Raw genomic sequence first — 57,671 nt, 5'->3', positions numbered from 1 at the left:
TTGTGTTTCCTCAAATGTTTTTAAAGCGGTTAGAACCATCCAATAGAATGGTAAGAATACGAATGCTGCAGCAATTCCGATTAAGGAATATAACAATACTGTTTTAGCAGCAATACCAATAGTTTGGGTACGGATTTTCTTACGTAATCTGATTTCTTCTTCAGTAGCTTCGCCTTCATGGTCTGGGCTATTTTTTCTGTTTTTGAAGTTTTGGAATTTTACTTTAAACCAACGACCCATATTTTTAATGGCTTCTAAATAACTGTGCCCTGTCGCAAACTTTAAGATGTTATGTGTGTTATAAAATCTAATGATTGCACTGACTGGGTTTAGTAATAATAATGAAATAATCCCTTTTACAAAGGTATTTCCCGCAAACCAAGGATCCATTTCGTACTCAACTTTATTGAAGTGAGTCTTAGAATCGATGAATAATAGTGGTGTTGCGATCATTGCGAATATCGCTAATATACTTAGTTGTAGACCATTGAATACAAAGTTAATGTCTACGATCTCTTCTTTTGTAGGTACCGGAATGTCGATGAATGCTTTAACGAATAATACGAGGTAGATAATTACTGCAATCGCATCAGCCGCTAATACAAATATATCAGTCAACTTCCATCTATTTAAATATTTCTTTTCCATAATAGCCCCCATTAATAGTGCACTCTCTTCTTACTTACTTGCATTTGGACTAATGTGAATAATAAGATGATGCCAAATAATACTACAGAGGATGCAGCAGCTAATGATAAGTTACCAGGTGCTCTGTTGTTCAAGTAGTCATAAATGTACATTACGATGGTCTTCATGTTATAAGTTGCACCACGAATTTCACCGTATTCGTTGGTTAACGTAATTACGGATGAATAAACCTTAAGTGCACCAATGATTGATGTAACCATAATGTAGAAAATCATAGGTGAGATTAGAGGGACTGTAATCTTTCTAAATACTTTGGATTTTGGCGTTGCATCGATATCTGCCGCTTGATAGTATTGTTTATCAATACCTTGAATTGCGGATAAGAATACCATGATTTTAAACGCTAATGAATCCCAAACTGAGTAAATAACCATAACACCCATAACTGCCCAATAGTTGGCATTTGTGGATAGCCAGTTTACTTTATCAATACCAATCCAACCTAACATAGTGTTAATTAAACCGAAGTTTTCATTAAACATAAACTTAAATACTAAGGCAATCGCGATTGTATTTGTTACATATGGTAAGAAGAAAATGGTTTGGAAGAATCCTTTAAGTCCTTTAATTGAATTTAGTCCTGCTGCGATCAATAGTGCAATCACGATTGAAATTGGAACTGAGATAAATGCCATTAATAATGTATTAATTAAAGCACTTGAGAATGTTCCAGCAGAAGGTCTAATAAACCCTCTTTGGCTAATAACTTTGATGAAGTTTCCAAAGATTGTATAACCTTGGATAGATCCATCAGCTTCAGTATAGCCAACAAATATTAATAATCTAAGTGTGTTGATGATAGGCCAGAATGTGAACACCGCTAATAGAATTAATGCTGGAGCTAAGTATAGCATCGCTTTTGTAAAACGTTCTGTAGCTACTTTTCTATCGCCTTTTCTATTGATTGTGCGGTTATCATCTGGTAAATACTTGATAACATTTTTGATGATGGTAATTTCTTCAAGCACTTTTGCATCTTTAGTTGCTTTATAAGATACTGATAATGCTTTTTTCTTTTCAACAAGATCTTTTCTAATTTCTGCAATGTCTAAGTCAAGTTGAATATCGATGTCCTTACCATCAAGATTTAAGTATTTTAGAACATAATCTAGTTTTGCACGATTACGTTCGATTCGTTTCTCTTCTTGTGTAACGATCGACCAAAATTTTCTAAATGAGCCCGAAATAGATCTTTTTACAGTTAAGTATACGTTTCTAATGGACCAATTAAGCTTTGAAAAGAATGATTTAATGTTACGAGTAATCTTCTTAAACATCATTAAACCCTTACCTTTCTTTTTTGGAGTCTAGTACAACTTTACCTGTTTCAATGTCAAATAATAAAATCTTTTCGTCTTTAATTGATAATTTAATGTCTTTGATGTTTTCAACTGTTTCTGAGTCTACTAACGCTCTTACTTGTTGTTCACCTAAGTTAAAACGGATGATGGTATCTCTACCAATGATTTCAACGTCTGTAACGTCTACTTTTGATCCAGCTTCAGATACTTTGAAGTTTTCTGGTCTCATACCAACATCATATAAACCATCTTTAGCTTTCTTGTTAGCAAAGAACTTGCCACCAAAGTAAAGTTTGTTGTCTTTGATTTCGCCTCTTGTAACGTTAATTGCTGGGCTACCTAAGAATTTAGCAACAAATAGGTTTACTGGGTTGTAATACACTTGTTGTGGTTCATCTTTTTGTTGAACCACACCTTTTTCCATTACGACGATTTCATCAGAAATACTCATAGCTTCTTCTTGGTCATGGGTAACGAAAATAGTTGTAATACCTGTTTCTCTTTGAATACGTTTGATTTCTTCACGAGTTTGAAGACGTAACCTTGCATCTAGGTTTGATAGTGGTTCATCAAGTAGAAGCACTCGTGGTTTTTTAACAAGTGCACGCGCAATCGCAACACGTTGTTGTTGTCCACCTGATAATTCTGCTGGTTTTTTGTCTAGTTGATCTTCAATACCAACTAACTTAGCCATTTCAGTTACTCTCGCAACTGCTTCCTCATAATCAACCTTTAGGTTTTCTAATGGGAACATGATGTTTTGTCTAACTGTCATGTGTGGATATAAAGCGTAGTTTTGGAATACTAATCCAATTCCTCTTTTATCCGCAGTTAGTTTGGTAACATCTTCTGTTCCAAATAGAATTCTTCCTGAGGTAGGTTTATGAAGGCCGGCAATCATAAAAAGCGTCGTTGTTTTACCGCAACCAGAAGGTCCTAGTAACCCAACTAACTTCCCAGAAGGAATGACAATATTTAAATTATCTACCGCTCTGGTTTCTTGCTTGTTCTTCGCGACAAATACTTTTGTCAATCTGTTCAATACAATTTCCATAATCTATACTCCTTGTGTTTTACACTATATTTTTATAAAAATAAAAGCACTTATGGTATTAGCCTAAAGTACTGTCTTTATCAATGGAAAAAAATTTCTTGTTATCGTAAGGTTTTTAGCTGTTTTTGTTATGATATTTTGATCTAACATCTATCCTTCACCTCATCACATGTATTATATAATAATAATACAAATATTTCAATTCATTCAAAAAAACATTGCAAGCAATTTACTTATTTTTTACTCAGTTAGAATCGTAAGCGCTTTCTAGCGTGACTATATTTTATTACAATATGTAACCGTTGTCAACAATAATATTCTACCAGTAGTCAAATAACGATTATAAAGGCACTTTTTTATAAAAAGCGCCCTCTTATATAGAATATATACCATTCTTAGTAATAGTTTACCAATTGAGTAGGATTGTTTCTGAGTTTTGTATAAAAGACTACGGCTAATACTAGTGCTAATATGGCAGTGGAAGTGTTTGAAATAAACATGGTGTATCCAATTGCAATGTAGTTCAGTTTAGTGAAACTCATAAACGCCCATAATACTGGGATTCTAAATATAAACAATCTCGCCATATTTACTCCCATCGCAACCTTTGTATGTCTAAATCCATAGAACATCGATAGGGTAATTGATATGACCGCAGAACTAAGTTTTGAGAATACTTCAAAGTTAAATAGTGCAATCGCCATGGTTTTAAACTCATTTGTTGAGTTCTTATTAACAATTAGTGGTAGAATTGCATCCTTAAATATAAATGCGTAAACAACTGTGATTATGCCAACTAAGACACCAATGGTTAATGCGATAGGATAAACCTTTTTCGCTCTTTCGACTTTGCCGGCTCCCATGTTTTGAGAGATCACGGTTGGTACTGCTTCTTCAACTACTAGTGCGAGTGTTGCACCACCACCACCAATCTTTTGGGCGATTGAGAATGCGGATACCGCCATTGTTCCATAGGCTGCAATCATGGCGTTCATGATTACTCTGCCTGTAGAGAATATAAATTTACCAAGAAAAATAGGAAGGGATAGTTTTAATATGGGTAAAACATACTCTTTCTTTAATCTTAATCCCTGTAAATTTATTCTAAAGGCGTTATTCTTATTAAACAGAATTAGAAATGCAAATAGAGTAAGGAATCCTTGAGCAATCATCGTTGCCACGGATATCCACACAATACCAAGTTCAAATACATATACGAATATGACAGATAAAAACAACTTAATCGTCATGATGACAATATTCAGCTTTAGTATTTTTTTCGTGTTTGCCTTAGCTTTTTCCAATCCGATAAATACGCTATTTATTGTGATAAAACCAGTGGTAAATATTTGGACAATGAAATACCCTAATCCCGTATCAATAACGTCTTTAGGGGTGCCTAATAGCCTTAGAAATGGCTCTGCAAAGGGTACAAGTAACAGAATAATCGCAAAACTTACATAGACGGCCAAAAAGAATACCGATGAGGCATTTTTTTTCGCCTCATCGATACGATTAGCACCAATATGTCTTGCTACAATCACGGCACCACCTGAAGCAATCCCTGCCCCAAATGCTGTGATCATGTTTTGAATTTCTGTAAAAATAGCCACGCTCGCAATTTCGGTATTTCCGATATGTGCAACCAGCATCATATCTATAAATCCATATAGATGGTTAAACAAACTATATATTGCGAGTGGGTATGTAATATACAAAATAACCTTTAATAGATTACCTTCAATGATATATTGTCTTAAATTTAATTCTTTCGAGCCTTTTGCCTGCACAACAATGCCTCTATTCTAGAATTCTGCGTGTTTAGGGGTTCTTGGGAATGGAATAACGTCTCTAATATTTTCCACACCTGATAGGTACATTAATAAACGTTCAAAGCCCATGCCATAGCCGCTATGTACACAGCCGCCGTATCTTCTTAAGTCTAGGTACCATTCTAAATCTTCTTTTGGTACACCCATTTCATCCATACGTTTAATTAGCATATCTAAACGTTCTTCTCTTTGAGATCCACCAATTAACTCACCACTACCAGGAACTAATAAGTCTACAGCCGCAACCGTTTCGTTATCATCATTTAAACGCATATAGAATGCTTTAATGTCTTTTGGCCAGTTTGTGACAAACACTGGGGATTTAAAGTGAACTTCAGTTAAGTATTTTTCATGTTCTGTTGCTAAGTCTTGTCCAAACTCAGGTTTGTTTTCAAACTTAACTTTAGAGTCTTTTAAGATTTGAATAGCGTCTTTGTGTGTAACACGGTTAAACTTAGAAGCTACTAATGATTCAAGTTTTGATCTCAATCCTTTTTCTACGAATTGATCAAAGAAATCAATTTCTTCTGGCATTTGTTTTAAAACATCTGTGACGATGTATTTAACCATATCTTCAGCCATTTGCATGTTGCCTTCTAAATCAGTAAATGCCATTTCTGGTTCAATCATCCAGAATTCAGAGGCATGTTTTTGTGTATTTGAGTTTTCAGCTCTAAATGTAGGGCCAAATGTATAAACGTTTCTAAAGGCTAAGGCGTAAGCTTCAGCTTCTAATTGTCCAGTCACTGTTAAGTTGGTCTTTTTCGCAAAGAAGTCTTTCTTATAATCGATGTTGCCTTCTTCGTCTCTAGGTGGATTATCCAGTGGAAGTGTTGTTACTGTAAACATTTCACCAGCACCTTCACCATCATTGCCAGTAATTAATGGGGCATGAAAATAGATAAATCCTTTTTCTTGGAAGAATTTATGGATTGAGAATGCAGCAACGCTTCTTAGTCTAAATACTGCGTTAAATAAGTTGGTTCTAGGTCTTAAATGCGCTACTTCTCTTAAAAACTCTCTTGAGTGTCTTTTTGGTTGGATTGGATAGTTTTCCAAAGAATCCCCTAATAGAGTAACTTTGGTTGCTTTAATCTCATAAGGTTGTTTCATTTCTGGTGTTAAAACAAGGGTCCCTAGAATCTCAACACTGCTTCCTACTCTAAACTTTTGAACATCAGAGAAGTTTTCTAGTGATTCTTCATAAACCACTTGAAGGTTTTGAAGCGTCGTACCATCATTAATATTTAAAAATCCAAACTCTTTTTGGGCTCTATTCGTTCTAATCCAGCCACTGATGGCCACTGTTTGGCCGGCTAGTAAATCTTTTTTTAAATCCATTTCTTTTACTGTGTTCATTTCTCTAGTCTCTTTTCTAATAATTCTTGATATATTCCTTTAAGTTTTTCTCCAATGATCTTTAAATCTTTTTGAGAAACACTTTCGTAAGCATTTTTAGTCATTTCGCTCATATCATTATTTAAAATATGCTCGATTAATGCTTTAAACTCTTGATTGTTATTGCCTTTTAAGACTTCTTTATTATGAGTGAAGTCATCGTAAACACCAATGTTGCGAACAATAATTGGTAAGTTAGATGCCATCGCCTCCAAGACAACAATGCCTTCTGTTTCCTCATAACTTGGGAACAACAACGCATCTGCGCTCGTAAACGCGCCTTTTATAATATCTCCCGCGATATAACCTGGCATGATCACATTATCTGGTTTTTTCTCGATTGCTTGTTTGATGGTTTTAGTTTGCATCGCTTTTGAAAGGGTTCCAAACCAAATAAAAGTTACATTTGGCATCATTCTTGCAATCTCTATGAAGTCATGCAATCCTTTACGCTCAAATAATAACCCTACCCCTATCACAGCTTTATCCGTACTAGCTAGATTAAAGTGATTTCTGAATTGGGCTTCTTTTGATTCATCTTTCTTATATTCATCCAAATCTATACCATTGCTCAATACTTTGATCGGACAAGTAATGTATCCGTATTTCAGAAGTAAGGATTTGGAGTAATTGGATGGCGTAATAATCAAATCCGCATTCGAATACATATTCTTTAGCTTTTGATAGAACCACCCTTTAATGTATTTAGAAAAATTAAATGAATTTAGAAAATCTTCTTTAGTTGAATGTGCATGAACAACGACAGGTATATCTTTACGTTTCGCATGTTTCAAGAAACTATAAGACTCGGCAAAAACAGTATTAAAATGAACCAAGTCAAACTTCTCTGTTCGATCGGTTGTTACCGTAACACCATTCATTTCTAAAGCTTTAAATTGTTGACGAAATGCTCTTCCGATTCCACTCACTTTGAGCATCTTTTGCATTTCTTTAAATAATAGAACTTTCATGTATTCACATCCTAAACTTAATTATATCAAACCGATATCAAAAAAACGAGTGCAACTCGACATAATTCGCATGAATTCACCCTGATTTTCATCATTCAGTTAGAGAAAACGCCCTTACTAAATTAAAACTCAGTAAGGGCGTTCTTTATTCTAGTATAAATGGTTCATTAATGGTGTCAAATTCGGAAGTTTCATTCTTTTCAATTACCTCAACACTATTAATGGCCTTAAATCTTTTAGATATCTTCTCAGAAGTGACTTTAACATCTTCTGCTTGATTATTCACTGTCTTAATATTCTTTAGAAGTTTATCCCATCGCTCTTGATAACGTTCGAACTCGATTGATAACTTAGATAACTCTTGTTGAATGAGCTTTGAGAACTCAGAGCGTTTCAAATCCTTTAATATGACTTGAACAATTGTCAATGTAGACATTAATGTTGTAGGCGATGACAACCAAACACGTTTTGATTGAGCGTATAAAATCAATTCTTCATGTCTACTATTAATCTCTGCGAATATCGCTTCTGCAGGAATAAACATGATGGCTTGATCTGTGGTCTGATCGGTAATAATGTATTTGGATGAGATCATATCAATATGTTTCCTAATATCCTGTTTAAACGTCTTAGTTGCGGTTAATCGCGCTTCATCAGAGAGGGTATTGTCCATCATTTTCTTATAGTTTTCAAGCGGAAACTTTGAATCTATACAAATGTCTCCAAGAGGTTCAGGGGCGTGTAGTAAAAAATCCACTATTGTCCCATTTGATAATGTCTTTTGAGTTTCATAGACTAAATCATTTTTATCTCCGAAGATAGCGGAAAACAACTGTTTCAGTTGAATTTCTCCAAACGTTCCCCTTGTTTTCTTATCAGACAATATCTCATTCAAACTAACTACATCAGTTGAAAGCTTCTCTATTTGTTTTTGAGCTTCGTCAATTCTTACCAAGCGTTCAATGACTTTATTGAACGTCTGATTAGCTTGATCAAACCCGCTTCCTAGTTTTTCTTCTACTTTGGCATTGATTTTATCCATTTGAGTGGATAGATTCTCCATCATCTTAGTTGTAAACAAGGACATATCTTCACTTATCTTCTTGTTGTTTTCATAAACGACATTGGATAAATGTTCTTTTAAATCGCCATTTTTCTCAGTTAACGTCACAAGTGTATCGCTGTTTTGTTTAATGAGCATTTCTATTTGTTTTTCAAGAATCATTCCGTGATTGTGAGTTTTTGGATGCGTCACCAAATAGATCAAGACGACAACTCCAATAACTAACAGTGTTACAACCCCAATTAGAATCCATAAAAGAAGTGTTGTCATATCTATTTAATAAAGTTAAACGTTAAGACTGGTTTGTATATGATGCCTTTGGTTGCTTCATTAGCGCCTTTGATGGCCACATAAAACCAGTAAACCAATAACATCAATCCTAAAACCGATGCCCCAATCAAAGTGAACACACCTAAAATAGGGATGATTCCGGAAATACCTGCAGAAATACCTAGCAATATAGCTAGTACAAAGATAGTGATATTCACATTACTGATAATTGTAAACCCGTCAGTAAGATAATTGATCTTCTCAGTATTCTTGAAATAACTTCTCATAAGAATCGTAATGATCAACCCAGGTATATTTAATATCAGTGGTAATAACCATCCAATTAATAAGACTAAATTATATTCCATTCCCCAAATCTTTTGATTGTTCATAATATCCTCCTAACCAATATAATAAACATACTTAATATTATTCTTCGTAGTTACAAAGTAACTAATATATGTACTTTTTGATAAAACTAAATCATTAACAGTGACCGCTATTCCATCTCTGTTAAATTTATACTTTTGATCGCTCTCATCCGTTCTTAACGACTCATAAGCACGAGATACCAAATCTGTACAATAATACCTGTTTTTAGTATTCAACACAAACCAGAAATTGTACTGAGCTTCTTTTTCTTCTAAATCTCTTAGATAATCTAATGCCCCAACTATGTCATCATTGGTTGCGCCTTTAACTCGTAACCCAATCCATTCGTTACGATAGTAAGTACCGTATGCCACATAAGAAGGGTCTGTTTCAGAAACAGAACGATAATCATTATCTAACCAATAATTATATATACCACCAACGACATGGGTATTTCTTCCACCATTAATCATTACATCAAGTAGCCTTTCATCATCATCAGGTATGCCCACTGTCTCGAATATCTTATTGTTCTCATCTAACATGGCAGCATGCCCTCCGAAGAAAAACGATACAAACTGATGAATACCTGCATAACCAACGAGTGGAGATTGCTGGGTGACAAATATATCTCCTGAAGAACCTGGACGACTGAGATCACCTAAAAAGAAAGGGTCTCTAACTATCTCATGTGGATAATATGTTTCACGTGAAACCTTGAAATATTTTACGGTGTCAGTGCTAATAGATTCTTGAAATACTCCTTTCTTTTTGAAAGCCTCAATTTCTCTATTAATAGCTATATGTTCACCCATGGTTTGCCCCGTAAGAAACACAAAGAATCCAATAATTAAATATAAAACTAGTTTCATTATTCGCTTCATGGCTATATTATAGCATACTATATTATCCAACAGGAAACGATAAAAAAAATAAGGCAGTTGGCCCTATTTATTTCTTGGTTTGATGATAATTTTTCTGTTTTCGCCTTCGCCCTCAGACTCAGTATAAACGTCTCTCCACTCTGCTAATTTAGTGTGGATGATACGGCGTTCATATGAATTCATCGGATCTAAAACGGCTTGTACTTTAGAGAATGCAACATCTTTTGCTACTTTAGTTGCTAAGATCTCTAGTTGCTTTTTACGGTTTTGCTTATATTGACCAATGTCTAATGATACCAACATCTTTTCGTCTGTAAAGTTATGTAAGAAGGTCTTTAACAAGGTTTGAATGGCTTCAAGTGTTCTGCCATCTTTACCGATTAAAAGTGCATTTTCTTTACTTTGGATTTGATAATAGATTTCTAATCCTTCATTAAGGCTTCTGAATTCCATTTTAACATCAATATCCAATGATTGGAAAATAGCTTCTAAGTACTTCTTACCTTCTAAAGCTAAATTGAATTCTAGAACCGCTTCATACGTTTGTGAAGCTCCTAATCCAAGAATACCTTTCTTCTCTTTAATCAAGTTTAGCTTGATGTATTTTAGAGGCATTTTTAGTAATTCAACAGCTTTAAGTTCTGCATCTTTAAGTGTTTTAGCTTCGATATCTACTTTTTTGATCATATTAGCCCACCAAATCCTTATTCTTCATTTTTTCATACTTAACTTCGTTTAACTTACGGTTAATTAAATTTTGAATAATTGAATAGATGTTCCCTACAACCCAGTAAAGCGCTAAAGAGTTACGTTGTAGTGATAGTGAGAACATCATGAAGATCATAAAGTATTGCATATACTTCATCATCTTTTGAGTTTGTTCAGCTTGACTTGCCTGTGGATTGTGTGATGCAGTATTCTTAGCGTAACTTGGTTTTTTAGTTGCTAAATGGTTTAAATACCACATAGTAACTGCAACGATAATTGCCAATATCCATCCGCCAAGGTCGCCTTTTTGTCCGAAGATTGCGCTCATGTTCCCGGCTACGTCTAGACGCATACCAAGGAATTTAATATTTGAGACGTTCTCTGCATAAGTTCCGCCACCAAGGTAAATTCTTTGAACTACTTGATACATTGCTAAGAACAATGGCATTTGTAGGAATGGCATCAAACAGCCCATAAAGTTAATACCGTACTTCTTGTAAATCCCCATCATCTCCATTTGCATTTTTTGTTGAGATTCTGGATCTTTACGTGTTGCATACTTAGCTTGAATGCGTTGCATTTCTGGTTGAGCTACAGCCATTTTAATGGATAAGTCATTACTCTTAGCATAAATTGGCCACGCGATGGTACGTACGATGATAGTAGAAAAAATGATCCCCATTGCGAAACTGTTGTTAAATAGTTTTCCAAAGAAAGCCATTAACCACGCAATTGGAGTAACTAGTATCCATTCGAACCAATTTCCCTCACCGGCGACAATTGGTTTTGTGGTATCTCCGCTACAACCTGAAAGAAAAACTAATATGCCTGCTAATACAAAAAGCATTAATACTTTCTTATGATTTTTCATTCGATTGCTCCGTTTTCTTAAATTTTGATAACTGCTTTAAGATGTTTGCTTCAATTTCAGCGAATGAAAGTCCGCTAGCATCTTTCTTAACTACAATTACGAAATCAAAAGAAGGTATGTCTTTTGAATGATTATTTATAATCATTCGCAATTGTCGTTTGATTTTATTCCTTTCGACCGCCCCACCATACTTTTTACCTATTGAGATTGCGAATCGGAAGTGTTCGTTTTGACTATGGGCTGTGTATATCACAAACCTCCTGTCTCCACTGCTTTTTTTATTTTGTATAATCGCATCGATTTCGCTATTTTTCTTGATTCGATATACCTTTTTCATTTCTTTGTTATTATCTTAAAAAAGAAAAGGACTACCAAAAAAATATTTCCATATTTTAATCGAGTAGTCCAGGTTTTTTTAAAATAATGAGATTAAACTGTTAATTGTGCGCGTCCTTTAGATCTACGACGGCTAAGAACGGTTCTACCACCAGCTGTAGCCATACGAGCTCTGAAGCCATGGGTTTTGATACGTTTAAGTTTACTTGGTTGATATGTTCTCTTCATAAATAAACCACCTTTCTTACGAAACCATGCGTAGTTAATTATATAAATAACAATTCGAAATGTCAACTCAAATCGATAACTATTTTTTAGCCTGACCAGAGAAGTATGAGAAAACGGACTTACACACATCAAATTGTGGAAAACTTCCCCACATAAAAACCTAATTGTGGATATCTTTGAAAATGAATGAAAACTGATAACAAAGCCATGAAGTCTTATTATTTTTCCCACAATGGTATGTGGACAAGTGGTATTCCTAAAAAGTTTCCCACAATTTTGGTGGATAACATTTTGCCCTATCTATTTTTAGATATGTTAATATGAATGTACATGAAGTTTGGAGTGAAAATATGAAAGAATTTGATGCGTTGTGGCAAGGCATTTTAGATAGCCTTAGATCATCTTATTCCGATGAAATATACGAGGATCTATTTGAGCCTCTTTCATCCGTGAAAAAGGTATCTGGTGGGTACATATATATTATAGCCCCATCCACGTTCGTTAAAGAGCGTATTAACAGGCTCTATTTAACAAGAATTAATACACTCGCAGAAGAGATGTATAAGAAAGAACTTGTAAGGTTTAAATTTGTGGTAGCACAAGATTTAGCAGGGGAAGAAGCCCTTGTTGGTCCAGAGAAGAATCTAGATAAAAAGTACCGTACAGGCAATTTAATTGCAACCCTTAACTTCGACAACTTTGTCGTAGGTAAATCTAACCGTTTTGCCTTTCAAATGGCGCTAAAAGTTGCAGATCAACCTGGTAGTGTCGCTAACCCATTTTATATATTTGGCGATGTTGGACTAGGAAAAACTCACCTGATGCAAGCGATTGGTAACTACATTTTAGATAACGATATTAATCAAAAAATTATCTATGTAAAAGCTTCTGATTTTATTGAAGAATTTGCAGATCAAATCAAGAAGGATCAAATGGATACTTTTAATGAGAAGTATCGCGAATTAGATTGTTTATTAATTGATGATATTCAAATGTTATCAGGAGCTCCAAAAACCCAAATGGAGTTCTTTCGACTATTTGACTTATTAACTCAGCAAAATAAACAAATTGTTGTAACATCTGATAAGCCAGCATCTGAACTTAAAAATATTATGAGCCGTTTAAGTTCAAGATTTGAACAAGGTTTAATGGTGGATATTGGTATCCCTGATTTGGAACATAGAGTAGAAATTCTTCGTAAAAAACTCTCTACAGAAGCACCAGATGTCATGGATATTTCTTCTCAAGTCTTAGAGTTTATTGCGAGTTATTTCTCGACAAACGTACGTGAGCTCGAGGGTGCTTTAAAGCGCGTATTATTTTATTGTGTAACAAATAACATCGAAATTACAGTAGATACAGCTGCAGAAGCATTAGATACTTTAATCAAAACTAGAAAGAAAACTGAATCCTTAACGGAAAATAATTACGATAGAATTCAAAGTGTTGTTAGCGACTACTATTCGATTACTGTACATGACTTAATTGGTAAACGCCGTAACGCAAAATTCACATTACCGCGTCACATCGCCATGTACATAATAAAGAATAAATATAATATCTCATATCAAACGATTGGATCTTTGTTTGGCGGGCGTGATCATTCAACAGTTTTAGCTGCTTGTGAAAAAATAGAGAACGATTTAAAGCATAATAAAGAACTTAAATATGCGATTGAAAACATTCTTAAAAAAATCGATAAAACAAGTAATTAATGTGTGGTAAATATGTGGATAATATGGTATAATTATTGTGTTGGAAAGCGATAAACTAGGGTTTTCCACAAACCCACATCAACTAATAATTATAACTTAATGAAAAATAATAATAACAAAGGAGAAAAAATATGGTCTTCAGTATTAATCAAGATGTTTTATTGGATACATTAAATGTCATTCAAAGAGGGTTACCTGTTAAAACCCCACTACCTGTATTAAATGGAATCAAATTAGAGGTTTTTGATGATCACTTAGTATTTACGGCTTCAAATACAGATATTGCAATTCAAACGATCGTATCAGATGAGTCATTAGAAATTACTTCACCTGGTAAAGTGGTTGTTCCTGGTAGATACTTCATCGAGATTATGCGTAAGATTGTATCTAGCCGTGTTGAAATCTCTTTAATTGAGAATAAAGTAATGGTAATCAAAGCTGATCGTTCTGAATTTAAATTACGTGTTATGGAAGCAGAAGATTATCCAGATGTCGATTTCTTAGATATGGGTCAACCAATCGTTATGGATGCTATGACATTAAAAGCAATCATTAAAGAAACTAACTATGCGACTTCACAATATGAAAAACGTCCTATCTTAACAGGTGTTAACTTAAAACACGAAGACGGAAAATTATACTGTGTAGCAACAGACTCCTATAGACTATCTCAAAAAGTCTTACCGCTAAGTGATGAGTTTGAACCATTCAACATTGTTATTCCAAATAGAAGTTTTGATGAACTTAATAGAACACTAGATAACATTCATGAAGATGTTTCAATGCACATTAGCGCAAACAAAGTGTTATTTAAGTTTAAAAACATTTTATTCCAAACAAGGTTATTAGATGGTGTATATCCAGACACTTTAAGAATCATTCCAAAAGAATTCCCAATTATTGTTAAATTCAATAAAGATGAGTTGTTAAAAGCAGTTGAACGCGTAAGTGTATTATCACCACGCGAAAAAGATAACAACTACAACATTGTTAAATTAAATATTAGACCAGATTATATCGTTGAGGTTTCATCAACCAATAACGAAGTAGGGGATGCAGTAGAAGAAATCGTTCCAGTAGAAGATGTGTTCGGACCGATGATTAAGATTGCGTTCAATTCTAAGAATTTAACAGACGCTTTAAAAGCATTTAACTCTACAGAAATTTCAATTAACTTTGCAGGAGAAATTAAACCATTTGTTTTAAAAGGCAATTTAGATCCTGACATGTTACACTTGATTTTACCTTTAAGAATTGAATAACATATTTCATCTAAAGCCTTAGAATTTGCGTTTTAAGGCTTTTTCTTTTTATGTATGATTGAGATTACTTAAGACACAAAAAAGCACTAAAAAACGTGCTATTTTTTTTATATTATGATATAATATAATCAAGCGAGGTGTATAAATTTGAAAACATTCACGATTGTAGGCGAGTATATTACTCTAGGTCAGTTCGTAAAAGCAGCTGGACTAGTAGATACTGGCGGAATGGTCAAACCTTTTTTAGAAGATACTAAAATCCTTTATAACGGAGAAGTAGAAAATAGAAGAGGCAAGAAGATCTATCCTAACGATAAACTTCAAATAGGCAAGGACGTATATTTGTTTAAACATGATAAGTGAAATCAAACTTAAACATTTTAGAAACCATGAAAGTCTTGCTTTAGATATTCATTCTGGGCGAGTCTTTATTTTTGGTTCTAACGGTTTGGGCAAAACAAGTATATTGGAAAGTATATATTTCGCTTCATTAACGAAGTCTCACAGAACGACAAATGATAAGTCTATTATCATGAAAGACAAACCTTTTGCGAGAATCGATATCAAAACTGACAAACACAACTACCATGTTGTTTTATCCCAAGAAGGCACAAAAGTCGCTATAGACAAAAAGCCTATTCAAAAACTCAGTGAATATATAGGTGGTTACAGAGTAATTATGTTTGCGCCTGAAGATTTAGATTTAATTAAAGGACAACCCTCTGTAAGAAGACAATTTTTAGACATCGAGATGAGTCAAATCCATAAACCCTACATGTTCGTTCTCTCTAAATACAAGCAAATACTCAAACAACGCAATGCTTTGCTTAAAAATATCAATCCAAAAGATGATTTAACATTCTTTAACATCATCACTAGCCAATTAGCAATGATTGGCGAAGAGATAATTTCGAAAAGAATGAAGTTTATGCAAAAGCTTAATGGGGCATTTAGAACGCGTTTTAAAGATTTTAATGTCATAGACGATGTTGGAGTTGTCTATGAACCTAGTGGGCCTTTAAATACGCTAAAAGACTTGTTATTTGAGAAAAAAGACAAGGATATTTTGACACAAACTACTTCATATGGACCACACAGGGATGAAATTCAATTCTTGTTCAATCATGAAGATGCAAAACAGTATGCTTCACAAGGTCAACAACGATTGATGGTTATCTCTTTAAAGTTAGCCTTACTAGATATTTACGACAAAGAAGATTTAGAAACGGTTTTACTTCTAGATGATGTTCTTAGTGAACTCGATCAAGACAAAAAAATTAAACTCCTCAACAATCTACCAATCAAACACCAAACTTTTATTTCTGGCGTAGATTTGTTCGAGATTGAGAATATGCAGACAATCAAACTATAACAAAAAGGAGAATTAGGATGGATAATTTGAACAATAACAACAACAATTATAATGCTGAGAATATTCAAGTCCTTGAGGGACTAGAAGCTGTAAGAAAACGTCCAGGGATGTACATCGGTTCAACAGGAGAACGCGGATTACATCACTTGGTTTGGGAAATCGTCGACAACTCTATCGATGAATCAATGGTTGGATATGCAAGTGAAATTACACTTGAGATCTTACCAGACAACATCATCAAAGTAACCGATGATGGTAGAGGGATACCAGTAGACAAACATGCTAAAACTGGTAAGAGTGCAGTAGAAACTATTTTAACCGTTCTACATGCCGGCGGTAAATTCGACGGTAAGTCATATAAAGTATCTGGGGGACTTCATGGTGTTGGGGCCTCTGTCGTAAACGCATTATCGAGTTGGTTTAGAGTAACTATTTCAAGAAATGGTTTATTATACCAACAAGAGTATTCAAGAGGGATTCCTCAATATGAATTAAAAGAAATCGGAAAGTCAAGCCACACTGGGACAACCATTGAGTTTAAAGCGGATAGTGAAATCTTCACTGAAGCTCAAGCGTTTGATTTTGAAACACTTAGAAATCGTATTCAAGAACTTGCGTTCTTAAATAGACACATCAAGATCTCAATTACAGATTCAAGAGGTAAAGAACCAGTTAGTTTCACTTACCAATATGAAGGTGGTATTGAGGAGTATGTTAAATTCCTGAACCACGGCAAATCTGTCATTAACCCACAAATCGTTTATACATTTAAAGAAGTCGACAACATCACAGTTGAGATTGCTTTACAGTATAACGACTCATATGCAACCAACATTTATTCATTTACAAATAACATCCACACTCACGAAGGAGGTATGCACGAAGATGGCTTCAAATTAGCATTATCCAGAGTATTAGGTAACTATGCAAAAGATAATAGCCTTTTAAAGAAAGACGAAGCATTTATCGGTGAAGATACCCGTGAAGGCTTGACTGCAATCGTATCTATTAAGCATCCAAATCCTCAATTTGAAGGACAAACAAAAACTAAACTTGGGAACCCTGAAGTAAGACAAATCGTCTCACAAGCAGCAGGTGAAGGGTTAGAAAGATACTTATTAGAAAACCCAGCAGCAGCAAAATCCATTATTGATAAAGTGATATTAGCTTCTAGAGCGAGAATCGCAGCTAGAAAAGCTAAAGAAGCAACTAGAAGAAAGAGTCCACTTGATGCACTCGGTTTCGCAAGTAAGCTAGCCGATTGCCGTAATAAAAAACCAGAAGAATCTGAAATCTATATCGTCGAAGGTGACTCTGCGGGTGGTTCTGCTAAACAAGGTAGAGACTCTGCATTCCAAGCGATTTTACCACTTAGAGGTAAGGTTCTAAACGTTGAAAAAGCGCGTCTTGACAAGATTTTAAGCAATAAGGAAATTCTATCAATGATCCAAGCTTTCGGTACTGGTATTGGTGAAGACTTCGATGCAAGCAAAGCGAGATATCATAAGATTGTTATTATGACCGATGCCGACGTCGATGGTGCTCACATTCGTACATTAATGTTGACATTCTTGTACAGATACATGAAGCCATTAATTGATTTAGGATATGTGTACGTAGCTCAACCACCACTATATAAAGTTCAATCTGGTAAGCGTGTAGAATACATCTATGACGAAGAAAGATTAAGAGCTGTTCTTGAGCAAATGGGTGGTAGACCACAAATCCAACGTTATAAAGGTCTTGGAGAAATGAATCCTGAACAATTATGGGATACAACTATGGATCCAAAGACTAGAACGTTATTACAAGTATCATTAAAAGATGCGATGAACGCGGATGCAATCTTCTCTATGTTAATGGGTGAAGAAGTAGAACCACGTAAGAATTTTATTCAAGAGAATGCGGTTTACGCATCGAATATTGATGCATAAAGGAGCGTAACATGGACGAAAAAGAAAAAGATATCCTAGTAGATGAAGTCGTAGTTGAGGAAACTCTCGAAGACGATGAATCTACAGATTATATTCACGGAAAAATTAAAGAACTAAATATTGCAACTGAAATGAAGACCTCATTCCTAAACTATGCGATGAGTGTTATTGTAAGCCGTGCCCTTCCAGATATTAGAGATGGTTTAAAACCAGTTCAAAGACGTATCATCTATGCGATGAACGATCTAGGAATGTACTCTGATAGAGCACATAAGAAATCCGCAAGAATCGTCGGTGAAGTAATCGGTAAGTATCATCCACATGGTGACTCTTCTGTATACGAAGCGATGGTTAGAGTGGCTCAAGATTTCAGCTATAGATACCCACTTGTAGATGGTCATGGTAACTTCGGTTCAGTAGACGGAGATGGCGCTGCCGCGATGCGTTATACTGAAGCAAGAATGAGTAAAATCGCCATGGAACTTGTTAGAGACATCGAAAAAGAAACCGTTGATTTCGGTGACAACTACGATGGGTCAGAACATGAACCACTTGTAATGCCAGCAAGATATCCAAACCTACTTGTCAATGGTGCTACAGGTATTGCGGTTGGTATGGCAACAAACATTCCACCTCATAACTTAGGCGAAGTTATTGATGGTATTGATGCCTTAATGGACAATCCGGATATTACAGATTTAGAATTAATGAATTATGTTAAAGGACCAGACTTTCCAACGGGTGGTCAAATCCTTGGTGTAGCTGGTTTAAAACAAGCCTATACAACAGGTAGAGGAATGATTGTTATTCGTGCCGTTACTGAGATCAAAGAACTCAAGAATGGTAAGAACATGATCATCGTTAAAGAAATCCCTTACCAAGTTAACAAAACAAAATTGATTGAAAGAATTGCGGATATTGCAAAAGAAAAAATCGTTGAAGGTATCACTGACTTAAGAGATGAATCTAACCGTAAGGGTATGAGGATTGTCATTGAGTTAAGAAAAGATGTTAACCCTCATGTTATGTTAAACAACCTATATAAATACACAGATTTACAAAGTTCATTCGGGATTAACATGATCGCTTTAGTTGGTGCACAACCAAAGATGATTACACTTAAGGACGCGCTTTACTACTACTTACAACATCAAATTGAAGTCATTCAAAGACGTACTGTATTTGATTTAAGAAAAGCAGAAGAAAGAAAGCATATCTTAGATGGTCTAGTTATCGCACTTGAAGATATTGATGCTGTCATTGAACTTATCAAGAAGTCTCCAACAGGCGAAGAAGCAAGAACCAACTTAATGGATACTTACAACTTAACAGAAGTTCAAGCTAGAGCGATTCTTGATATGAGATTACAACGTCTAACAGGACTTGAAATCGAAAAGATTAAAGAAGAAAATAGAGACCTTACTGTTAAGATTATTGACTATAAAGACATCATTTCAAGCGACTCAAGAAAACACGATATCATCCGTATGGAACTTCAAGAAATTAAAACCAAATATGGAGATACTCGTAAATCAATCATGAGTCTTGATTTAGATATTTCAATCGAGAATGAAGATTTAATTCCAGTTGAAGATGTTATCATTACAGTAACTCATAATGGTTATATCAAACGCATGAGCATGGATGAGTATAAAGCACAAAATCGTGGTGGGGTTGGTATTACAGCCATCAAGATGCACGATGATGACTTTGTAGAACACATGCAAATGACCAATACACACTACTATCACTTATTCTTTACAAATAAGGGTAGAGTCTATAAGATTAAGGGGTATCAAATTCCTGAAGGATCAAGACAAGCTAAAGGATTACCAATTGTTAACTTGTTGTCATTTGACAAAGATGAAACATTAGTTACATTTACTTGTATCAAAGACTTCGAATCCGATAGCAGCTTCTTATTCTTTACAACCAAAAACGGTATCGTTAAACGTACCCCAGTATCAGAATATCAAAACATCAGAACTAACGGAATCATTGCGTTAGGTCTAAAAGAAAATGATGAATTACTAGCTGTTAAGACCACAGATGGCACAACCAATGTGATCCTTGGGGCATCCAATGGTAAGGCAATCCGTTTCGATGAAAACGATGTTAGATCAATGGGACGTACTGCAACAGGTGTTAGAGGTATGGACTTACCTGATGGTGACGAAATCATCGGAATGACCACAATTAAGAGCGATCAAGAAGAAATCTTAGTAGTTACTGAAAAAGGCTTTGGTAAGCGAAGTCTCGCTGAAGAGTATCGCTTGCAAACCCGTGGCGGTAAGGGCGTTAAGGCATTAAATGTTACAGAGAAAAACGGTAACTTAAGAGCCTTGAGAAGCGTGGATGAAAGCATGGACGTTATCATCGTATCTGATAAGGGTATGGTTATTCGTACACACGTTGAGCAAATCTCCCAAACCAAACGTGCAACTCAAGGGGTTAAACTAATTAGTCTAAAAGATGACCATAAGGTTGTAACTCTAGCGATGGTTCCTCATGAAGATGAAGAAATCATTGAAGAAGTTGTTACTCAAGAAGTATTACCACTAGAAGTAACTAAAAAAGTGGTAGAGATTGCCGAAGTAGAAGCAGAAAAAGAAGAACCAAAAATTCAAGAAGATTTATTTGATATGTAATAATTTAAAATCCACAGTTCAAAATGAGCTGTGGATTTTTCTTATTAGTCGATGATTTGTTCGCCTAAGTATTTCGCTATTTGCTTAACGTCTTTATCGCCTCGACCAGACAAATTTACAACAATGATTTTATTTTCATCTAGATTTGGGGCAAGCTTCAATGCATAAGCGACTGCATGTGAACTTTCGATAGCAGGAATGATTCCTTCTTTAATGGATAAGTATTGATAAGCCTTGATGGCCTCATCGTCGGTTATTGAGACATAGGTTGCCCTCTTAGTATCATGTAAGTAACTATGTTCAGGTCCTACTCCAGGATAGTCAAGGCCGGCAGATATAGAATAGACCTCGCTGATTTCTTCATTGGTCATTAGCACTTTTGTATACATCCCGTGTATTGGACCGTTAATACCTTTTGTGATGGTAGCTGCATGTTTATCTGTTTCAAGACCCATACCACCTGCCTCTACCCCTATTAATGAAACCTCATGGTTTTCTATAAAAGGGTAAAATGCCCCAATTGCATTGGATCCACCACCAACACACGCGATGACATAGTCAGGTAGTCTTTGTTCTTTCTCTAGGATTTGAGCTTTGATCTCTTCGCCAATGACTTTTTGAAAGTCTCTGACCATGGTTGGGTAAGGATGAGGTCCAACAGCAGAACCAATTAGATAAAAACAAGTATCCAGTTCTAAACTCCATTTTTCTAGGGCGCTATCAACTGCTTCTTTTAGCGTCCTTTGTCCAAATTCTACACTAATTACGGTAGCCCCTAACAGTTTCATTTTGTATACATTTAGGGCTTGTTTTTCGATGTCTACTGCACCCATGTGAATCTCACATTCCATATTAAGGAGTGCAGCTACTGTTGCGGTTGCTAAACCGTGTTGGCCAGCACCAGTTTCGGCGATTAGTTTTTTCTTGCCCATTCTTTTCGCAAGTAATGCTTGCCCTAAGACATTATTAATCTTGTGAGCCCCTGTGTGATTCAAATCCTCTCGCTTTAGATATATTTTGGCACCACCTAAAGCATTTGTTAGATTTTCTGCATAATAAAGAAGACTGGGTCTATTCGCATAATCCCTATATAGCGTCTTTAACTCTTTGTTGAAGACATCATCGTCTTTATACTTTAGATAAGCTTCTTCAACTTCTTTTACTGCCTTTAAAATGTGCGGTGGGACTAGTTGTCCACCAAAAATTCCAAATTCCATTCTATTCCTCTTTTCTTTTATAAGAGTCTTTGTCTGGTCGTAACTGAGTTGGGTATAAAAAAAAGCCCATGACGTCAAAAAGACATCATGGGACGAATAATCGTGGTACCACCCAAAGTTCAAGAATCCATAGATTCTCCTCAAAAAAATACGCCGTCATCTAAGACTTTAATATTTCTGCCCTATAACGTGAGCTCACGGCCGAGGCTACTTATCGCCCTGCTTCTACCTAAGTCCATTCATCAAAGTGGTTCATACTTGTCTTACACTATCACAAGCTCGCTTAATGTCCCATAAAGTGATTACTACTCTAAGGTCTTCGAATTTAACTCTATTATAATGGTTTTTCAATAAAAAACAAGGCTTTTTTTACGTATTTTGGATTGAGTTGTATTTACTTTTTAGGTTCTTTAGGCTATAATGTAGTCAATTCGATGATTGAGATAAGTACATAATACCGTTTTACAAGAGAATGGGTGGTTGGTGAGAACCCTAAAACAAGTTATGGAAATCTACTCATGAGAGGTGTTAATTCCACCCGCGAGCTTGCGTTAAAAAGCATTAAAGCGCTACGAGTAATCGTAGAACTAAGGTGGTACCGCGATTATTCGTCCTTTTTAGAATTTTGATATTCTTTAAGGACTTTTTTATTCATCCAGGAGGGAACATATGTTAGACATTAAATGGATTAAAGACAATTTAGAGGTTGCAATCGCTAGATTAAACACAAGAGGTAAAGACTTTTCTTATTTAAGAGAAGTGGTTTTAAAAGATGATGAAAGACGTGCGTTAATTGCAGAAGTTGAAAAACTAAAAGCACTACGCAATCAAAAATCAAAAGAGATTGGTCTGATGGCTAAGAAGGGTGAAGACACTGAACCTGTAAAAGAATCCGTTAGACAAATGGGTGAATCTATTAAAGAAATGGATGAAAAAATTGTTCAAATTGATCAATACATTAAAGAACAACTTCTTAATACGCCCAATCTTCCTAACCAAGATATTCCTGTTGGATTTGATGATAAAGACAACAAAGAAATTTATAAATGGGGCACACCAAAGAACTTTGACTTTGAAATTAAAGATCATGCTGAACTAGGTGAGAAACTCGGCATTCTTGATTTCCAACGTGCAACTAAAGTAACAGGCACAAGATTTGTGATTGATAGAGGATTAGGTGCTAGACTTGAACGTTCACTTATTCAATTTATGATGGAATTACATGCTGAAGATCATGGCTATACAGAAATCATTCCACCATTTATCGTAAATGAAGACAGTATGTTTGCTACAGGTCAATTCCCTAAGTTTAGAGAAGATGCTTATAAAGTAGGAACGGAAGAAGATTCTTGGTATCTAAATCCAACTGCAGAAGTGCCTACAATCAACATGTATCGAGATGAAATCATCGATGCAGATTTATTACCACTCAAGTTTGTTTCTTTCACAACAGCATTTAGAAGTGAAGCGGGTTCTGCGGGTAGAGATACAAAAGGTATCTTAAGACAACACCAGTTCAACAAAGTCGAACTCATTAAGTTTACCAAACCAGAAGACTCTTATGCAGAACTTGAAAAGATGCTTAAGAACTCTGAGAAGGTCCTTCAATTGCTTAAATTACCTTATAGAGTCGTTGCTTTATCTACTGGAGATTTAGGATTCTCAATGGCTAAGACATATGACATTGAAGTATGGGTTCCAAGCCAAAACACCTATAGAGAAATTGGTTCTATTTCTAATGCTGAAGACTACCAAGCTAGAAGAGGAAACATTCGTTTCAAACGTACAAAAGATGCTAAGACAGAATATGTACATACACTCAATGGATCTGGTCTAGCAGTCGGAAGAACGATGATTGCTATTATGGAAAACTACCAAAATGCAGATGGTACGATTACAGTTCCAGATGTATTAGTACAATACATGCACACAACCGTAATCAAATAACACAATTTACGACAATTTTATGATATTTATTCGACATTTAACCGGTATAATCCATACCATACAGATATCATTTAATTTCTCCTAAAAACCTATGATATAATGAAAGTGCCCTAAAGAGGCACTTTCTTCATTTAAATGAGGTGATTTCATGAAAATATATTATGTGGAAGATGAACTAGATTTATCGCAAATCATAAAGAAGTATTTAATTAAAGAAGGCTTTGACGTCGTCGTTTTTGAGTCTGGTGAAGAAGCAATTACGCATGTAGGAGATGAAGTGGATTTATGGATCCTCGATATCATGTTAACAGGCGATATTAACGGGTATGATTTAATCGAAGCCATCAAGAAGAAAAATCCAACCACAGCGGTTATGTTTACCTCTGCGAGAGATCACGATTTAGATAAAATTAGAGGTCTTGAGTTAGGTAGCGATGACTACTTAGCGAAACCTTACTCACCAAGAGAACTCATCTTACGTGTCAAAGCGATTCTAAAAAGAGCTAATAGACAAAGTACCAACATACTTAAGTATGATGACTACGAAATCAATATTGAGAAAAGAATTATCAAAGAAGGCGATGAGTCAATCGAACTTACAAACAAAGAGTTTGAACTCATGTTGTTCTTCTTAGAAAACTTGAACCAAGCATTCTCAAGAGAACAAATTCTAAGTCACGTTTGGGGACCAGATTACTTTGGTTCTGACAGAGTTGTCGATGATTTATTAAGACGTTTAAGACAAAAAATGCCTAAACTAAAGATTGAAACCATCTATGGTTATGGTTATAGACTATTATAATGAGACACTATAAACTATCCATTCAAGTCATTATCCTTTTCTCATTTGTAACGTTCTTTTCAGCTTTAGTATTCGGATTTATCACCTATAAAAACTATCAGAGTGTCTATATTGGTTTAGCTAGAAATGAAGTTGACAATTACGTTGAAGCTACAATCGACAATCCAAGGGATACAGAATCTTATCTAGGATATATCACAATCACTGTAAATAAGATTTCAACGTTTGAAGCGGCTGTAACGAATCGTTATATCTCACCAAATGCTAGAAAATTATTAGGCAATGATGAAACATTAACAGATGCGATTGTACGTGCTGCATACTTAGGAGAATTCATCTATAGTAATGCGAATGAAACATTTTATCTTTCGATTCGAACTAGAACAGAAATCAGCGAGTCACTTACTGAGTACTACATTGGGATAATGGACGATACATATATTAATTCCGTTAAGGCTGTCACAGCAAAAGAAGATGTTCTTATGACATTCATCGGAACATTTATGACGTTTTCAATCATCATCTTACTAGGTAATATGGCGATTGCGATATGGAGTAGAAACTTAACAGCGAGAATCAAATACCTTCAAAGAGAAGTCAATCAATTCACCAACACAGGGTATGAAAACAAAGTCTACTTGAACGGGAATGACGAGATTGCTGAACTATCAAAAGCAATCGAAAATCTCAGACTCGAGATTAGAGAAAACGAACATACTAAACAAGAAATGTTCCAAAATGTATCACATGATTTAAAAACACCAATTTCAGTTATTCAGTCTTACGCTGAGGCGATCCTTGATGGAACAACCGAAGTTGAGGATGCAAAAATCATTATTAAACAAACAGAAAAGCTTCAAGGAAAAGTTAAAATGCTTCTTGAATTATCAAAGATTTCTACCTTGGAAATGAAGGAATCACTAGAATCTATTCCAATGAAAGAAGTGATTAATCAAGTCTATTTTAACAATAAAATTAGACTCAATAATCTAAAAGTTATCCTCGATTTGGATGACACAGAATTCCTAGGTGTTAGAGAATATTTCTATACTTCAATAGAAAATCTGATTGATAATGCAACAAGATATGCAAGTAAAGTCATTGAGGTTACGCTTAAAAATGGTGTACTAACGATTTACAATGATGGACCAGCCATTGAAGAAAAATATATCACTGGTGGGTTTAAACCATATGAAAAAGGTTCTCGTGGACAGTTCGGCATAGGGATGTCGATTGTACAGAAAACCTTCAATAAGTTTGGGTATTCACTCGTAGTTGAGAATATGAATCCAGGGGTTAAATTTACAATAAAGCATTAAGAATTGAAGCTCTAATAGATTCAAAATCTTGCTTAGTTAAAGAGGCTGAATGATTCACCATATGCATGTGTTTAAGATCATCATTTTCATATCTAGGTAAGATGTGCATGTGAAAGTGGAAAACGCTTTGTGAAGCGATAATACCATTATTATTTAAGGTGTTTAGTCCAAGTGGGCTGAACGCCTTTTTTATCGCTTGAGACAATCTAACTACGACGCTAAATAAATGTCCAGCAACCTCTTCTGGCAACTCAAAAATATCTTTATAAGGTGTCTTTGGAACAACCAAAGTATGCCCTTTTGTTGCTTGAGTAATATCTAGAAACGCGATGACTAAATCGTCTTCATAAACGATATTCGCAGGGATTTCTCTTTTGATGATTTTAGTAAAAATAGTATCCATGTTAACCCTCCATTAAGTATGATTATTATATCACAAAATAAACAAATAGAAAGTCTGTGTTTAATTACTATGAATAAATATTCATACTATTGGTCGGTTATATTGTTTTATAAAACAAATAGTGCTATAATTGTGGAGTAAATAGAAAGGATTTGAAAATATGAGAAAAATACCAATCGGTGTATCCGGAAGACACCTACATTTAACCCAAGAACATTTAGAAGCACTATTTGGTCCTGGTTATGAATTAACAGTATTCAAAGATCTTAGCCAACCCGGTCAATATGCAGCTAATGAAAAAGTAGACGTATATAGCCCAGCAGGTAAATTAATTGCAGGGGTTAGAATTCTTGGCCCAGTAAGACCAGCTTCACAGGTAGAAATTTCTAGAAGTGACGCAATCAGAGGAAAATTTGTTGCCCCAGTTAGATCCTCAGGAGATGTAAAAGGTTCAGGTGCTTGCAAACTTGTTGGCCCAGCTGGTGAAGTAGAATTAACTGAAGGCGTTATTGTTGCAGACAGACACATTCATTTCTCTTTAGAAGACGCTAAAGAATTTGGCGTTAAAGATGGAGAAGTTGTTTCCATTAAAGTTGGCGGTATTAAAGGCGGTATCCTTGATAACGTATTATGCCGTGTTTCATCTAAATATGCATTAGATTGTCATTTAGACACCGATGATGGTGCCGCTTTTGAATTATCTAATGGCGACCTTTGTGAGCTTGTTAAAGCTTACGAAATCACTAAATAAGCCTACTCACATAGGCTTTTTTTTAAGTTGGAGGCTATATATGTTCAAAACGTTAGAAAATACCAAAGTTTTTAGAGATCCCCTTTATGGATACATCCAAGTTAAACATCAGGTAATCGCAGACCTTATTGACACCAAAGAGTTTCAAAGACTCAGAAGAATCCGTCAATTATCTGGCGTATCGATGGTTTTTCATGGTGCTGAACACTCGAGGTTTTCTCACAGTCTTGGCGTATATGCTTTGGCTTATAAAGCACTATCTGATATTGAAATATTAAAAAAGACGCTATCTGAATATGAACAAATCTTATTTATGTGTAGTGCGTTACTTCATGATGTTGGACATGGCCCTTACTCTCATGCGTTTGAACATGTGTTTATGTTAGGTCATGAAATATCTACAACCAAAATCATCGAAGGTAACACGGAGATTAACCAAGTTCTTTCTAAACACCATAAGAGTCTAGCTAAAGATATATCAAGTGTCATTCTTAAAATGAATAAGTTCAAAATAGTTGAACAACTTATCTCATCTCAACTAGACATTGATAGAATGGACTATCTAGAACGAGATGCGTTTCATACAGGAGCAACCTACGGCAGATTAGATAAAGACAGAATCTTTAGAATGCTTACCATTAAAGATGAAAAAGTCGTCTTTAAAGAAGGCGCCATCCATGCGATAGAAAACTACTTAATGAGTCGATATCACATGTACTGGCAAGTCTATTATCATCCAGTAGCAAGATCTTATGAAATTATTTTAGAGAAAATATACAAACGGATTCTTGACCTTTATAAGGATTCTAAACTCGATGACGATTATGCAAGTTATCTAAAGACTATTATCGAAAACGGGTTTGAAGAAGATGCATATTTTGAGCTCGACGATTATTATGTAAATGGCTTAATAAAAAGGTTTTCTCACAGTAAAGATGATATTTTAAGAGATCTATGTTTATCGTTTTTAAAACGAGAACTATTTGATTATATCGAAGTAAATACCAACGAAGAAGAGAAAATGAGTCGTTTAGTGTATGAAAAAAAACTATCAGAATATCATTATAAGATTGACCAAGTTACACAACGCACATACTTAATTGAAGAGTTTGATATATTAGCATCAAGCATTCATATATTAAAATCGGATGGATCCATTGTGTCATTAGACCAAGTCTCACCAATCATCAAAGGTCTATCAACTTCAGGAATCAAAACAGATCGTAAACTCTACTATCGAGGTTCCCATGAATAAAGTGTATATCGTTGAAGGAAGACATGACTATAATAGATTAAAAGAAATCGACCCTAATCTGATGATATTAATAACCAATGGGGCAGCCATTTCGATGACATTTATTGAAGAGCTTAAACGTTTAGAAGAAGACAACGAATTGATTCTAATGGTAGATGCGGACAATGCAGGTGAACGACTAAGAAGGATTATTACCAGACATATTCCTTCAGTAAAACATATTTTTATTAAGAAAGAAGAATCAACTTCTAAGAATGGTAAGAAGGTAGGTATCGAACATGTGAATAGAGAACTTCTCAAAGAAGCTCTATCAGATATTAAGACCCCTACAAACTTATCGGACATTACCTTTGAATTTTTATATGACTTGGGTTTACTAGGTGAGCCTGATTCAAAAAAAAGAAGACTTGCGTTGTGCGAGTATTTAAACATTGGATATGTGAATGGAAAGAATTTAGTAAGTAGGTTAATTCTTTTTGGATACGTCCAAAAAGATATATTGGAGGCTTTACATGAACTCGAAACCTAAGAAGAAGTTCGGACAGAACTTTCTAAAAAGTGAATCCACATTAAACAAAATTATATCCGGTAGTGGTGTTACTAAAAATGACATCGTTATCGAAATTGGTCCTGGAAGAGGCGCGCTCACTAAGCATTTAGTCAAGCATGCGAAACAGGTATATGCCTTTGAAATAGATACTTCATTAACAAGTTATCTTAATCCGATCATCGCTGAGAATTCTAACTTAGAGGTTATCTACCAAGATATTCTCGAAACGGATTTAAATACATTTATTGAAGAACACATCAAAGATAATGTGAAAGTGATTGCGAATATTCCCTATTACATCACTTCACCCATTATCTTTATGTTACTAGATTGTCCACGTGTTACAGATATGACCCTTCTTATTCAAAAAGAAGTTGCAGATCGTCTTGCCAGTCTTCCTAACAGTAAAGACTATGGTGCAGTGACTGTTTTGATTCAGTCGTTATGTGAAGTCACAAAAGTCACTCAAGTCAAACGAACAGCTTTCTATCCTGCACCCAATGTAGACAGTACAGTAATCAAACTTACAAAGTCCTTACGCTATCAAAATGTGATTACTAACCAAGTGTTTTTCAAACAGTTGGTTAAAGCAGCATTCACTCAAAAACGTAAGACATTACTCAATAATTTCGAAAGTGCTTTTAATTTATCAAAAGATGAATTACTAACCAAGCTTCAATCCATAGATCCAAAATATGACTATTTTACAAGAGCTGAGGCAATGACGATTGAAGACTTCATTGCACTATCCAATGGGTGGTAATATGAAAGAACTGGCGTACGCAAAAATCAATCTTATTTTAGAGATTAAAGGTAAAAGAACAGATGGTTATCATGAGTTAAGAAGCTTGATGATTCCAATTGAATTTTATGATACATTAGAGTTTTTTATCTCAGAAGAAGATCAAGTTATCTCGAATGTTGAAATAGAAAACAATGCTATCTTAAAGACTATTTCTTATATGAGAAGTCAAATAGGTTTTAAGGAAAATGTCTTAGTAAAGCTAAATAAAGTAATTCCTATTGGCTCAGGTTTAGGTGGTGGAAGTGCAGACATATCCGCAACCATTAGAGGTGTTAATCGCCTTTTGAATCTAGATTTAACTGATGAAGTTATGGGAGATATTGCAAATCAATTAGGGTCTGACACATTATTTACACTTAACAACAGACCTGCCATTGTTGAGGGTAGAGGAGACAAGATAAAGTTTATTGATATGACTCATAAACTCGAATCAATTCTGTTAATTCTACCGAATATATCACTACTTACAAAAGACATCTTCAAGGCTTTTAAAAGTTCGAATAAAAATGATTTTGACCGAAGTGTTACAGATGTTTTATCTGGTAAACTCAGTCTTTATAATGACTTATTAGAACCAGCTCTCGAAGTGAGTAAATCGTTGAGTGATTTATATCATTCACTTAGATCTGACGGGTTTGATGTATATATGTCTGGAAGCGGATCTACATTATTTGTCGTTAATCCAGATGAGGTTTTAGTGAATCGGATAAAGATGTATCAAAATGTTACTTTGATACATACAAAACAACACTAATTATTGTTATAATTAAATTATGAGGGGGTAAGTATTATGTCAGTGATTGATGGAAAGAAAGTAAAACTATTTGGATTGTCTTCAAATCCACAACTCGCAAGGGAAATTAGTGAATCTTCAGGGATTCCTCTGTCACCTTGCGACATCATGAGATTTGCAGATGGTGAAATTGGAATTAACATTACAGAGTCTGTTAGAGGACATCATTGTTTTGTGATCCAACCAACTAGTAAACCAGTTAATGAGCATCTCATGGAAATTCTAATTTTCACAGATGCATTAAAACGCGCAAGTGCTGCGAGTGTTACAATTATCATGCCTTATTATGGGTATTCTAGACAAGATAGAAAAGCTAAATCTAGACAACCAATTACAGCAAAACTAGTTGCAGACTTATTACAAGTATCCGGTGTTGACCGAGTGATTTGTATTGACTTGCATGCAGCACAGATTCAAGGGTTCTTCGATATTCCAATCGATAACTTCCCTGGCATGCCGCTTATTTCGACCCATTTTTTAAATCTTAACTTAGAGAATGTTACAATCGTATCTCCAGACCATGGTGGTGTGACTCGTGCCAGAAGCTTTGCGAAATTCTTCAACGCACCAATTGCTATCATCGATAAGAGAAGACCAGAAGCCAATAAAGCTGAAGTCATGAATATCATCGGGGATGTTGAAGGTAGAACTTGTATTATGGTAGATGACATCATTGATACAGGGGGCACATTAATAGCTGGTTCAGAAGCGCTTCTTAAGAAAGGCGCTATAGCTGTCTATGCAGCGGCCACTCATGCTTTATTTTCAAGTAACGCGATTGAACGTATATCCAATTCCCCTATTAAAGAAGTAGTTGTTACCAATTCGGTTGTGGTAGATGACTTAGAAAAATATCCTAAAATTGTTCAATTATCGATTGGCCAATTACTTGGTAAGGCAGTCTTACATATTATAGATGACGAACCAATTAGCCAAATCTTTGAAAACATTTACGACACTAAAAAAAGTTGAGACTGATTATAGGCCTTGGAAATCCAGGAAAAGAGTACGCGAAAACCAGACATAACGTTGGGTTTGAAGTACTTGATGTTCTAGCAGATGCATTAAATGTAAGTTTTAAATTAGAAAAATCTTTTAAAGGTGAAGTAGCAATGACTAACTACGGATCTGAAAAAGTCATATTGTTGAAGCCATCTACGTTTATGAACTTATCAGGAGAATCTGCGATTCTTGTGAAACAGTTCTATAAAGTTGAGCTAGATGATATTATCGTAGTATACGATGATATTGCTCTAGATTTAGGAAAACTCCGTTTGCGTATGCAAGGGTCTTCAGGTGGACATAACGGCATTAAAGATCTAATCAAACACTTTAATACACAAGAATTTAAACGCATTCGTATTGGGATTTCCAGTTCAGATAAAGCATTAAGAAATCACGTTTTAGGTAAATTTTCTAAAGATGAACAAACCGAAATGTCTATTAGCTATCAATATGCTAAAGATGCATTAATTGATTTTATTAAACAAGTCCCATTTGTGGACATTATGACCAAATATAACACCCCGGCGTCTTCCTAAGACGTCCGGTTTTCGTCGTCCGGAGGTAAAAATGAAACCATTCTTGAAGTATTTTAAAGGTTTATACCCACATGAAAAGATTCTAAGTGAAAAGCATGATTTGGTATTAAATCAAACCAATGATGCTTATAATATGACACTCATAGCGAGTGATTTTTTGGCGAGCAATGACACAATTTATGTCGTCTTACCTAATCTATATCTCGCACAACTCTATTATGATGGGTTATCCTTATTACTAGAAGATAATGATGTGTTATTTTATCCTTCTGATGAAATCTTAACCTCACTTTTGGCATTAACCTCAATAGAGTTTAAGATTGAAAGAATCTACGCCATTGGTTCTTTACTTGAGGGTAAGAAAAAGATTGTAGTCACCCATCAAACCGGTGCGATAAGGAAGAACCATTCCACCAATAAATGGATTCTTTCAACCAAAGAAATCAAACAAGCAGATTACCTGGATCAAAAAGAGTTTATCGACTATTTGGTTAATCATGGTTATAAGCGTGAGTATACCGTCATTAAAACCGGTGAGTTTAGCGTCAAGGGAGATATCATCGACATATTTCCAATAGGCAGTGAATCTCCTTATCGTATCTACACAGGATTTGATGAAGTCGAAAAAATCAAACTGTTTAAACCTGATACTCAAATAACCTTCGGAGAAGTATCTTCAATTAAGATACTTCCAATGAATGAACTGTTTTTCTCAGATGAAGAGAAAGAACTCGTAATTGATGAGATTGAAACATTCTTTTCCAAAAAAGTATTATCAGAGCTTGAATCCAAAAAACTAAACACAGACTTAGATCAACTTTACCAACGACAAAACTTAGATGGGTTATCTTTCTATATGCCTTTTTTCAAAGATTCTAATCATACCATCTTTGATTTTACCGAACATAAGAAAATATATTTTATCGATAAATACAAGATGGCTAAGAACCAAGATAGAATGTTACTAGACTTAGAAGAATACGTTAAAACTTATAAAGGTAGAAATTTCTTAGACATACCATTTTATTTTTCATTAGAGGATTTATATAACTATCCACACATAGAAATCAGTGGATTTACAAGAGTGGGTATCGTCAATGACGTTAGCATTCACGCAAGAGACGCAATCACTTATCAAGGTAACTATGAAGCTTTCATTGATAGAGTTCTAAAAGAACCTTATACTTACATGATTGGGTTATCACAACCATCAAGATATGAAAAACTTAAAGAGTTACTAGAAAATAAGAATATATCTTATGTCGTCAATCCAGATGAGATTAAAAAAGATATCGTTAACATTTTATATCCAGAACAGCTCTTACCATTTGATTTAGTCAAACATGGTTTAGTGGTGTTATCTGAATCAGACATATTCGATTATAAAAACAATAAGCGCAAGATTAGATATAAGAGCGTAATGTCTGAAGCGGTAAAGATTTCTTCCATTGAAGAACTAAAAACAAAAGACTATGTCGTTCATTACGATTATGGTATTGGACAGTATTTAGGCATTAAAGAAATGGAATTGTCCGGTGTGATTAAGGATTATTTACACATCGCCTATGAAGGAACAGACTATTTATACATTCCAGTAGATCAAATCGATAAGGTATTAAGGTATTCATCCAAAGATGGACATGAACCTAAACTAACTAAGCTAGGAACGAATCAATGGAATAACACAAAGAAGAAAGTTAAGAGTAAGTTAAAAGACATTTCAGATAAACTGATTGCCTTATACAAAGAACGTGAACATGCAGTAGGGTATGAGTTCATCCAAGATAACGACATGCAAAAGGCATTCGAAGCTAACTTCGAGTTTGATGAAACCATTGATCAACTTAAATCTATTGAAGCAGTTAAAAGAGATATGGAATCGAAAAAACCAATGGACAGACTCCTAATCGGAGATGTTGGATATGGTAAAACAGAAGTAGCGATGAGAGCTGCATTTAAAGCAGTGGTATCAGATAAACAAGTTGCTTACTTAGTCCCTACAACCGTTCTAGCGAGACAACACTTCTATGCCTTCAAAAAACGATTTGAATCCTTTGGGGTTACAGTGGAACTATTAAGTAGATTTGTTTCACAGCGCGAACAAACAGACATATTAGAAAGACTTAGGAAAGGGCTTGTGGATGTCGTTATCGGGACTCACAGGTTATTGTCTAAAGACATTAAATTTAAAGACCTAGGCTTATTAATTATTGATGAAGAACAACGCTTTGGTGTTGAACATAAAGAACGAATTAAAGAAATGAAAGTGAATATTGACTGTCTGTCTTTATCGGCGACTCCTATTCCAAGAACCCTTCAAATGGCACTCATGGGGATTAAAGACTTATCGATGATTGAGACCCCACCCCTTAATAGATATCCAATTCAAACCTATGTGGTGGAACGTCAAGATGCGATCATAAAAGAAGCCATTGAAAGAGAACTATCAAGAGCAGGACAAGTCTTCTACTTATATAATAAAGTCTCAGATATCGAATTAGTGGTTAAGAAATTAGAGTATTTAATACCGGATTCGAAGATTACCTTCGTACACGGTAAGATGTCAAAAGATAAAATTGAAGATGTCATCACAGATTTCATAGATAGGAAATTTGATGTGTTAGTCTCAACGACCATCATTGAAACGGGCATTGATATTCCAAACACCAATACATTACTCATTCACGATGCAGATACCTTAGGGTTATCTCAACTCTATCAAATTAGAGGACGTGTCGGAAGAAGCGATAAGATTGCCTATGCATATCTAATGTACGCGAGACATAAAGTCATGACTGAAGATGCGATGAAACGTTTGAAGACCATTCAAGACTTCACAGAGTTAGGGTCAGGATTTAAGATTGCGATGAGAGATTTATCCATTAGAGGTGCAGGAGATATTCTAGGTGGTGAGCAAAGTGGGTTCATTGATACGGTTGGGATAGAAATGTATCTAAGACTACTTGAAGAAACGATGGATGAACAACAAGGTATCAAGAAACCAGAACCAAAAGAAGAGAAAGACTTGGTACTATCTAATAGACACATCTCAAGTGACTATATTGATAACGATGAAGTCAGAGTCGCAATCCATAAACGAATCTCTGGGTTAAACACTTTAAACGATGTTAAAAATCTCCAAATCGAACTTGAAGACCGCTTTGGAAAAGTCGATGATGAATTGATCATCTATATGTATGAAAAAGTGTTTAAGAAACTATGTGCCAAACTTGGTGTTGAAAAAACCATTAAGTCAACCACAGAAGTTACATTGGTCTTATCCATTGAATCAACAGAAACCATTAATGGTGAATCGCTATTCTTATATGCAAGTGAAGTCGATGCCAACATTAAACTAAGTTATTTGCATGACCGTATACATATATCGATGTTACTTGATCAAAACAATAAACATTATCTATATCGATTTATTGAATACTTGTCTTTAGTAACTAAACACTTATAACAAAAAGAGGATCTTTATAAGGTCCTTTTTACTTAATCAACAAAAAAACGTGCCAAAAAAATACACAAACGAACAAAATGATATAAATATTTCAAAATGTGTAACAAAAATGTTGCAAATTCATTCATAATGTGTAAAAATAAAGTACAAAAGTGAGGACACAAAAATGTACACAAGAGAAGACATACTTAGATTAGCCAAAGAATCAGATGTGAGATACGTTCGTTTGCAGTTCACGGATATGCTGGGTACTGTAAAAAATGTTGAGATTCCTGTAGGAAATTTAGATAGAGCTTTAGATAATGACATCATGTTTGACGGTTCTTCTATAAAAGGTTTTGTTAGAATTGATGAAGCCGATATGTATTTATACCCTGATTTAAATACATGGTTAGTGTTAGAGTGGGAAAAATCTCCTGTTGGAAAAGTAGCTAGACTCATTTGTGATGTCTACAAATCAGATAGAACGCCTTATGAAGGTGATCCTAGATTTATCCTTAAACGCAACCTATTAGAACTTAAGAAACTTGGATTTGATAAGTTCAATGTTGGCGTTGAACCGGAGTTCTTTTTATTTAAATTAGATGCTTCTGGAAGACCAACCATGGAGTTTTCTGACTTAGGTGGGTATTTTGATTTATCCCCAATTGATGGGTCTGAAGACGTCAGACGCGATATTGTACTAGAACTTCAAAGAATGGGATTTGAGATGGAAGTATCTCATCATGAAGTCGCATACGGACAACATGAAATCAATTTCCATTTTGATAATGCCCTTGAAGCTTGTGATAACATTCAAACCTTCAAAGTTTTGGTTAAGAATGTCGCAAGAAGACATGGCTATCACGCGACATTCATGCCTAAACCAGTTCAAGGTATTAATGGTTCTGGTATGCACTCGAACCTTTCTATCAGCGATTCTAAAGGTAATAATGTATTTTACAATGCAAATTCAGCTAACGGATTAAGTGAAACAGCATTACAATTCATCGCCGGAATCATGAAACATGCTCAAAGCTTTGGGTTAGTATGTAACCCAATCGTAAACTCTTATAAACGTTTGGTTCCAGGTTATGAAGCGCCAGTATACATCGCTTGGAGCGATTCCAACCGTTCAACGATGATTAGAATTCCTTCTGCAAGAGGTAAAGGTCAAAGAATTGAAGTACGTTCGGTTGACCCAGCAGCAAACCCATACCTTGCAATGTCTGTGATGTTGGCTTCAGGATTAGACGGCATTAAGGCGAAATTAACAGCCTTAAACCCTTTAAAGAAAAATTTATTTAGAATGAGTGATTCAGAACGTAGAAGAATGGGTATCAAGAATCTTCCTGAAAACTTAAGAGAAGCCATCGAATTCTTTGAAAAGTCTGACTTAATGAGAGAGACATTAGGTGAAGAACTATTTGAAAAACTAATCGAAGCCAAAACTCGTGAGTGGGATGAATACAAGATGCGCATCACCCCATACGAACTAGAAAAATACTTACCAATAATTTAAAGAAATGAGCGAACCTCTGGAGAGAAGGTTCGCTCATTTTTTCTAGTTTGACACAAGTATCATTACATGATAAAATCACTCTTGGTTTCAAAGATAATTAAATAGGGGGATCATATGCAAACAGTGGTAGTTGTAGGAACTCAATGGGGCGATGAAGGCAAAGGCAAGATTACTGACTTTCTAGCTCAAAGAAGTGACATCGTTGTAAGATACCAAGGTGGAAACAACGCAGGTCATACGATTGTGCTTGATGGAAAGAAATACGCACTACATTCCATCCCATCCGGAATACTAAATCCGAACATCCAAAATATTTTGGCTAATGGAATGGTCATTAATCCTAAGGCGTTATTGATTGAACTGGATAAACTCGAAGGCATGGATTATAAAATTGCTATCTCTGATCGAGCACATGTGATTATGCCATATCATCTTATGTTAGATGAGGCAAAAGAAGCCAGTTTAACTCATAAGATTGGCACCACTCATAAAGGCATCGGACCTGCTTATACTGATAAAGCAGAACGTACCGGTCTTAGAATGGGTGAGTTTGTAAATGAAGAACTATTTAAAAGTAGACTAAGTGAAATCCTAGTTCAAAAGAACCAACAGCTAGCGATATATGGTAAAAAACCATTAGCATTCGATGATATATTTGTAGAATATAAGGTGTACGCAGATAGGTTAAGACCATTTGTGACAAATACATCAATACTGATTAATGAAACCATTTCAAAAGGCAAGAAAGTTCTATTTGAAGGGGCTCAAGGGACTTTACTATGCTTAGATCATGGAACATATCCTTTTGTAACATCTTCTAGTCCAACCGCAGCAAGTGTACCAATCAATACAGGCGTTGCACCATGGCTAATCAATGGCGCAATCGGCGTTACCAAGGCCTATACAACGAGAGTTGGAGAAGGACCGATGCCAACAGAACTAAACGATGACATTGCATCTTACATTAGAGAAAAAGGTCATGAATATGGGACTACTACAGGTAGAGCTAGACGAGTTGGTTGGTTAGACTTAGTTTTAATTAAACATGCTAAGACAAGTGGCGGATTATCCGGACTTGCAGTGACACTACTAGATGTCTTATCAAACATAGATACACTTAAGGTTTGTGTTGCATATGAGTTAGATGGAAAGGTAATCGATTATATTCCAAGCTTAGTAAATGATTTTGGCCGAGTAAACCCGGTTTATGTTGAACTAAAAGGGTTTAAAGAAGATATCACAGGTGTGAAATCCTTTAAGGAATTACCATTAGCCGCACAACAATATATCAAATTTATAGAAGATCAAACCGGAATCAAAGTTGTGATTTTCTCAGTAGGTCCAGATCGCAATCAAACCATTATTATCGATGACATATTTTAAACCGCTATTTGGCGGTTTTCTTTTTTTGTATTACTAAATAAAGTGTTTATTTGAATAGTTTAATATGTCTTTGTTGCTTCACAATACATTTTCGGACATAAGGGTTTGAAAGAAGCAAATTAGAAATGCTTGTCTCTATACTCTATGTGATAATTTGTGATATAATCTCTATGAGTAACGAAAAGAGTGGTTATTATATATAATAGAACCATTTTATATGCTATAATATGATTTACAAATGTAGTATTATCAAACCATAACAAGTAAGAAACGAACAATTATGATTTGACTCATAAAGAGAATTCTGAGGAGGACTTCTATGTCTATAGTTAAGAACAAGAAACGTTTCATGCATGATTTATCATTTATGGTAATTGATGCATTTTTAATCGTTGTCTCGTACGTAGCAGTAATTTCGATGCCGTTTGTATCAACAAAAGACTTAGATATGAAACTGTTAGCAATAGCACTGCCTATTGTTGTAGTATTCAAACTGCTAATCATGCATATAGGTGGAATCTATAGAATGATTTCTAAGTATGCAGGATTCGAGGATATTATGCGAATTATCATCGTTTCTATTGTTAGTAACGTGATGATTGTACTTTACATCGCGATTAGCGGGCAAATGTTTATCTATAAGTCATCGTTTTTGTTTATTACGACTATAGAAGTGATATTCTTAAGCATTCCACGTATGATCTACCGATTTAGACAATACTTTAAGAATAATGTTTTCTTGAATCCAAATATGGGTAGAAGAACCCTTATTATTGGTGCGGGTTCTGCCGGAGAATTGGTTTTAAGAGAAATTTACCGAAATAAAGATTTAACGAACCATGTTGTAGGGTTTGTTGATGATAACCTAGTAAAAATAGGGAATAGACTTAATGGAATCATTATTTTAGGTCCAATCGGACAAATCTCAGAATTCATTGAAAACTATAATATTGAAGAAGTCATCTTAGCAATCTCGAACTATTCCATAGATAAGTTAAACTGGCTAGTAGAACAAACTTCTAGTCATAATGTTAAACTAAGAAAACTACATTCCTATAGTGAAATAGACAAGAATCAACCAAAAATCGTCAATGTGAACGTTGAAGATTTACTGAACCGTGAAGTCATTGAACTTGATAATGATGGGATAGCTGACTTCATTAAAGGTGAAACCGTATTAGTTACTGGTGGGGGTGGTTCTATTGGTAGTGAGTTATGTAGACAAATTGCAGAATTCAAACCAAAAGAACTCATTATTTTCGATATCTATGAAAATAATGCCTATGAAATTCAACAAGAATTACTTCGTAAGTTTAATAAAGAAAATAGAGCACACGAATTAAAACTTATTGTTAGAATCGGAAGTGTTTACAATAATAAACGCTTGGATTCTATTTTTCAAGAGTTTAACCCAACTGTTGTATTCCACGCTGCAGCCTACAAACATGTTCCTTTGATGGAAGATAGTGCAGTAGAGGCAGTTAGAACGAATGTCTTAGGAACTTTTAATACCGCAAGGTTATCCAATCAATATGGTGTTAAGAAGTTCGTATTAGTGTCTTCTGACAAAGCGGTTAGATCAACCAACATCATGGGGGCAACTAAACGTTTCGCAGAGTTAATCATTCAAAACGAGAATGGAAATGGAGTAACCAAATTTTCAGCTGTTAGATTCGGTAATGTATTAGGGTCAAATGGTTCTGTTATTCCCCTATTTAAAAAACAAATCGAAGATGGGGGTCCAGTTACTGTAACCCATCCTGAGATTAATAGATTTTTTATGACAATCCCTGAAGCTGTCGGGTTAATCTTACAATCTGCAGTATATGCCAAAGGTGGAGAAATCTTCATTCTAGATATGGGAGAACCAGTTAAGATTAAAGATCTTGCAGAAAAGATGATTTCTTTAGCGGGTTATATTCCAAACAAAGACATTAAGATTGTTTATTCTGGCCTTAGACCAGGAGAAAAGCTCTATGAAGAGCTATTGGTTGATAAAGAAAAATCTGAACACAATGAGACAGAAAACAAAAAGATTTTCATCGAAAAACAAAGAGATGTTTCTGAATCTGAATTATGTTTAGATCATTTATTCAAAGATTTCGAAGAAAAGACGAATGAAGAAGTCAAACATATGGTTTCAGATGTAGTAAAAACATACAAAGTAAATGGACAAGAGTAACATCTCATGGAGGTAATTATATGTGTGGTATTGTAGGCTACATTGGTAACAAACAAGCTAAAGACGTTATCCTAGATGGATTAAAAAGATTAGAATATAGAGGCTATGACTCAGCGGGTATTAGTTTATTTAATATGCGTCAACAAATATTTGATGTTTATAAAGACCAAGGTAGAGTTGATAAACTCGCTAAGTCAGTACTAAAAAGTCCAAGATCTAATATTGGTATTGGTCATACAAGATGGGCGACACATGGTAAAGTTAATAAGGAAAACGCACACCCACACTACTCTCACTCTAGACGTTTTATCCTTGTACATAACGGGGTAATTGAAAACTATAAACAATTAAAAGAACAATACCTTTCAGGCGTTACGTTCTTAAGTGAAACAGACACAGAAGTGATTGCACAACTGATTGAAACATTCTCTAACACACTAAACATCGAGAATGCGATATTAACAACATTAAGATTATTAAGAGGCTCATATGCATTATTGATTTTGGATCAACAAAATCCTGATCTTGTTTATGCAGCAAAATACAAGAGCCCACTACTCGTTGGTAGAGGTAAAGAAGGCATTACAGTAGCATCTGACTTAATGGCATTAATCGGATACAGCGAAGAATACTTACCACTAGATGATAAGACATTCGTAGTAGCAAGCCGAGATAATCTAAAACTATTTGACATTAATCACAAGTCTTTAGTACCTAACTTTACAAAGATCGACATGACAAACGGTGATGTCGAAAGAGGCGAATATGCGCACTTCATGATAAAAGAAATCCATGAACAGCCTTCAGTAATCAGACGTATTGTTACTAACTACTTTGATAAGGATCAATCATTAATTAACAATCAAATATTAAAAGACATTAAGGGTTCCGATAGAATTTATATACTTGCTGCTGGGACATCTATGCATGCAGGTTTAATCGGTAAGAACTTATTTGAAAAACTAGCTTCCATTCCTGTTGAAGTGCATATTGCAAGCGAATTTGCTTATCAACAGCCACTCTTATCTGAAAAACCATTCTTCATTTTGGTTTCTCAAAGTGGTGAAACTGCAGACCTAAGAGCTTGTTTAGTCAATATCAAAGACCAAAACTATAAGGTATTAACCATTACTAACGTCGCAACTTCGACTTTAGCTAGAGAAGCGAATTACTTCTTAGAATTATATGCAGGACCAGAAATCGCCGTTGCTTCTACTAAAGCATATGTTGCACAAATCGCTATTTTGGCATTAGTCGCATACGAATTATCTAAAAAAACTTTCAGTATTAGAGAAGAACTTACCAAAGTGGCTTTATCGATTGAAAAGTTTTTAAGTGACGAAAACATGCGTTATTTGACAAGAAATCTATTGACTCACCGCAACTGTTTCTTCATTGGAAGAGGTCTTGACTACTATGTAGGATTAGAAGCTGCCTTGAAGTTAAAAGAGATCTCCTACATTCAAACAGAAGGGTTTGCTGCAGGGGAATTAAAGCATGGAACTATTGCGTTAATTGAGGAAGGTACACCAGTCATCGCAATGATTTCTAATCCTAGAATTAGTCATAATACAAGATCAAACTTGAATGAAGTACTTGCACGCGGTGCAAGAGCCATTCGAATTGTTATGTCAAATGTTGCTGAAGAAGATGACGAAGTTATCATCGATGAAGTTCATGAATTACTAACGCCAATGGCGATGGTTGTTCCAACCCAACTAATCAGTTATTATGCAGCGCTTGAAAGAAGCTATGACATAGATAAACCAAGAAATCTTGCAAAGAGTGTAACGGTGGAATAATATGAAATACTTTGGAACAGATGGGATTAGAGGCAAAGCGCTTGTTAAACTCACACCTGAACTTGCATTTAAAGTGGGTCAAAGTTTAAAACCTGTTATTAACCCTAAAATGATTATCATTGGTGGAGACACTAGACAATCATCCCCGCTTCTAGGATTGTCCATTGCCAATGGCGCAATGCTTGCTGGAATCGATGTGCTTTATTGTGGGATTACGTCCACTCCAATGTTGGCTCACTATGCAAAAGTGAATCATGCATTAGGTATTATGATTACCGCATCTCATAATCCTTTCACGGACAACGGCATTAAAATATTTCATAACGAAACTAAATTGGCAAACAATTTAGAAATCAAAATCGAAGATTTTATTGACTCAAATGAAATCATAAAATCGCCTACCTACGGGTCTTTCCGTTTCGTAGATGATGTTGAAGAAACCTATTTAAAACTCTATAATCAAATAAATATGACTCAAACTAAGTTTAAGGTTGGATATGATTCTGCCAATGGCGCAAACTACCTAATCGCCAAGAAAGTGTTTGATGTAATCGCCCCTAACAGCATTCAAATTGGCAACACTCCAGATGGTTTAAATATCAACAAAGGGGTGGGATCAATGCACTTAGAATCGATTAGTTCATTAGTTAAAACCCATCATCTTGATTTTGGATTCGCATTTGATGGCGACGCGGATAGATTAAACTTGGTCGATCAAAATCATATCTATGATGGAGATTTTATCGTATATATGATTGGTAAATATTTAAAATCTAAGAATCAATTACCAAACAATAAAGTGGTATTAACAAAGATGAGTAACCCAGGTATGCTAGAAGCCTTGAGCAATCTTGGCATTGGTTATACGTTAACAGACGTCGGTGACAAATATGTGTTAGACGCAATGTTAAAAGAAGGTTTAGTCGTTGGTGGAGAATCCTCAGGACACATTCTTTTAACCCATTTAATTCATTCAGGTGATGGCTTGCTTGCAGCGACCTATCTATTATCCATCTTAACTGAATTGAATATGACCCCTGAAGAATACACCAAAGAGGTCAAGCTTTATCCACTTAAAACAATCAATATCCCTAATGTCTCTAAGGACTCCATTAACCATCCAAAAGTGATTAATGTTAAAGAAGAAGTGTTAGAAATGCTAGGAGATAAGTCCCTTTTATTATTAAGACCAAGTGGTACGGAACCACTCATTAGATTAACCGTGAGCCATGAGAATAGCTCACTCGTAGAAAAAGCCATCGAGACACTAAGAAACGTTATTGAGGAGGTCAACCGATGAAAAAATATGCCCTTATTTTAGCCGCAGGTAAAGGTACCCGCATGCGAACTGAACAGCCAAAGTGTGCTTTCCCTATTTTAGGTAAGCCAATGGTTGAGTACATTGTTGAAAACCTTGAACGTACTGGTTTTGATGAAATTGTCACTATCGTCGGACACAAGAAAGAAGTACTAATGGATATCTTAGGTGATAAGGTCACTTATGCCGTCCAAACTGAACAGTTAGGTACAGGCCATGCTGCACTTAGTGCTTCAAGTGTACTAGAAGATAAAGAAGGTATTACGTTCATTCTTCCTGGGGATATGCCTCTAATGGAATATCCAGTTATGGATAAAATCTTAAGAGCCCATGGTGAAATGGGCAATGACTTAACGATTGTTACCATGAAGATGGATTATCCAAAAGGCTATGGAAGAATTGTACGTGACGAATATGGAACAGTCACAAAGATCGTTGAAGAAAACGATTGTACAGAGTACCAAAAGTCGATTAAAGAAGTTAACTCTAGTGTGTATGTAGTCGATAACAAAAAACTATTTGAAGCACTACATAAAATTAAACGTAACGAACGTAAAGGTGAGTTTTATTTAACAGACATAGTTGAAATTATGCACCAAACGTCCAAAGTTAATACGTTCATCGTAAGAAACCCATTAATTACCATGGGTATCAACGACCTTTATAGTGTAAGTATTGCTGAAAAACACTTAAGAGATATTATCAATAAGACTCATATGTTAAATGGCGTTGCCATTCTTAACCCTGAATCAGTGACAATCGGTCACGATGTCATTATTGAAGAAGGTGTTTGGATTTATCCTAACACTTCTATCGTAGGTAAATCAGTAGTCAAACATGGTGCACATGTAGGACCAAACACAGACGTTCATAATTCTGTCATTGAAGCAGAAGCTGTTGTTAGACACAGCGTTGTCTTGGATAGTGTTGTAGGTGAAAGATCCGTTGTTGGACCATTTGCTCACTTAAGAGGTCATGCTAATATTGGACCAGATAACCGCATTGGAAACTTCGTCGAGGTTAAGAATTCTACAACAGGCGAAGGCACAAAAGCAGCTCACTTATCTTATATCGGAGATTCTGAAGTAGGAGACAGAGTTAATTTTGGATGTGGCTCAATCACTGTAAACTATGATGGTGTTAAGAAACACAAAACCATCATTGGCGACGATGTATTCATTGGATGTAATGTCAATATGGTTGCCCCACTTAAGGTAGCTAACAATGTATTTATTGCAGCAGGGTCGACAGTGACTAAAGATATCCCAGAAGGCTCTTTAGCAATCGCAAGAAACCAACAAATCAATAAATCTGACTACTATAAACACCTAATCAAACCAAAAGATAAAGGAACTCAAGAATAATTACTTATAGGCACATTTAATGTGCCTATTTTTTTTAAATTCAAATTAGATAGCGATATAAAACTAGTATATGGTATGATTAAAGTAAATAAATGATTGGGCGTGAAACTATGAAAAAGAAGTATGTTAGAAAACTTTTTAACACGAAACATCCCTATGACACGATTAATACAACTGAATTGTTTGTAAATGCTATGCGTGAGAATGCTATTTTTCATTACAATCACTCTAAGGAATATAAACAAATACTAGATAGTGCATCCTTTGATCCAAGTTCGATTACATCGATGTCAGATTTGGAGAGATTGCCTTTTATTCCAACACTCTATTTAAAAAACCATCAACTTTTTTCTAAACCTTTATGGAAAATGCCAATAAAAGCTACTTCTTCAGGTACTTCAGGAAAAAAGAGTAAAATTGGTTTGGATGTTCCTTCCTTATGGCGAGGATTCAAAATGATTAAAAGGCTTTTCAGCTATCATAAACTTTGGTCCATTAGACCAGTTACTTACATAATATTTGGCTATGAACCAAACAGAAAAAACCAAGCAGGGATTACGAAAACAGCTAAAGGATTTACTTATATCGCCCCTGCTAAGAAAAGAATATATGCAATAAGGTATACGAAAGATGGTTATGTCGTTGATCTTGATAGAATCAAACAAGCCTTTATCGATGCCTCAAAGAAGAGAACCCCGGTTAGAACCATTGGCTTTCCGGCTTATACATACTTTCTTCTAAAAGAAATGAAAGCAGAAGGCATTAAGCTAAAACTTCCTAAGGGTTCTAAAATCACAGTAGGTGGTGGATGGAAACAGTTTTATGCTGAGAAAGTAGATAAACAAGAGTTCTACTCACTTGTAAAAGAAGTCTTAGGTGTAGAGGATTACGATTGTGTAGAGTTTTTCGGAGCGGTTGAGCACCCAGTGCTCTATACAGACTGTAGACATCACCACTTCCATATTCCTGCATACGCAAGAGTAATCATCCGTGATGTCGACACATTTCATTCTCTCCCAAATGGACAAATGGGACTTGTTAATTTATTAACCCCTATGGTAGACGCTAGTCCATTACTTTCTGTGATGACAGATGATTTAGGTATCCTTCATGATCACTGTGAGTGTGGTTTAGAATCACCATGGTTAGAAATCATCGGTCGTGTAGGTATTAAAGATATTACAACTTGTGCCGCTGGCGCAGAAGAAATGTTGAATAAGTAGGTGAAGTCATGATTTTATACAAAGGAAAACTATTAGAAAACGAAACTCAAGCAAACATGCTCAAAAGTCTAAAAGATGACTGTTATCACACGCTTAAAAATGGTCTAAAAATTGACCCAATGGTTGTGATTGAGGCGTGTGATAAGCTTGCTAAAAAGGTAAGAAACGGTGAGTATAACAGCATAGTCACGCCACTACTGAACGCATTTGATATTCCTTATGATTACTTTGTTCAATCGATTTCTATGTTTGAAAAAGAGGCCTTAATACATAAGTGTAGGGTAGAACTAGGAGAAGATTTTTTATCGCCAAAAGATTTAAATGATCAAACAAAAAGAAGAATTTATCCATTAGGAATTTTGTTTCATATTGCGGCTGGTAACATCGATGCATTGCCTGCCTATTCTGTTATTGAAGGACTTCTAGCAGGTAATATTAACATTCTGAAACTTCCTTCGGGAGATGTTGGAGTTTCAGTAAAACTCCTACATGAACTCATTCAAATTGAACCTAAACTCACGGAGTTCATCTATGTGTTTGATGTTCCATCCACAGAAGTAGAATCCATCAAAGCATTGGCAGAAATTGCAGATGGCATTGTTGTATGGGGCGGAGATGTTGCTGTTAAAGCAGCGTATCAAATGGCCAGTGTAACTCAAAAGATTATTCCTTGGGGGCATAAGCTGTCATTTGCTTATGCAACACCAAATTGCACTGACGATGATCTTGAAGCACTCGTACACCATATTTGCGAAACGAATCAGGTACTGTGTTCTAGTGCACAAGGCATCTTTCTAGATACAAACGACTTAGAGGTCTTAAACACATTTGCTGACAGATTTTATCATATATTTGATAGAGTCTCGAAAACACATAAAGAAGTTCCAATTGGTATGCGTGGCAGAAACAATATTGAACTCTACTATGAATCCTTAATCCAAAAAGAAACTGAGAAAAGAATCTTAAAAGGAAAAGGATTTAGTGTTGTTAGTAGTAAAGATAATGATTTAACACTATCGATGTTATTTAGAAACGTTTGGGTAAAAAGACTACCTAGAGATGAGATTATTACCAATTTAAAACCTCATAAAAACCATCTACAAACCGTAGCACTCATGTGTTTAGATAAAGACCTAGATGATTTATCTAATAGGCTAGCTAGTGCAGGATTAGTGAGAATTACGAAGCCAATCGATATGTCCAGGATGAATGTTGGTGAAGCTCATGATGGAACCTATGCTTTAAGGGAATATACGAGAATAGTTGAGATAAGAAAATAAAAGAAGTGCCGTTCGGATGGAACGGCACTTTTTGATAGAAGTATTTGGTTATTTAAGTTTAAAGTGTCTGGTGGCTTCAACAGCAACTTTCCAACCCTTAATGTATTTGGCTCTAATGCTTTCATCCATACTTGGCTCATATAATGTCTTTAATTGCCAAGAGGCTTTGATATCATCTTTAGTTTCCCAATAGCCTGTAGATAATCCTGCAAGATAGGCTGCACCTAAGGCAGTTGTTTCTAGGATTTTAGGTTGTTCAACTTTAAGATTCAAAATGTCTGATTGAAATTGCATCAAGAATTGATTTACGGTTGCACCACCATCTACCTTAAAGGATTTAATAGGAAGTTTGGTGTCTTCCTCCATAGCTCTTAATACATCCATGGACTGGTAACAAATCGATTCTAGTATTGCTCTAGTGATGTGTTCTTTGGTTGTGCCTCTAGTTAGGCCAAACATTGCGCCTCTAGCATCTGAATCCCAATAAGGCGTTCCTAGACCAACAAAGGCTGGGACAATGTATACCCCTTCATTGGAAGGTAATGATTTGGCAAGCGCTTCAGTTTCTTTGGCTGAATGAATCAGTTTGATACCATCTCTTAACCACTGAACAGAAGAGCCACCAACAAAGACGCTACCTTCTAGTGCATAAGTAACTTCATTACCTATGCCCCATGCAATCGTAGTTAATAATCCGTGTTGAGATTCTATTGGTTTAGCACCAGTATTCATAAGCATAAAACAGCCAGTGCCGTATGTATTTTTGACAGATCCTTTTTCAAAACAAGTTTGACCAAATAGGGCAGCTTGTTGGTCACCAGCAATCCCAGAAATCGGAACGATGCTTCCGAAGAAGTGTTCTTTTGTAGTATGTCCATAGATTTCACTAGAAGACTTCACTTTAGGTAACATCGACATTGGAATACCAAGAATATTGCAAAGTTCTTCATCCCATTTTAAGGTATGGATGTTGAACAGTAATGTACGTGATGCGTTAGTATAGTCTGTTACATGCACAGACTCGCCTGTAAGTTTATAGACAAGCCATGTGTCAATGGTTCCGAATAAGAGTTCGCCTTTTTCGGCTTTTTCACGAGCTTGAGGAACATTGTCTAATATCCATTTGATTTTAGTGCCTGAGAAATAGGCATCAATCAACAAGCCAGTTTTCGCTTTGAAGGTTTCTTTATACCCTTTTAAAATGAGATTATCACATATATCTGCTGTTTGTCTTGACTGCCAGACAATGGCGTTATATAAAGGTTGTCCGGTTAACTTATCCCAGACGACGGTTGTTTCCCTTTGATTGGTAATCCCAATGGCATGGATATCTTCTGGTTTCAGTTTAGCTTCCAATAATGCTCTCGCAATTACAGCTAATACACTAACCCAAATTTCATTAGGGTTATGTTCTACCCAACCTGGATTGGGGTAATATTGGGTAATCTCTTCACTAGCTACAGCAAGCATGTTAGAGTCTTTATCAAAAATTATAGCCCTTGTGCTTGTGGTACCTTGATCAATGGATAAGATGTATTTCATAGAGCGCCTCCCAAGAAAGTTACGATACTGGTTTTGGTTGATACAATGTCAACGCCAGTGTTTCTAATGTTATGTATGATTACATCTCCTATTTTAACATGATTTTCTACCCTAATGCTATCTAGGTCAGATAAAATAGCTTTCATAAGTTCTTTTGGGACTGGACTAGAAGTCTTTACGGATAGTCTTGGGAGATTAGGAAATATGGTTTTAACTGTGGATGTAATCATTCTCTTAGGGGCAGTCATTTCTTCTATTGCATATTTGGCTCCTCTAGAACACCTGTTTCCAGTAGGTACCATTTCATCGGATACTTCAATATGACACCCTACAGGGCATACAATACAAGTTAGTTCTTTCATAATGTTTCCTCCAATTCTAGAGTGATGTCTTCAAACTTCTTAAGTTCTTCAAATTTGATGGTTATGTTTTCCATTTCTGCTGGGGCGATGTATTTTGCTTTCTTAATTTGAATGACTTCACCATTTTGCATTACTTTAAATGTGCCTGAAGTCATTTTTCGTGTAACCCTAAAGGAAAGCGTAATGGCATCTTCACTGATGTTGTTAAAGTCGATTTCTTGAGGGACTGTATAACGGATATTTGCTCCAGGGATAATCCTCTTTACATGTTTTGGATTCTTACCAGTAAATAAATATTGTTTAGCATAATTACCGGCCTTTTCGCCTTCTTTACTTACCCAGTCAACCAGATCATGAACATGAAGTGCATTCCCACAGATAAACAACCCATCGACAGAAGTCATTAAGGTTTGATCGACAACGGCACTCTTAGTAATCTTGCTTTTAGTCATCTGTAAGGAATCAAATAACCCCACATCAGGAATGAGTCCTACCGATAGAAGTAAGGTATCTACATCAAAGGTTTTTTCTGTATTAGGAACAGGGTTAAACTTATCGTCTACTTGTTGAATTGTGATTTGTTCTAATTTGTCTTTACCTTTGATGTATGTAACGGTATGAGATAAATATAACGGGATGTTATAGTCATCTAAACACTGGACAATGTTTCTGGTTAAACCATTAGAATATGGCATTATTTCAGCAACACCCAGTACATTCGCGCCTTCTAAAGTCATACGTCTAGCCATGATTAATCCGATGTCTCCACTGCCTAATATAAAGATGTTTTTGCCAACTAAATACCCATCCATATTAAGATATCTTTGGGCACTACCTGCAGGCATAATGCCCTTAGGTCTTTCGCCAGGAAGCTCAATGGCCCCACGTGTTCTTTCATAACATCCAGATGCAATGATCACTGCTTTGGACTTTATTTCTTGATACCCGTGGGCCTCGCTTGTAAGCGTTAGTTTAAATAAGTCATTCTTCTTGATGTCAATGACGGTTGTTCCATAAAGGATATCAAAGGATTCATTAGACAGAGATTCAATAAATCTTGAAGCGTATTCTGGACCAGTTAGTTCTTCATGAAACATATGTAAGCCAAACCCATTATGAATACATTGATTCAAGATGCCACCTAAAATACGTTCACGTTCAACTAGTAATATGTTTAGTCTATCATCAAGGGCACTTTTTAAGGCTGCTAATCCAGCTGCGCCACCACCAATAATGGTCAGATCGTATGTTTTCATTTTGACTTCGTCTCCTTAAGTAGAATTGGGGTATCTATAGAATAGTAATTAACTTCTGTCAAAGGCTTATTAAGTTCTCTTGCGATGATCTTTAATACTAAGCCTTCACAATACCCACCTTGGCATAAACCCGCACCCGCTCTAGCACGTTTCTTGATGCCTTTAATGGTGTCATTGCCTGTAGGACCATGAATGGCATCAATGATTTCCTGTTCACTGATTTTTTCACATTTACAAATCAAGTTTCCATATTTTGGTTTTGTTTGAAGTAATTGAAGTTTTTCATCCATTCCTAGTTCATGAAAGACAATAGGTTTCTCGCGGTATGGATCAAACACTTTCTTCATGGGTTGTTTGATCTTAAGGAGTTCATGAACTACGTAGTTCGCAATGGCTGGTGCAGCAGTAAGACCTGGTGAATCAATGCCAGCGACATGATAAAAACCTTTGTGTGTTTTTGATTCTTTGATATAGAAGTCATCGTAGGTAGAAGAAGCTCTAATGCCTGCGAATGTTCTGATGATTAAATCATAAGGAATATCATTCGATAAGTCTTTTAAGTGTTCTTTGATATAGGTTAAACCATCTCTTGAAGTACCATAGTTTTCACGTTCACTTGTAATAGTGGAGGTAGGACCTAAAAGAATATTACCATGTGTTTGAGGGACGATTAAAACACCTTTACCCTTCTTAGTTGGTAGTGGGTAAATGACACTATTGAACAGACCTTTTGCCTTACGGTCTAATACATAGTATTCACCTTTTTTAGGGATAATCTTAAATTCTGGATTTTCAATATATGAAGCGATTATGTCACTATTGACGCCTGCGCAATTGATGACATTTTTAGACACTATAGAATCCTTATTTTCCAGTATTAATTCAAAGTGATTCTCATGTTTAATGATGTTAATAACGTGTGCATTTCTTTTAAATTCAGCGCCATTTTTTATCGCATTACCAATACTAGCAATCGCAACTTCCCAAGGAAAAGTGACTTTGGTTGTTGGTAGGTCTAGAGCCATCACAATCGATTGTGATAACCTTGGATCTCTTTTTCTCGCTTCATCGCCTGAAATGATTGATACCTTAGGAACCCCATTTCTTAATGCACGGTCATAGAGTTCATGCAGCGTCTTAATCTCTTCATCATCATGAGCTACTACTAATGCACCGGTTCTTAAAAGAGGAATATTTAATTCTTTTTCAAGTTGTTCATACAAGAGGTTTCCCTCTACACAAAACTTCGCTTTTAATGACCCTTCTTTTGGGTCATGGCCAGAGTGAACAATCGCGCTATTCGCGATGGTTTGATGACTGGCAATATCATTTTCTTTATCAATCACTAATACTTTAAGTGGGTATCTCGATAGTTCTCTTGTGATCAAAGAACCAATGATACCTGAACCAATAACTACATAATCATACATGTAAATGCCCCCTTATAAATGAAAAGAGAAAAAAGGTTTCTAAAACGCTTTTTTCTCTTATGTCTCTTTTCTTAGATTAACTTTTATTTTAACCAAAACGCTTTATTGCTAGTAGTAACAGCAATTGCCCCACTTAAAAGGCAGTTAGCGATTTGATCTTTAGACCTTATTAAACCACCCATCAAAATGTCACATTTAACATGTTCTTTAATTTCGGGTAATAAATCTACACACAATGCTGGAAGAACCTCTAGGTAGTCTGGATTGAGTTTTGAAACTACTTCTAGACCTTGTTCAAGTGATATTGAGTCCTTAAGGAAAAACCTTAGGATTCCAATCACCTGCCTTTTCTTACATAATTCGATAACTCTAGGTTTGCTTGAGATGATGCCATCGATTTTTAGAGTTTGAATTAAGTAGATTGCTCCAAATTCATCAGAACTTAATCCTTTGATTAGTTCGGAATGAATTAATACTTTCTTGTTGAATTTTTTCATTTCTAATACAAGTTCAGGTAATTGAGCCAGTTGAAAGTTCATCAGTATACCATAAACCATATCACTGGATAAGAACACTTTTAAATCTTGAAAATTTCCGATTGCTGGGATGATTCTTTGATTGTTTAACACAAGTACCCCCTCTTAAAAAAATAATAGCAAACTCAAAAAATGCTCATACGATATGCATTAGTGGATTTTGCTCTAGACTCTATCTCTTAAATTCTACCTTCATTATAGATTTTAACTTTGATTTAGTCAAGAGGGGTAATTCATATTTCATATCAATAGACCAATCGTTAATTATACTAATTAACAATTAAGTAAAAAAGTTTCGCACTTGTTTTCGTAGAATATAGTACTCAAAATAGCCTATTTCCAACGTGTTGACATATATTTCCTTGGGTGATATAATGAAAACGATAACGTAATGTAAGCGCTTAGAGCCCGTAGAGTGAAGCTGGAAAAACGATTCTTTTAAGAATAGTTTTAGCTTCACTCTTTTTTATGGAGTCTATAAAATTACATAGAAAAAGGAGAGATTATGTTGAAGAAAATTCAAAAGCCAGTTGTATGGTTACTAACACTCGTTATTGTTGTGTTAGCATCAAGTTTTTTCGCATCGACGGTTCAAAACTCGTTTTTTCAAGTTAAGGTTGATAAGGTGAGTTTTGAAACAGAAAGAGGCACTCTTTCAGGCTACCTATATAAACCTAAGGGCGTTAGTGATTCTAAACCTGCACCAGCAGTAGTACTTACCCATGGGTATTTAAACAATGCTGAAATGCAAGAAATTGGAGCCATTGAGCTTTCAAGAAGGGGCTTTGTCGTATTGGCATTTGATATGTACGACCATGGCGATTCAAAATGGGATACACCGGCTGCGTTTAACTTCTTTGTTAGATCAGTATATGACGCTGTACAATATGTTTATGATTTAGATTTTGTCTTAAAAGCGGCTAATGGCGATGGTATGATTGGCGTAAGCGGTCACTCTATGGGCGGATTCTCATCATCCTATGCAGTCATTTTTGATGAAATGGATTTCTTAACAAATGGTTACAGAAAGATAGCTGCAGCATTACCAGTTGGTGCTGACTTTAGATATATTGGTGTTGCCAATCCAGAAACTATGTTTGGACCAAGATCTGCTGGTATTATCGCTGCCCATTGGGATCAATTCTTCTTTGATAATAGTGGTGCTGCCGGCACTGTAAAATACAAAGATTTCGTTAAAGACACTGTGGGGCTTAAGTTCCTTGGTAGAGATGACGAAGGCAATGCAGAAGCCTCAACATGGTATGACAGAGATTCTGGTCAAAGAATCATCTATACACCTGATGAAACACATCCTCAAAATACTTGGAGCTTAGAAACTGGTAGAAATACAATTGATTTCTTCACAGATGCATTTGAATTCCAACTTAATAGACATGCAGATTTAGGCACACTTTCTTCATATGGTATTGAAGAAAAAGGTGGACAAGTATGGTGGCTTAAAGAAGCATTTACACTTATCGCTTTAATCGCATTGTTCTTAATGATTTTCCCAGCATTCACTTTACTAACACAATTACCAGTTTTCAATAGAATTATTAAACAACAAAGTGAATCAACTAGCCTAAAATCATCCAACGAACCTCATTTAAACAAACTTAAAGTGGTTTTAATTGCAGGATCGTTATTGTTAAGTACTTTCTATTTAAACATCTTCATGGACAGACAAGCTGCAGGTATGAGCTTACTTGCGAAAACGATGCATTATGTTGCTGGTGGGGCAATATTCTTCGTAATCGGTGCATGGTTAATTACCCTTGTTAAAGAAGAAGAAAGACTTGTTAAACTTGCACAAAAGATTACACTTGGTTCTTCTGTAGTTGTTTTAATCGCATTAGCATTTAGATGGGTACTGGTTAATCCAACAATCATTAACAATGTTAATTACTGGAGCGCACCGTCCGTTAACACGATCGCATATTGGGCAATGACAGCCGGTTTATTAACATTACTGATTACATTTGCTACTACACCAATGTTCAAAGTTTCTGATAACCCTTACGGGCTTAAAGCATCTTGGACAGAAGTTGGTATGGGCTTAGTAACTTCAGTAGTCTTAACATTTGGATTCTTCTTATTCATTGCGATCATTGAATGGATTTTTAAGACAGACTTTAGATTCTATACATATGCAATTAAAGTCTTCAACAACCGTCAATTTATTGCAGCATTAAGATATATGCCAATATTCTTCGTTTACTACTTAGCTGTAGGTATTAGCGTATTCGTTAATGCTAAGAAGATGAAGCCAATACTAGCTGATATCTTAGCAGCAGTGCTATTGGTTGGACCAGTCATTTTATTCTTAGTGTATGACTATTTTGTTCTATACAACACAGGTGTTGCAGCATTCAACAACTTCGCACTTAACGCAATCCTATTAGTTGGTTTAGTTCCAACCTTAGTGGTTGCAGGTATCATCTTAAGAAGATTTGCTGAAAAGACAGGCAATATTTGGACAGGTGTATTCTTCACAACAATGTTCTTCACATTTGTTGCTGTAGCAAACACAGCTGTTTACCTAATCACATTCAAATAACTCTTGTAGTTTTTAGACGGGAACTTAAATAAGTTTCCGTTTTTTTGTTATAAGACGTTAAAGTATGACAGATGTGCCGTTATAATTGTTGATTTTAATTGATATTATTATTGAGCGGGAACGAAAGGATAGAATAATGAAAAAAGTATTATGTGTATTATTGTTATTGGTATCATTTTTATTAAGTGCTAAATCTGTTTTTGCTTCTACTTACAATGAGAAAATAGTTGGTGGCTTAGGTTACTCTATAAATTTGATTGACTCTGATGAAATAAAAATAGAAAACATCAAGACTTCTCAACCTGTTTTGACAGAGACATTTTTAAATAGTGTCAATGTTGTGAAAACTTATGTTGGTAGCGGACAAACCTATATCACAGAAGGAGATGATATTCAGTCTGTTTATGAAATGAAGTATGCAAACTTTGAAAATGAACTAGGAATCGAGGCAACAAAAGGAGTTTTGTCTGCTGGACTAAAAACAAAGTTTGGAATATCATCCAATCAAAGTTCAGATACACACTCGAATAGTTACTATTATTCTCTAGAATCAGAGCATGTAACCCATAGTTATGTTATTGAGAATCATAAGTCCAATACTAAGCAATTTGCCGATAATTTATCTGACGAGTACTTAAATAGTTTGAGTAGAGTGAATGAAACCGGTGATTGGAATTGGTTTTATAACATATATGGAACACATCTACTCACGGGCTTGAAATTGGGTGGGAAAATGCAGTTTAATTATAGTGTTAAGTCAGACTATATAAACTTCACATCAGAGATAAAGTCAGCTTTATCAACTGAAATTAATGCAAAAGTCAGCGGAGTTGTAGACGGTACAAGCAAGCTAGATATTGATTTTGGAGTATATGACAATCGCTCGAATTCGAAGTTAGTAAAAAACATTAATATGAAAGTTATCGGGGGACAAAACTTCTCATCGGTCTCGTTTGAGGATTTTATAAATAATTATAGCCCATGGTATAATTCGATTAAAGAATCGAATTCGAAGATAATTGGAGTGTTTTCGGAGGGGATTATTCCTCTATGGGATATATTGCCACAAGAGTATAGTAGTCTTAAGGATTCTATGATTGCCGCATTCGACAATCTTTGCGATGAGAAATATGAAGCTTACACGAAGCTTGATCCAAAAGACAATCCATACTATATTATGAATCCAACACTGATTAGGGAAGTATCCAAAACTATCAATGATGATGGAAGGTTCCAACAACATATTGATAAGGTTGAGCTAGGAAAATATGGAATTAATCTACAAAGCTTGATAAATCAAGGATATCTTTACGCTGATGTTGATGTTAAAATGGATCATAAGGAAGTTCAAGACGGATACAGAAACATATATATATTTAGTAATTCTACTAAGGATAATAAATATCTCGTTTCAGAAAAGGAATTCGAGATTGAAGTTGATGGAGAAGCTAAGGTTACGTTTATACTACAGGATCATACACATTTTCATCATTCTTGTTGAGCAATTTGGATATAAAATCTAACACGATCTACATTAGATATGGCGCTCACGGTGCTGGTGATGATGATTGGCTTAATAAGAATGTTAGTATAAGTATTATATTTAGAAAATAATAATTAATTAAATTCCCGCTCAAACATATGAAAGGCCATTCAAATGAAATTATCAAACATATCAAAGACATACATCTCAAAAACGAAAGATACTACGAAAGCAATTACCAATGTATCGCTTTCTTTTAGCATAGGATTAACAGTTATTGCTGGTCCGTCTGGATCAGGTAAAACAACCCTCTTAAACATAATCAGTGGATTTCTAGCACCTGATAGTGGAGAAATTATCTTTAACGACAAGGACTTATCCAAATTATCAACTAAAGAACAGAGAGAATTGAGACTTCATGATGTTGGGTATTATCTTAGTGATAAAAACCTAATTGAACATTTGACAGTCTATGAGAATATTATATTATCTAGAAAACTCATAAATAAATCTATTAATCAAGAAGAACTCATGGCAATCCTAATCAAACTTGGCATAGATAATCTTTTAAATCGATACCCTTCTGAATTATCTACTGGTCAAAAATCTAGAGTGGGACTGGCTAGACTCATGGTAAAAAAACCAAAACTGCTTTTAGCGGATGAACCAACAGGCG

The 57,671-nt window shown here is 35.3% G+C and carries 48 protein-coding genes and 1 other annotated feature (2 of these 49 running past the window's edge); of the genes, 28 read left to right on the top strand and 20 right to left on the bottom strand.

The annotated features are described in order from the left end of the window. From JN09_RS02120 to rpmH, 13 genes are all read right to left on the bottom strand, one after another. A protein-coding gene (locus JN09_RS02120) for a carbohydrate ABC transporter permease (protein WP_204432143.1) crosses the window boundary here: on the bottom strand, positions 1-648 show its 5' end (the start). Its footprint begins 750 nt before the window's first position; the window shows 648 of its 1,398 coding nt (coding positions 1-648); the start codon lies at positions 646-648; its stop codon lies off the left edge, out of view. Between the two features lie 11 nt (positions 649-659). After that, entirely contained in the window at positions 660-1,985 is a 1,326-nt protein-coding gene (locus tag JN09_RS02115; protein ID WP_204432141.1) for a carbohydrate ABC transporter permease, read from the bottom strand. 10 nt (positions 1,986-1,995) lie between these two features. Then, positions 1,996-3,063, bottom strand: coding sequence for an ABC transporter ATP-binding protein (locus JN09_RS02110; protein ID WP_204432140.1), 1,068 nt, complete (start codon positions 3,061-3,063; stop codon positions 1,996-1,998). A 395-nt stretch (positions 3,064-3,458) separates the two neighbouring features. Continuing rightward, the gene (locus tag JN09_RS02105; protein WP_204432139.1) at positions 3,459-4,853 is read right to left on the bottom strand and encodes an MATE family efflux transporter; all 1,395 of its coding nucleotides are present in this window, start codon (positions 4,851-4,853) and stop codon (positions 3,459-3,461) included. 15 nt (positions 4,854-4,868) lie between these two features. Continuing rightward, positions 4,869-6,254: an asparagine--tRNA ligase gene (gene asnS / locus JN09_RS02100; RefSeq protein ID WP_204432138.1), complete on the bottom strand. Its 1,386-nt coding sequence runs from the start codon at positions 6,252-6,254 to the stop codon at positions 4,869-4,871. Next, complete coding sequence (gene dgs, locus JN09_RS02095) at positions 6,251-7,264, bottom strand: processive diacylglycerol alpha-glucosyltransferase (protein WP_204432137.1); 1,014 nt, start codon at positions 7,262-7,264, stop codon at positions 6,251-6,253. The genes asnS and dgs overlap by 4 nt, the downstream gene beginning before the upstream one ends. Before the next feature lie 145 nt (positions 7,265-7,409). After that, on the bottom strand, positions 7,410-8,597 hold the full coding sequence (locus tag JN09_RS02090; RefSeq protein WP_204432136.1) for a DNA recombination protein RmuC: 1,188 nt from the start codon (positions 8,595-8,597) through the stop codon (positions 7,410-7,412). A gap of 2 nt (positions 8,598-8,599) precedes the next feature. After that, a complete protein-coding gene (locus JN09_RS02085; RefSeq protein ID WP_204432135.1) occupies positions 8,600-8,989 on the bottom strand; it encodes a hypothetical protein in 390 nt (129 codons plus the stop codon). A gap of 9 nt (positions 8,990-8,998) precedes the next feature. Continuing rightward, complete coding sequence (locus JN09_RS02080) at positions 8,999-9,841, bottom strand: hypothetical protein (protein WP_204432134.1); 843 nt, start codon at positions 9,839-9,841, stop codon at positions 8,999-9,001. A gap of 75 nt (positions 9,842-9,916) precedes the next feature. After that, positions 9,917-10,540 carry an RNA-binding cell elongation regulator Jag/EloR gene (gene jag / locus JN09_RS02075; protein ID WP_204432133.1) on the bottom strand — a complete coding sequence of 208 codons (624 nt, stop codon included), beginning with the start codon at positions 10,538-10,540 and terminating at the stop codon, positions 9,917-9,919. A gap of 1 nt (position 10,541) precedes the next feature. Further along, complete coding sequence (locus tag JN09_RS02070) at positions 10,542-11,432, bottom strand: YidC/Oxa1 family membrane protein insertase (RefSeq protein ID WP_204432132.1); 891 nt, start codon at positions 11,430-11,432, stop codon at positions 10,542-10,544. Beyond that, on the bottom strand, positions 11,419-11,769 hold the full coding sequence (rnpA, locus tag JN09_RS02065) for a ribonuclease P protein component (protein ID WP_204432131.1): 351 nt from the start codon (positions 11,767-11,769) through the stop codon (positions 11,419-11,421). Before rnpA ends, JN09_RS02070 begins: the two co-directional genes overlap by 14 nt. A gap of 92 nt (positions 11,770-11,861) precedes the next feature. Then, entirely contained in the window at positions 11,862-11,996 is a 135-nt protein-coding gene (rpmH, locus tag JN09_RS02060; protein WP_204432130.1) for a 50S ribosomal protein L34, read from the bottom strand. Between the two features lie 350 nt (positions 11,997-12,346). Here rpmH and dnaA point away from each other — a divergent pair, with 350 nt between their 5' ends. From dnaA to gyrA, 6 genes are all read left to right on the top strand, one after another. Next, entirely contained in the window at positions 12,347-13,711 is a 1,365-nt protein-coding gene (gene dnaA / locus JN09_RS02055) for a chromosomal replication initiator protein DnaA (RefSeq protein WP_204432129.1), read from the top strand. 131 nt (positions 13,712-13,842) lie between these two features. Next, positions 13,843-14,973 carry a DNA polymerase III subunit beta gene (gene dnaN / locus JN09_RS02050; RefSeq protein WP_204432128.1) on the top strand — a complete coding sequence of 377 codons (1,131 nt, stop codon included), beginning with the start codon at positions 13,843-13,845 and terminating at the stop codon, positions 14,971-14,973. 147 nt (positions 14,974-15,120) lie between these two features. Beyond that, positions 15,121-15,336 (top strand): S4 domain-containing protein YaaA, encoded by a 216-nt coding sequence (gene yaaA / locus JN09_RS02045; protein WP_204432127.1) that lies wholly within the window; start codon positions 15,121-15,123, stop codon positions 15,334-15,336. Beyond that, positions 15,326-16,345: a DNA replication/repair protein RecF gene (gene recF / locus JN09_RS02040; protein WP_204432126.1), complete on the top strand. Its 1,020-nt coding sequence runs from the start codon at positions 15,326-15,328 to the stop codon at positions 16,343-16,345. The genes yaaA and recF overlap by 11 nt, the downstream gene beginning before the upstream one ends. A gap of 17 nt (positions 16,346-16,362) precedes the next feature. Beyond that, complete coding sequence (gene gyrB / locus JN09_RS02035; RefSeq protein WP_204432125.1) at positions 16,363-18,279, top strand: DNA topoisomerase (ATP-hydrolyzing) subunit B; 1,917 nt, start codon at positions 16,363-16,365, stop codon at positions 18,277-18,279. A gap of 11 nt (positions 18,280-18,290) precedes the next feature. Continuing rightward, positions 18,291-20,927 carry a DNA gyrase subunit A gene (gene gyrA / locus JN09_RS02030; RefSeq protein ID WP_204432124.1) on the top strand — a complete coding sequence of 879 codons (2,637 nt, stop codon included), beginning with the start codon at positions 18,291-18,293 and terminating at the stop codon, positions 20,925-20,927. A gap of 44 nt (positions 20,928-20,971) precedes the next feature. Here gyrA and trpB read toward each other — a convergent pair whose 3' ends face one another. After that, complete coding sequence (gene trpB, locus JN09_RS02025; protein WP_204432123.1) at positions 20,972-22,144, bottom strand: tryptophan synthase subunit beta; 1,173 nt, start codon at positions 22,142-22,144, stop codon at positions 20,972-20,974. 425 nt (positions 22,145-22,569) lie between these two features. Next, positions 22,570-22,763, top strand: a binding site (T-box leader). A gap of 50 nt (positions 22,764-22,813) precedes the next feature. On the opposite strand from trpB, the gene serS reads away from it, so the two are divergent. The 3 genes from serS (at position 22,814) to JN09_RS02010 (ending at position 26,212) form a co-directional block, all read left to right on the top strand. Further along, the gene (gene serS / locus JN09_RS02020) at positions 22,814-24,091 is read left to right on the top strand and encodes a serine--tRNA ligase (RefSeq protein WP_204432122.1); all 1,278 of its coding nucleotides are present in this window, start codon (positions 22,814-22,816) and stop codon (positions 24,089-24,091) included. Between the two features lie 148 nt (positions 24,092-24,239). Next, a complete protein-coding gene (locus tag JN09_RS02015) occupies positions 24,240-24,893 on the top strand; it encodes a response regulator transcription factor (protein WP_204432121.1) in 654 nt (217 codons plus the stop codon). Beyond that, on the top strand, positions 24,893-26,212 hold the full coding sequence (locus JN09_RS02010) for a sensor histidine kinase (protein ID WP_204432120.1): 1,320 nt from the start codon (positions 24,893-24,895) through the stop codon (positions 26,210-26,212). The genes JN09_RS02015 and JN09_RS02010 overlap by 1 nt, the downstream gene beginning before the upstream one ends. Here the strand turns inward: JN09_RS02010 and JN09_RS02005 are convergent. Beyond that, entirely contained in the window at positions 26,196-26,615 is a 420-nt protein-coding gene (locus JN09_RS02005) for an HIT family protein (protein WP_204432119.1), read from the bottom strand. The two genes, JN09_RS02010 and JN09_RS02005, sit on opposite strands and share 17 nt — an antisense overlap. 160 nt (positions 26,616-26,775) lie before the next feature. On the opposite strand from JN09_RS02005, the gene JN09_RS02000 reads away from it, so the two are divergent. The 16 genes from JN09_RS02000 to JN09_RS01925 all read left to right on the top strand — a co-directional run bounded on the left by JN09_RS02000 (position 26,776) and on the right by JN09_RS01925 (position 47,829). Then, a complete protein-coding gene (locus tag JN09_RS02000; RefSeq protein ID WP_204432118.1) occupies positions 26,776-27,366 on the top strand; it encodes a phosphate propanoyltransferase in 591 nt (196 codons plus the stop codon). Positions 27,367-27,406: 40 nt separating this feature from the next. Continuing rightward, entirely contained in the window at positions 27,407-28,621 is a 1,215-nt protein-coding gene (locus JN09_RS01995) for an HD domain-containing protein (RefSeq protein WP_204432117.1), read from the top strand. Beyond that, on the top strand, positions 28,614-29,150 hold the full coding sequence (gene rnmV, locus JN09_RS01990; RefSeq protein ID WP_204432116.1) for a ribonuclease M5: 537 nt from the start codon (positions 28,614-28,616) through the stop codon (positions 29,148-29,150). The genes JN09_RS01995 and rnmV overlap by 8 nt, the downstream gene beginning before the upstream one ends. After that, positions 29,134-29,934, top strand: a complete 801-nt coding sequence (gene rsmA, locus JN09_RS01985; RefSeq protein WP_204432115.1) for a 16S rRNA (adenine(1518)-N(6)/adenine(1519)-N(6))-dimethyltransferase RsmA — start codon at positions 29,134-29,136, stop codon at positions 29,932-29,934. Before rnmV ends, rsmA begins: the two co-directional genes overlap by 17 nt. Position 29,935: 1 nt before the next feature. Next, the gene (gene ispE / locus JN09_RS01980) at positions 29,936-30,730 is read left to right on the top strand and encodes a 4-(cytidine 5'-diphospho)-2-C-methyl-D-erythritol kinase (RefSeq protein WP_204432114.1); all 795 of its coding nucleotides are present in this window, start codon (positions 29,936-29,938) and stop codon (positions 30,728-30,730) included. 36 nt (positions 30,731-30,766) lie between these two features. Continuing rightward, a complete protein-coding gene (locus JN09_RS01975) occupies positions 30,767-31,741 on the top strand; it encodes a ribose-phosphate pyrophosphokinase (RefSeq protein ID WP_204432113.1) in 975 nt (324 codons plus the stop codon). Next, on the top strand, positions 31,738-32,310 hold the full coding sequence (pth, locus tag JN09_RS01970) for an aminoacyl-tRNA hydrolase (RefSeq protein WP_204432112.1): 573 nt from the start codon (positions 31,738-31,740) through the stop codon (positions 32,308-32,310). The genes JN09_RS01975 and pth overlap by 4 nt, the downstream gene beginning before the upstream one ends. 31 nt (positions 32,311-32,341) lie before the next feature. After that, positions 32,342-35,776, top strand: coding sequence for a transcription-repair coupling factor (mfd, locus tag JN09_RS01965; RefSeq protein ID WP_204432111.1), 3,435 nt, complete (start codon positions 32,342-32,344; stop codon positions 35,774-35,776). A 166-nt stretch (positions 35,777-35,942) separates the two neighbouring features. After that, positions 35,943-37,277 (top strand): type I glutamate--ammonia ligase, encoded by a 1,335-nt coding sequence (glnA, locus tag JN09_RS01960; protein ID WP_204432110.1) that lies wholly within the window; start codon positions 35,943-35,945, stop codon positions 37,275-37,277. 114 nt (positions 37,278-37,391) lie between these two features. After that, on the top strand, positions 37,392-38,660 hold the full coding sequence (locus tag JN09_RS01955) for an adenylosuccinate synthase (protein WP_204432109.1): 1,269 nt from the start codon (positions 37,392-37,394) through the stop codon (positions 38,658-38,660). 319 nt (positions 38,661-38,979) lie between these two features. Next, positions 38,980-40,842 (top strand): polysaccharide biosynthesis protein, encoded by a 1,863-nt coding sequence (locus JN09_RS01950; RefSeq protein WP_204432108.1) that lies wholly within the window; start codon positions 38,980-38,982, stop codon positions 40,840-40,842. A gap of 20 nt (positions 40,843-40,862) precedes the next feature. Further along, positions 40,863-42,644, top strand: a complete 1,782-nt coding sequence (gene glmS / locus JN09_RS01945; protein ID WP_204432107.1) for a glutamine--fructose-6-phosphate transaminase (isomerizing) — start codon at positions 40,863-40,865, stop codon at positions 42,642-42,644. A gap of 1 nt (position 42,645) precedes the next feature. Beyond that, positions 42,646-43,944, top strand: coding sequence for a phosphohexomutase domain-containing protein (locus JN09_RS01940; RefSeq protein ID WP_204432106.1), 1,299 nt, complete (start codon positions 42,646-42,648; stop codon positions 43,942-43,944). Beyond that, positions 43,941-45,326 carry a bifunctional UDP-N-acetylglucosamine diphosphorylase/glucosamine-1-phosphate N-acetyltransferase GlmU gene (gene glmU / locus JN09_RS01935; protein WP_204432105.1) on the top strand — a complete coding sequence of 462 codons (1,386 nt, stop codon included), beginning with the start codon at positions 43,941-43,943 and terminating at the stop codon, positions 45,324-45,326. The genes JN09_RS01940 and glmU overlap by 4 nt, the downstream gene beginning before the upstream one ends. A 110-nt stretch (positions 45,327-45,436) precedes the next feature. After that, positions 45,437-46,549, top strand: coding sequence for a LuxE/PaaK family acyltransferase (locus JN09_RS01930; protein ID WP_204432104.1), 1,113 nt, complete (start codon positions 45,437-45,439; stop codon positions 46,547-46,549). An 8-nt stretch (positions 46,550-46,557) separates the two neighbouring features. Continuing rightward, positions 46,558-47,829 (top strand): acyl-CoA reductase, encoded by a 1,272-nt coding sequence (locus JN09_RS01925; protein WP_204432103.1) that lies wholly within the window; start codon positions 46,558-46,560, stop codon positions 47,827-47,829. A 48-nt stretch (positions 47,830-47,877) separates the two neighbouring features. On the opposite strand, the gene glpK is transcribed toward JN09_RS01925, so the two are convergent. The 5 genes from glpK to JN09_RS01900 form a co-directional block, all read right to left on the bottom strand. Continuing rightward, positions 47,878-49,371, bottom strand: a complete 1,494-nt coding sequence (gene glpK, locus JN09_RS01920; RefSeq protein ID WP_204432102.1) for a glycerol kinase GlpK — start codon at positions 49,369-49,371, stop codon at positions 47,878-47,880. Further along, positions 49,368-49,733 carry a DUF1667 domain-containing protein gene (locus JN09_RS01915; protein ID WP_204432101.1) on the bottom strand — a complete coding sequence of 122 codons (366 nt, stop codon included), beginning with the start codon at positions 49,731-49,733 and terminating at the stop codon, positions 49,368-49,370. Before JN09_RS01915 ends, glpK begins: the two co-directional genes overlap by 4 nt. Then, the gene (locus tag JN09_RS01910; RefSeq protein WP_204432100.1) at positions 49,730-50,989 is read right to left on the bottom strand and encodes an NAD(P)/FAD-dependent oxidoreductase; all 1,260 of its coding nucleotides are present in this window, start codon (positions 50,987-50,989) and stop codon (positions 49,730-49,732) included. Before JN09_RS01910 ends, JN09_RS01915 begins: the two co-directional genes overlap by 4 nt. Further along, positions 50,986-52,419, bottom strand: coding sequence for an NAD(P)/FAD-dependent oxidoreductase (locus tag JN09_RS01905; protein ID WP_204432099.1), 1,434 nt, complete (start codon positions 52,417-52,419; stop codon positions 50,986-50,988). The genes JN09_RS01910 and JN09_RS01905 overlap by 4 nt, the downstream gene beginning before the upstream one ends. Positions 52,420-52,502: 83 nt before the next feature. Next, a complete protein-coding gene (locus tag JN09_RS01900) occupies positions 52,503-53,048 on the bottom strand; it encodes a glycerol-3-phosphate responsive antiterminator (RefSeq protein WP_204432098.1) in 546 nt (181 codons plus the stop codon). Between the two features lie 412 nt (positions 53,049-53,460). Here JN09_RS01900 and JN09_RS01895 point away from each other — a divergent pair, with 412 nt between their 5' ends. From JN09_RS01895 to JN09_RS01885, 3 genes are all read left to right on the top strand, one after another. Further along, positions 53,461-55,512 (top strand): alpha/beta fold hydrolase, encoded by a 2,052-nt coding sequence (locus JN09_RS01895; protein ID WP_204432097.1) that lies wholly within the window; start codon positions 53,461-53,463, stop codon positions 55,510-55,512. Between the two features lie 136 nt (positions 55,513-55,648). Continuing rightward, positions 55,649-57,013: an MAC/perforin domain-containing protein gene (locus JN09_RS01890; RefSeq protein WP_204432096.1), complete on the top strand. Its 1,365-nt coding sequence runs from the start codon at positions 55,649-55,651 to the stop codon at positions 57,011-57,013. Between the two features lie 156 nt (positions 57,014-57,169). Beyond that, positions 57,170-57,671: the 5' portion of an ABC transporter ATP-binding protein gene (locus JN09_RS01885; RefSeq protein WP_204432095.1), read on the top strand. Its footprint extends 164 nt past the window's final position; 502 of the gene's 666 nt are visible here — the first part of the coding sequence; the start codon lies at positions 57,170-57,172; its stop codon lies beyond the right edge, outside the window.

Source organism: Paracholeplasma morum, from assembly GCF_016907055.1.
In the GTDB taxonomy this organism is placed as follows: Bacteria; Bacillota_I; Bacilli_A; order Acholeplasmatales; family UBA5453; genus Paracholeplasma; species Paracholeplasma morum.
This window is presented reverse-complemented; position numbering and strand designations above follow the sequence as displayed.

Coding starts and splice junctions, on each gene's coding strand:
- JN09_RS01955 (WP_204432109.1), top strand. CDS start 37,392: ATGCAAACAGTGGTAGTTGTAGGAACTCAATGGGGCGATGAAGGCAAA.
- JN09_RS02110 (WP_204432140.1), bottom strand. CDS start 3,063: ATGGAAATTGTATTGAACAGATTGACAAAAGTATTTGTCGCGAAGAAC.
- JN09_RS02005 (WP_204432119.1), bottom strand. CDS start 26,615: ATGGATACTATTTTTACTAAAATCATCAAAAGAGAAATCCCTGCGAAT.
- JN09_RS02000 (WP_204432118.1), top strand. CDS start 26,776: ATGAGAAAAATACCAATCGGTGTATCCGGAAGACACCTACATTTAACC.
- JN09_RS01950 (WP_204432108.1), top strand. CDS start 38,980: ATGTCTATAGTTAAGAACAAGAAACGTTTCATGCATGATTTATCATTT.
- glpK (WP_204432102.1), bottom strand. CDS start 49,371: ATGAAATACATCTTATCCATTGATCAAGGTACCACAAGCACAAGGGCT.
- JN09_RS02015 (WP_204432121.1), top strand. CDS start 24,240: ATGAAAATATATTATGTGGAAGATGAACTAGATTTATCGCAAATCATA.
- JN09_RS01940 (WP_204432106.1), top strand. CDS start 42,646: ATGAAATACTTTGGAACAGATGGGATTAGAGGCAAAGCGCTTGTTAAA.
- JN09_RS02010 (WP_204432120.1), top strand. CDS start 24,893: ATGAGACACTATAAACTATCCATTCAAGTCATTATCCTTTTCTCATTT.
- mfd (WP_204432111.1), top strand. CDS start 32,342: ATGAAACCATTCTTGAAGTATTTTAAAGGTTTATACCCACATGAAAAG.
- JN09_RS02115 (WP_204432141.1), bottom strand. CDS start 1,985: ATGTTTAAGAAGATTACTCGTAACATTAAATCATTCTTTTCAAAGCTT.
- ispE (WP_204432114.1), top strand. CDS start 29,936: ATGAAAGAACTGGCGTACGCAAAAATCAATCTTATTTTAGAGATTAAA.
- JN09_RS02090 (WP_204432136.1), bottom strand. CDS start 8,597: ATGACAACACTTCTTTTATGGATTCTAATTGGGGTTGTAACACTGTTA.
- rnmV (WP_204432116.1), top strand. CDS start 28,614: ATGAATAAAGTGTATATCGTTGAAGGAAGACATGACTATAATAGATTA.
- rpmH (WP_204432130.1), bottom strand. CDS start 11,996: ATGAAGAGAACATATCAACCAAGTAAACTTAAACGTATCAAAACCCAT.
- JN09_RS01915 (WP_204432101.1), bottom strand. CDS start 49,733: ATGAAAGAACTAACTTGTATTGTATGCCCTGTAGGGTGTCATATTGAA.
- JN09_RS02070 (WP_204432132.1), bottom strand. CDS start 11,432: ATGAAAAATCATAAGAAAGTATTAATGCTTTTTGTATTAGCAGGCATA.
- JN09_RS01995 (WP_204432117.1), top strand. CDS start 27,407: ATGTTCAAAACGTTAGAAAATACCAAAGTTTTTAGAGATCCCCTTTAT.
- rsmA (WP_204432115.1), top strand. CDS start 29,134: ATGAACTCGAAACCTAAGAAGAAGTTCGGACAGAACTTTCTAAAAAGT.
- JN09_RS01930 (WP_204432104.1), top strand. CDS start 45,437: ATGAAAAAGAAGTATGTTAGAAAACTTTTTAACACGAAACATCCCTAT.
- serS (WP_204432122.1), top strand. CDS start 22,814: ATGTTAGACATTAAATGGATTAAAGACAATTTAGAGGTTGCAATCGCT.
- dgs (WP_204432137.1), bottom strand. CDS start 7,264: ATGAAAGTTCTATTATTTAAAGAAATGCAAAAGATGCTCAAAGTGAGT.
- rnpA (WP_204432131.1), bottom strand. CDS start 11,769: ATGAAAAAGGTATATCGAATCAAGAAAAATAGCGAAATCGATGCGATT.
- JN09_RS01910 (WP_204432100.1), bottom strand. CDS start 50,989: ATGAAAACATACGATCTGACCATTATTGGTGGTGGCGCAGCTGGATTA.
- JN09_RS01925 (WP_204432103.1), top strand. CDS start 46,558: ATGATTTTATACAAAGGAAAACTATTAGAAAACGAAACTCAAGCAAAC.
- JN09_RS02085 (WP_204432135.1), bottom strand. CDS start 8,989: ATGAACAATCAAAAGATTTGGGGAATGGAATATAATTTAGTCTTATTA.
- JN09_RS01975 (WP_204432113.1), top strand. CDS start 30,767: ATGTCAGTGATTGATGGAAAGAAAGTAAAACTATTTGGATTGTCTTCA.
- dnaN (WP_204432128.1), top strand. CDS start 13,843: ATGGTCTTCAGTATTAATCAAGATGTTTTATTGGATACATTAAATGTC.
- glnA (WP_204432110.1), top strand. CDS start 35,943: ATGTACACAAGAGAAGACATACTTAGATTAGCCAAAGAATCAGATGTG.
- jag (WP_204432133.1), bottom strand. CDS start 10,540: ATGATCAAAAAAGTAGATATCGAAGCTAAAACACTTAAAGATGCAGAA.
- JN09_RS01890 (WP_204432096.1), top strand. CDS start 55,649: ATGAAAAAAGTATTATGTGTATTATTGTTATTGGTATCATTTTTATTA.
- trpB (WP_204432123.1), bottom strand. CDS start 22,144: ATGGAATTTGGAATTTTTGGTGGACAACTAGTCCCACCGCACATTTTA.
- JN09_RS01895 (WP_204432097.1), top strand. CDS start 53,461: ATGTTGAAGAAAATTCAAAAGCCAGTTGTATGGTTACTAACACTCGTT.
- asnS (WP_204432138.1), bottom strand. CDS start 6,254: ATGAACACAGTAAAAGAAATGGATTTAAAAAAAGATTTACTAGCCGGC.
- gyrB (WP_204432125.1), top strand. CDS start 16,363: ATGGATAATTTGAACAATAACAACAACAATTATAATGCTGAGAATATT.
- JN09_RS01905 (WP_204432099.1), bottom strand. CDS start 52,419: ATGTATGATTATGTAGTTATTGGTTCAGGTATCATTGGTTCTTTGATC.
- JN09_RS02080 (WP_204432134.1), bottom strand. CDS start 9,841: ATGAAACTAGTTTTATATTTAATTATTGGATTCTTTGTGTTTCTTACG.
- glmS (WP_204432107.1), top strand. CDS start 40,863: ATGTGTGGTATTGTAGGCTACATTGGTAACAAACAAGCTAAAGACGTT.
- recF (WP_204432126.1), top strand. CDS start 15,326: ATGATAAGTGAAATCAAACTTAAACATTTTAGAAACCATGAAAGTCTT.
- glmU (WP_204432105.1), top strand. CDS start 43,941: ATGAAAAAATATGCCCTTATTTTAGCCGCAGGTAAAGGTACCCGCATG.
- dnaA (WP_204432129.1), top strand. CDS start 12,347: ATGAAAGAATTTGATGCGTTGTGGCAAGGCATTTTAGATAGCCTTAGA.
- gyrA (WP_204432124.1), top strand. CDS start 18,291: ATGGACGAAAAAGAAAAAGATATCCTAGTAGATGAAGTCGTAGTTGAG.